Origin of the sequence: Streptomyces sp. NPDC056144, assembly GCF_042264145.1 — a bacterium.
In the GTDB taxonomy this organism is placed as follows: Bacteria; Actinomycetota; Actinomycetes; order Streptomycetales; family Streptomycetaceae; genus Streptomyces.
The window spans coordinates 1,455,431-1,501,257 of sequence record NZ_JBHJVF010000001.1 but is presented as its reverse complement, the minus strand read 5'-3'; the positions used below and the strand labels follow the sequence as shown (position 1 = coordinate 1,501,257).

Here is a 45,827-nt window from a genome sequence, read left to right as displayed (position 1 = left end):
GGCGCACGGGTGGTCGCGCAGATCACGCAGCGCCTGGGAGTCTCCGACGGCGGGGCCGCGAAAATGAACCAGCCCTACAGCTCAAGGACTCTGCTCAGCCACGGGAAAGTCCGCGAGGTAGCGCAGACCTGCGACCAGACCCAAGCCACCGCGGTCATCTTCACCGCCACCCTGACCCCACGCCAGCAACACACACTCACCCAGCTGCTCGGCCGCCCCGCACTCAGCCTCACCGACATCCCCACCACCGGCTGACCGCTGGCGTGAACCGGCCTTCCGATAGAGGCCCTACCCCACCCCGCCAGGCGCAACGGGGGCCTGGGCCTGATGTCAGGCGTGGGTACGGCAGAACGCCCTGACCGAGGCGGTGAATGCCTCCGGGGCCTCCAGATTGCTCATGTGACCGACGCCGGGAATGACGACGAGCTCGGAGTGAGGAATCACGTCACGGAAGACATGGGGGGAGTGAACCGGCGCGCAACGTGGTGAGAGGAAGCACGTTCGCCGACGGTGTGCTGCCGAGCACCCACTGGGGGTGTGAGGGACGCCGTTGGGGAGGGTCGCGGAACGCTATCGTCCGGTCATGAGGACGAACGTGTTAGGCCTCGCGGCGGCATCTGCCGCCGCTGTGCTGTTGGCCGTTCCGGCCCCGCCATACGCGGTTTCTGGCGTGGCCCAGCCCTATTCGTGTCTTGAGGGTGAGGTCGACTCGCGTGGCCGGTCTTCCGTGGACGGCTCGGAGATCACGTGGGACGACGAATCGAAGTTCGACGACGCCCGCAAGGTCGCTATCGGCGCATGGACATCGGGGACGCTCAACCGGGTGAAGATCCGGGCGGATGACGCGACGAGCTACGCCGACGTGGAGTGGAGGGATGTCAACAACTCCACCCACGACTGGGCGGGGACCTACGGGAGGTGGGATCCGAATCCGGGGACTGATCACCTCCTGATGAACCGGGCGTACCTGGATGACGGGAAGAGGTACGGGGCGACCGAGCATCGGCGGCGAGTTGCCGTGCACGAGTTGGGGCACGCGCTGGGGTTCTGCCACAAGGACACGAAGGCGTTGTCGGTGATGTGGGAGAAGTACGAGGACCTCGACCTGATGGACACCAACAAGCCGACGGCGGACGACGTCAAGGCGTACCAGGCATTGTGGGGACAATCATGAGCAAGAAGGCAGTCGCTTTGGTGACGGGAGCTGTGTTCGCCGGGGTGTTGGCGGCAGGTGGCTGGCTCGGCTACCAGCATCTGGAGGCGCAGGCCGGGAACGGATCGGCCTTGCGGGGCTTCGACGCGCAGAACCCGGCGGAGGTTGCGCCACGTTCGGAGGATGTCTTCACCGGCCGGGTGATGGCGTACGAAGAGCAGCGGGATCTGGAGACCTGGACGGCCGACATCTACCGGGTCGACGTCGTCGATGTACTGCGCGGGGACGTCAAGGGCACCATCAGGGTCACGTGGGCACAGGACCACGGCCGGACGCAGCGTCTGACAGACGGCGAGACGTACGTATTCGCGACGCAGCCATGGGACGCGGCCACGGTGGAGAACGGGCACTCGCAGATGTTCAAGGGCGAGATGAAGCCGGTCGACGACGCACAGGTGACGGCGTGGAAGAAGGCAGCGGCTCTGTCGGTGCGGCTGGAGCAGTAGGCGCCAGGGAGACAGCGACGACACCCCGGCAGGCGAGGTACCGTCCCTCACCTCCCTTGGTAGCGGACAGCTTGATGACCCTCACCGCGGGCAGCCGCGGCCCCGGGCTACCACCTGGCACGCACCAGCCCCGCCCACGCGGAGCTGGAGGCGCCTCCGTGGTCGCGATCGGCGCCGGGCAGGGGCCCTTCGCGGCCATCAGGAAGGGCGCACACTTACTCGGATAACTCCGCCGCTGAGGCGAAGAGCAGGCAGCAATTGTCCGGCCCAATGCGCGGGCAGGTCACGGCTGTCCAGCGCGCAAGCCTGGACGAGGGCGCGGGCGGTCGTCTTACTCCTGGCGGAGAGCAGGACAGTGAAGCGGGTGGTAGCCAGGCAATCGCGGGCGGCGTAACCGTCGGCCGCCGCCATGGTGCGTCGGTGCGACTCGTCGGCGACGAGGTGTGCCTCGCGGCCGACGGGGTCGTCAAGGAGTTCCAGCACGGTCAGCCCGAGGCGGGTGTCGAAGACGATCGCGCCGTTCTCGGGTTCGCGCCGTGTGTAGGTGTTCGCAAGCTTGGGTTCTGGCACAGGTTCCGTGCAGCAGTGGCTGAGCGTTGCGAGCCGGGAGGTGGCTGCCGCGCTGGTCAGGGCTGGATTTGATCTGGCCCTACGAGGTTAAGACCGTGTCCTATGTGGTGAGGCGGAGAAGTCGCTTGTAGCAGCAGAGGGTGGGGGCGAGGCCGAGGAAGGCCGGGTAGTTGCGGGGGTGGCGTTCGTAGCGGTGGTTGAGCCGGCGGTAGCCGGTGAGCCAGGACATGGTCCGTTCGATCACCCAACGGCGGCGGCCGAGTCGTTCTGACGACTCGATTCCCTTGCGGGCGATGCGGACGCCGATACGTCTTCCGCGGAGCCATTTCCGCAGTTCAGGTATGTCGTAGGCCTTATCGGCATGCAGGCGCCGGGGTTTGAAGTTCCGGCCGCGGTGGGGGTCGTGTTTCGTTTGGAGGCCCGCGAGCATGGGCTTCAGGCCCTGGCTGTCGTGGGTGTTGGCAGCCGAGACACCGACGACGAGGGGCAGTCCGTTCGCGTCCGACAGGACGTGCATCTTGGAACCCGGCTTGCCCCGGTCCACGGGGCTCGGACCGGTGAGTTCGCCCCCTTTTTCGCCCGGACGTGGGCGGAGTCGAGGACCGCTCGGGACAGGTCGAGCAGGCCGGCATCGTCGAGGCGGTGCAGGATCTCCTCGTGCAGCCGCCCCCAGACTCCGGCCCTGGACCAGATCAGGAACCGACGGTGCGCGGTCGACTTCGATACCCCGAAGCAGGGTGGCAGCGCCCGCCAGGCGCACCCGCTGACCAGGACGTAGATGATCGCGGCGAACAGCGTCTCATCAGGAGTGTCCTGCGTCCCACCACCCTGCGGCCGCACCCGAGAGGGTGGGATCAGCGGCTTCGCGATCTCCCACAACCCGTCCGGAACAATCCAACTCCACGTACCCCGCCCCATGACGGACTCAACGACCGCCTCACCACATAGGACACGGTCTAAGGTGCTGATTCGCGAACCGAGGAGAGCTGACATGCATGACCGACGGCGGGTAGAGGAAGCCCTCGATGTCCTGCGTGCCGAGCTGGAGGTCGGGCGATCGACGAAGAGCGAGTTGACCACTCGGGCTGCATGGCTGGCCTTCATGCGATTCGCGAGTCAGCGCTTTGCCACAGCGTCGACGCCCGATTCGGACGGCTTACTCTTCCAGTACGGCACGTACGCCTTCAGCGGGCGACCGTTGTTCACTGTGGACCTCACGCGACAGTTCGACATCAGCGACCACGGCGGTGAGCACAACCACTACGTACAAATTCACTGCGAACTCCGCTACGAGTGCGAACCCGCCCTGGACGCTCTGGGAAGCTTCAACTCCTGGTTCTTCCACGACGCCAACGCGGACCTCAACGAGTGGCTTGCTGCCATGGAGGGGCGCCTCGAACCGCTGCTGGCTCGTGGGCCCTCCGAGATCGACGTGTACGAGGAGCCGGTATAGGTCGTCACGCAAGCAGGACTCGCTTGCGCAGGAGGTCGAGGCCGGCGCGACCGAACATCTGACGCTTCAGCATCTTGATCCGGTTGACGTGGCCGTCGACGACACCGGAGTTCCAGGGCACGGTGAGGCCAGCGATGACAGCGTCGCGGTCTCGGTCGATGCCAGCAGCCAGGGTATGGGAGGCTAGGCAGGCCGTCCTGTCGGACGGCGTCGAGTCAGTCCGGCAGGCGCTCGCCTTGACGCCCGGTAAGCATGGCCGCGAAGGACCGCACATGCCTGGTGAGCGCATCGACTTCGGGACACTGCGTCCGCACATTCTTGAGCTGTAGCTGCTCAGATTCGGTGAGGGTGTCTGGGTGCCGGAGGATCCATCCGGCGACGGCTCGGGGTGAGGGCGGCCGGGCGGTCACCGGCCGCGGCGAGGTGCGCTTCTTGTGCAGGTAGGCGCGGACGCGCTGATAGCTGCCTCTGTAGCCGAGCGAGACGATCTCTTTCCAGAGCTTCCAGGCGTTGGTGCACCCCTCGTTCCAGCGGTCGTCGAGGTAGGTCTTGTACTCGTCGAGGACGGATGCCCGGTTCTGCCACTGCAGATCGAAAAGGTCTTCGGGAGCGTCAGCCCGGGAGAACCGTAGGACCGTGTTCTGGCTCATACCGAGTTGCCGGGCCACGGACCGCTTGCTGTGCCCAGCGTCCAGCAGTGCGTGAATGGTGGCGTGCTTGGCGCGGGTGCGCTCGGCGAATCGTGGCCCATCGGCCAGGGAGAACTGGACGGCTTGCTTTCGGACACGGGCTCCGGTCCCAGGTCGTCGGTCTCGGGAACGAGGGCTCGGAGGCAGCGGCGGTGCTGAGCGACGGCTCGTTCGGCGGCTTCGCTCAGGTTGGGCCAGAGGTGCCATCGGTCCGCGACCTGATCGCCTGCGGCGCTCCGGCTGTGGCGCCTTCTGCAAAGAAGGGCGCACGGTCCCGGCAGACGACCTCTACGCCGGGACGCTCGGCGAGCCACGCGGCCAGACTTCATGCTTCCCGGTCGGGGAGCAGGTCGATCGGGCGGCGGGTTTCGACATCGACCAGGACGGTGCCGTAGTGGCGGCCCTTGCGAGTGGCGTACTCGTCGACGCCTACTACCCGCGGCGCGGGCACCTCCGGCTCGGGAAGAGCGTCGACCAGGCGCAACACCGTGCTCCGGCTGACGACCACGCCCAGGACAGCAGCCAGCCGGGCACCGGCCCGGCCGGCTACGGCGAGACCGACTGCGGCCAGGGTGGAACGTTGTCGCTCGGTGCGCTGGTTGTGCCTGCGGGTGAGGCCGTGTATCTGTTCCGCGAAGGTCCGGCGGGGGCACATGGTGTTCCCGCATCGGAAGCGCCGAACTCGTAACTGGAGTACGACGCGTCGTCCAGCGCTCAGCGCGTCAGCGGGAAACCGCAGGTAGGAGCTGTGAACCCGGGTCGACCAGGCTCCGCATCCCGGGCAGGCGGCGCCGACCGTGGTGCATCGCGCGTCAACACGCACTATCTCGATATCCACGTCCACCGACACCACCGCGTCGTCCGCGATCGCCGGAAACACAACTCCTTCAACCGGAGCGGGACCTCTTCCACGGTCCGGACTGTCAGCCCAGCAGTACTGACCAACGCCTATTTTCGGGCGACTTCGCGAGCCGCCCAGGGGCCCCAGCTGTCACTCACCGTGGCCCCTGCACGGAACCTGTGCCAGAACCAAGCTTGGAGAGCAGATCCTCGGCGGGGCGGCCGGTTGACCGGTGGCACATCACCTTCAGGCATGAGGTGACGGCATCCTCCCAGGGTTCGCCGGAAGCCGTCCGGTCGACGAGGTCGATGGCGTGTGCGGGGTCCCCGTCCAGAGCGGCGAGCACGGCTACCTGCCCCCCATCCAGCATCCTCAGCCCGATGCCCGAGTGTTTCTCGATGTGGGCGAGGGCGTCGGTCCAGCGGCCCGCGATGGTGAGGGTGCGGGTGCCGTCGGCCAGGATCACCCGCCACAGCCAGGCGCGTACCCCGTCACGGTCGGCGTCGCCGGTAGTCAGCTGGGAGGGAATCTCGATGCCTTCGAACGCGACGCTGGTGGCGTTGCCGACAGCGTCGAAGAGTGTGAGAAGGCGGTGGCGGCCCTCGTCGGGGGCGCCGGCTCGGATCTGGAGGCGGGCGAGGTTCACGACGGGTTCCAGTGCCCCTATCGCCGTCGTCTCCGAGAGAGGGGTGGCGTGGAGGTAGGCGGCGGCGTGCTGCTGCGTACCCCGGGCCCCGGCGGCGCTCCGGTGCGGTACGAGACCACCCGCCCGACCGGGACCGTGATCTCCCACTGGGCCTCCGGTCGGCACCGCCGCTACGAGCTGACCGACGCCCAGCTCGAGGACGGCACCTACGTCGCCGAACCCCTCGACGACCGGTAGCCCTGGCGCATGCGCCACACAGCCCGTCCAGGCCGCGGGGTCGCCATGGTGCCTCGGGTCAGGAGGCCTACTCCTCCCCCATCGACGCAGGACGGGAAGCGTCGGACGCAGAGACACGCGGCGGACGTTACGGCTCTCCACGCCGCTGTCGACCGCTCGACGTCACCTGAGGTGCCCCAAAACTACCCATTCGGGTGACGCTCGCTCGAGCCACCGCTCTGCCTCCGATGCGCCGGGCGACACTGTGTCCTCATGGGCCTCAGGCGGGCCCCGTACCGCGCACCGTCCCGATCCGGTGGTTTGTGTACGCAAGGAACGTAGAACTGTTCCAGCCTGCACTTCAGGTCACCAGAACCACCTCGTCTGTGTCTCCCCGGACATGCCGGCGATCGGGCAGCGGCATGTCGGAAGGACACGGTCATGCCCACCCATGCCTCCTGGCACGCGCTCAAGCTCCGCTACTGGGCCGAGTGCACCGGCCGGTCCCGACGGGCCGCCCCGAAGCTCGTTCACCCCGTACCGGCGGCCCTCCCGAGCCAGGCGTTCCTGGAGAGCCTCGTCCTCGCCCAGATCGGAACGCCTCCGAGCTACTGCGCTCACCACCTGGGCATCGCCTCCGTCGCCGGCACCCCCACCTCGCTGACCATGCACCTCGACCCCTACATCGGGGTGTTCACGAGTGCGTCTGACCAGGCACTCCAGAAGCCTACGAAGATCGCTTCCCAAACCGACGGAGATCGTTTCCCACCCTGCCTACGACCGGGCGCCGCCCGCTGTCAGACACAGGGGCAAGGATGGTCGCCATGACGAAGACCGCAGCGGACTACACCTGGTTCGAGAACGACTTTCCCGACATCGCCGAGGCGTATTGCTTCACCCTGGTGCGCGATCTGTCGCCGGCCGAGCTGATGTCCCGGCTCGAAGCACGACCAGAGGCACCCCTGCAGGGCATAGCCGCAGTCGTCGACGCCACCTTCGCCCAGTACGACCTGGAGGAGGACCGGCAGCTGGTCGCCATGACGACGGTGGGTACCTGGACCCTGCTGATCGAGCCCAACGGCTACCTCGGGGTCACCGAAGACCAAGTGCTGCCGGCCTCCGCCGGAACGAGCTGGATCTCCCACTTCACCAACATCAACGCCGTCGGCACGTTCCTCTGGGCAGAGGACCAGGTGCTGCGGCTGTGCTTCGACCCCATGTTCCCGGAAGACCGCTGGGGCGCCGATCCCGACGGACTCCTCGACGTCATCAAGAGAATCGGCTTCCACCTCGACGATGACGACCCGGAAACGGATCTGTCCGCGCCAGCGGCGTTCGCCCTGGCCGAGCACCTGACCGGTGTCGCCATCACTCCCGCGCTGCTCCAGGACACGACGTTCACCTGCGCCACGGTAAAGACCCGCTGACCGCCCCTCGTTGTCAGAGGTCGCCTCTATCGTGCGGGCAACGATGACGGGGAGGAACAGCAATGGGATTTTCGGGTGAGTTGATCTTTGGTCGCAGTGAGCGTCCACTGATCGAGGCCCCAGTCTTCGGTGGTGCTCAAGAGGAGGACGAGGGCGGCATAACCGCTTGGTGGCCGCGGCCCGGTGGGTGGCAGATGTGGCAGTTCCACGGGACCTTGCCCGACGGGGCCGAGGACGTCTTGCGCGCCGTAGTCGAGTGGACAGGAGCTCCGGCTTGTGTGGCGTCCGTGCACGACAGTGACGTCGCGTTGGTGTCGGGTCTAGAGCCTGGTGGCGACGAGTGGGACGTGTGGCTGAATCTCCCGATCGCGGCACACATGCTGGACCGTCCACTGGCCGAGTTGGATGCCGCCGTACCCGTCGGCGCTCGCAAGGCCCTGTCCTGGGCTCGGTCTGCGGGGGTCGGTGCGGGCACGGACGCGACCGCGATCGAGGAGGTCCTGCGGTCTCACGAGATCTTCGTGGAAGAGCTCTTCGACGCGCTTCTGGATCGCTTGGGCTTTCCTGCGGCAGTCGACCCAGAGGCAGGCTGAGCGAGGGCCGCATCGTCTTGGCGCAGTCCGCTCGATACTGGCTGGAGTTGCAGCGGCTGCACTCGGCAGAGTGGCGTGGTGACCGAGATGTGGGCACACACGTCGACCCGGACGGAAGTGGATCCGTCACGGCATTCGTTCGAGCTGGACGAAGATGCGACGAAAGCGCTGACTGATCCTGTCAGCGTCCTGTTCACCGGTCAGGAAGGGGACGGTTGACCATGGAAGCCCGCCAGGTCGCAGCCCACTCGGGCAGCCTTCGCGCCCTGCTGAACGAATGGGACCCGATCGGTGTCGCCGACATGGTCCACGACGAGTACGTCTGTCTGATCGGGCCACTCCTCAGCAGGCTGCACCGCAGGGCAAGCCGTACGGAGATCAGCGCGTTTCTCTGGCACGAGGTGACGGAGCACTTCGGGCTGGCTCCCTTCCGGCGGGAAGTGGACGCGGTGGCGGACCGCCTCGTCGCGTGGTGGTCGGCCCTGGACTCACCGACCCTGACGACACTGGTGAACCACCAGGAGATCGACGTCGTCGTCACGGCAGTCGCCGCCGTCGGGTCGCGCGTCGACGCGGCCGGCGTCACGGGCTTCATCGACCAGGCCAAGCATCCGTCCTGGTGGTCCGTGGGATGTGCCCCCTCCGCAGCTCGGCGATCACCTGCAGGGGTGTTCGCGAGTGTGCCTGACCAGGCACTCCAGAGGCTGCCGTAGATCGCTTCCCGTCTGACTGGAGATCGTTTCCCAGCGCTGCACCGATGCCGCTGGTAATCAGTTGGTGCTCGAACGGCTGCGCACGGCACAGTGGCGTGGTCAGTGAGCTGTGGGCAAGCGCCCTGGCTGGGGCGGATATGGGTCCGCGCCAGCACAGCGGCCGAGTGCCGCCTGATCTCGTGGGGGCAGTGGTGAACGAACGGGACGTCCTGCTCAATGAACTCGCGCAGGGTCTGCGCCCCATGTCCGAGGGCATCGCGTGGTTCGACGATCTCGGCCCGGAAGAACAGTCCGAGGTGCTGCTGTTCCTACGCCATCACTGTGTCCAGGCGCGCGCTGTGACCGAAGATGTACCAGAGAGCATCCGCCGTGCTGAGCTGCGCCCGACGCACACGCCCGCGGTGCTGATCTCACGGGGCCGGATCGACCAGCAACTGGGAAAGATCGCTGCTCTTGCGCCTCTCGACGAACGCCGCAAGGCTTTCAAGCTGCTGATCACAGTGCTCGCGGTCGCGGACGCGCGGCGCCGCGAACGCTTCTGCTCTGGCGGCTGTGGTCACTGGTGGCACCATCTGCCTGCTGCTGACTGACAGCTCACTGCCTCCTTCCTTCCTCACGCCTCACCTCGACGAGCCCCTGGCCATACTCTGCTGCTGTCGAACCGCGAAGGAGACGTATGAGGCCCTCACCTGGCGCAGGCATTCACCCTGACCTTCCCGGCACTCTCGTTCACTTCACAGGACGCCCTCGAAGCATCGACGACCGTCCCCCGCCTCATGCGATTGGGACTGCCGAGGATCGGCTGGTGGGCATCCTCCGCGAAGGGAAGATTCGCGGGAGTGTGCCCTAACGCCAGAGCCAGGCTGTGGTCTGCCTAGGCGAGCCTTCCGATGCCGCTCGTCGGGTCCTGCTTCGCGACGGCATCGGCCCGCGCGGGCCGTACGAACCGTGGGCGCTCCTACTCGACCGCGAGGCCCTCATAGCCGCTGGGGCCCGGCCAGTGCTCTACCTCTCGGACGAGGAGTTGCTCGCGACTGATGGAATGCCAGCCCGATTCCGCGGCCGGCGAGTGCGCTACGAACCCGGCGCCGCGGACTGGCTGCACGAGCGCGAATGGCGACTTACATTCAACGATGACGAAACTCCCGACTTCGTACTCACGGCCGATGTCGTCGCGGGCGTCATCGTCGGCGAACAGGGTTGGATGCCTCCGAGCAACTTCGATGAGCAACCCCTTCCTCACGAGCTCTTCAACTATCCAGAGGCTCTCGATGCAAAGCCACGATGGTGGTGGGACGGCAAGGATCTCGTGGCAGACGGGACATTCGCACTTCGCGAGCGGTATGAGTACGAGAAGTGGTTCCTCCTCGACTTCATGGGCCTCATCTGAACAGTGATCGTCCCTTGTGGATGATGGTGTTGTGACGAGCATCAGCGGCACCATGTGAAGGTCCACTTCCGGATGGATGTGGACGAAGACAGCTGGCCGCCGGCGAGCGTCGAGAGCCTGTGGGCCGTGGACCTCAGCGACGGAACCGTGCGACTGGACAACACCCCGTGGTTCGTCCGTGGCGTCGCCAGCGACGACCTTCTCCGGGTGGAGATCGACGATGAGGGCGTCCGCTGGGCTGGAGAGACGGTCCGATCCTCGGAGAACTGCACGATCCGGCTGATCGTGTTGAAGGACGGGGGCTCGGCCGCTGCCAGGCAGAGCGTTCTGGAGATCTTCCACAAGCTCGGCACGACGGGCGAGGGCATCGAGCGGTACCGGATGGTGGCGCTGAATGTCCCGCCGGAGGCGGACTTGCCGCGCATCCACAAGCTCCTGGAACACGGTGCAGCGGAGGGCTGGTGGCACTGGGAGGAAGGATGCGTCACCGCTGCTTGGAGGTCCACAGCGACGGGATGAGCGGTTGCGCATGCTGCGGGAGGGGCGCCGAGGTCTCTGTCAGTGGCGCCGTGGATGATCGGGCGCATGACACAGGATCTGACCGAGCGGCGCGTCGAGCGGGCAATGTTCACCTGGCAGTGCAGCCGATGAACGCGCTACCTCCCGCTTGGGGAGTCCAGTACACGCTGACCCTGCCGAGTGAGGGCGCTGCCCTTGCCGCCGCGGCCGAGCTTTCCGGGATGGGGCACCGTCTGACGGCAGTGCGCGTCCACGATCACTTCCGGTTCGTTCCGTCGAGCTTTTGGTACGGCCAGCCGTCGATGGACCCAGAGCTGGAGGGGTGGTGGCAGGTCTTCTCGTTGGCCGTCTACAGCGGGTGCGAGCGCATGGCTCTCGAGCCGTTCTTGCGCAGTGAGCGAATGCGGGTGGCCCATGTGGCCCGTGCCCATGGCGGTTTTCAGCAGGGGTGCGGCGAGGGGCATGCGGTGACCCTTGAGGGGGTCTTCACGAGAGACGGCCTGGTTCATGACCAGGCCGGCGCCGAGGTCCCCCTTTCCGACCCCTTGCCCGAGGAACCCGCCCGGCCTCCGGCCGGTCCGTCGTGGAACTACGGCGGCCTCGGCGAACCCACAGCGGTGGTCCAGGCCGTGGTGACGGCTGCGGAGCGGACCTACGGCGAGGCCGAGGATGCTCCGGAAACCGTGGCATGGCTGCTCGATGAGGAGTTCGCCTTCAGCGAGCCGTATGAGACGACGTTCGATTTCCTCGGCGATCTCGCGGACGCGGTGGCCCATCAGGGGACGTGCACGGATGCCACCGTCGAGGCGGTTCCGTTGCTTTGCGAGTTGGTCTGTGACGAGAGCATCGCCGTCGGCAGCCGGTTGATGCTGCTTGGCGATCTGTTGCGGCTCGCAGCGTCGGGGCCGTCGGCCGCCGTCTCGCTGTCCGACCGTACAGCCGCTCTCGGCGGTGTGTGGCAGGAGTCTGCCGCTGAGTATCTGACACGGCGGGCCATCGGCAGGGGGCTACCGCAGCTGCTGTCCCGGTGGGAAGAGGAGAGCGACGCAGTCCGGTTCGCTCTCGCCGCCCTCGTAGTCGTGTGCGATGGGCATGACCAACGCCTGCCTTCGGAGCTGGCCGAGCTGCCGGCCCCGGCGGGGACCGGCCGTGCCGATGTCGTGGCTCTCATGGCCGCTCTGCTCAGTGGGGAGCGAGAGCATCTGAAGTCGGCTCTGGACCGGCTGGGCGCCTGGCTGCCTCACATCATGGAGAAGGCCGCCAGCCCATACGTCGACTCTCGAGGTCTTGCACTGTCCGTCCTCCCTGATCTCGTCATTGAAGACGTGGCGTCGAGTACAACGCAGGCGGAGCATGCTCTGTCGTAACTGTTGACGTTGTTCACCGTTGCGGCTGGCAGAGGCTACTGCCCAGGTCAAAGGCACCAGCTGATTCTCGAGGGCGCCACGACTCCCCAACTGCCAGACATGGTTGCCAATTTGGCTGTCTGGCATGGCTGGCGTTCCCTACGATGACTGCCGTTGCAGTGTCGTGTGGGAGGGGCGGGGAGGGCTGGATGGGCTTCGCGGATGCGGAGGAGACGGTGGCGGCTCCCGGGTTGCGGACTGCCGTCGAGTTCTACGCGGGCAAGGTAGAGCTGGCGCTGGCTCGGATCAACGGACTCGAGGGCGAACTCGCAGCTCTTCGGACTGATGCTGAAAGGTTCACCACTGCCCGCGATCAGCTGAGCGCGGCACTCACCGAGATCCTCGCGGACGGTCCACCGTCCACCGGCAAGGTGGATGGAGCCCCACAGGCCACTTCCGCCGAGCCACCCTCCGAGGACGGGCCTCCTCCGCGGAAACCTGCTGCACGTCGGCGACGTCCTGGCAGCCGGCCCAAGAGGTCGCCGTCCGGGGAGCTCATGGAGACGGTTGAGCGGGTCCTCTTGACCGCTGGGCGGCCGATGCCGGTCAGGGACATCACCGAGGCGCTGGGGCGGCCCACACAGGGCAAAGAGGGACGGGGCCCCCTCGCCACGGTTCGCGCGACGTGCAAGCGGCTGGTCAAGAACGGTCGCGCTGTCGAGCAACCGGTCGGAATGTTCGCCATCGCCCGGGCGGAGACGTCGCTGCCGGAAGGGGCCGCTTAGAGATACGCCCTACATGAGTCGTCCCCTCCTCCCATCACGGGGAGAAGGGGACGGGTTCCGTTGAGCTTGGACCCTCTTCGGAACGGTGACGTGGACCCCTTGTCAGTGGCTCACGCGCTCTCCCGAGGCTAGAGGAATTCAACTCGCCTCGGGGGCGCGTGGCCTATTTCTTCGTTCCCGGATCACGGTGCATCGGGGGGCGGAAAGGCCGTGTTTTGATTGATTTCAATCGTTCTGTCGTGGGCCGGGTACAACGGCGTGGTGAGGAAGTTCTCCTGCGGCGCCGTGGAGAGCCTCGGCGCTCACGACAGGCTTGTCGAACGCCTGCTGCACCCGCAATGGGGGCTGCCGCTAACCGCTCCGCACCGCTACTGCGCGTGCGGTCAGGGGTATGCGCCTCGACAGACCGGACACTCGTGCTCGCTCATCATCGACGACGAAGCCGGCCACTCCACCCTCTACCTTCGGCTTCATACGAACGCGGACGGACCCAACCTCACGGCACGCGCAGACACCTGCCGAGCGGTCGGAGCCGCCCCCGCCTGGATCCGCCGGGTGTTCCCGCAGCCGACGGACCAGGCACCGGTTCTCTGGGACTCAATGCCCGCCGGTCCGCGGGAGGCATGACCCCGAGAGACAACGGACGCCGCCCGTCAGCCCTTGGCGGACGCTCCGCTGCCATCCCTCTGGCCCGCAAGGTGCAAGCGAGGCCGACGACAACATGCTCGTGCGTCATTTGGCGTGGGCCCGGTCGGCCGGGAGGTGGATGAGGACGGGGGTGCCTCCCGCCTCGCGGGCGGCCCGCTTCCAGGGGTCCCGGTCGTCGCGTTGCCACAGGCCGTGGTCGAGCACGACGTCGTTGCCCGCGCGGAGCTCGCCGGTGAAGGGTGCCCGGATCGCCTCCACGGCCGGGCGCTCGCGGTCGGCGTAGGTGTGCTCGAGGTAGTCGACTCCGTAGCGGCCGTGGAGGTGGTGGACTTCCTCGTCGACGAACAGGCGGGTGTAGCCGCGCGCCGCCAGGGCGCGGGCGAGGGTGGTCTTCCCCGAGCCGGTCAGACCGGCCAGGGGCACGGTGAGAGGCACAGCTTCATCTCTTCCCAGAGGATCAGCGTGAGTGAGTCAGGACGCGTTCGACGGTGATGCCGTGGTCGGTGAAGAACGCGTTCGCGCAGTGCCAGAAGGCGATGGCGGTGTGCTGGCGTTCGTCGGGCAGGACTTCGCTGTAGGCCAGGCGGGAGTTGGTCGTCAACGGCCGAGTGGATGCAGCTGTAGCCGATCACCGGATGGCAGCTCTTGCGCACGGTGGTGGTGGCGATCTTGTTGTCCATCGCGGTGCGGCGGTCCATGGCCTTGTGGCCGCCGCCATTGGGGATGTTGCCGAGCTTCTTGATGTCGACATGGACCAGCTCGCCGGGTCGGTCCCGTTCGTAGGAGCGGATCGGCTCCCCCGTGGGCCGGTCGAGCCAGGCCAGGCGGCTCAGGGCGTGCCGGACCAGGATCCGATGCACCGTCGACGCGGGAAGGCCAAGGATCGGACCGATCCGTGCCGGGCCTAGCTTGCGTTCGGTCCGCAGCCCGCAGACGCGCATCTCGACAGCCACGGAGGTCCGGTGCGGGGTCGTGTGGGGGCGGCTGGAACGATCGCGCAGGCCCGCGTCGCCCTCGGCCCGCCAGCGACGGACCCATTTGTGGGCGGTGGGGCGGGATATGCCCATCTCCGCAGCAACGTGCGCGACCGGCCGGCCCGCCAGGACTCGTTCGACCAGGATCCGCCTGCCGTGAACGGTCAGCCGGGCATTCCGGTGGGACACGAAGACCTCCGTGCGGTGTAGTCCTAGACATCTCCACCACACCGAAGGTCTTCGCCATGATCAAGACCAGGCAGCGTTAACAACGCTCGTGATCAATACACCTAAGCCGGTGCCGTGATCGCTCGCCTGATGCGGTGTCCGACAAGACGCTCGGCCACCTCCAGCGGGTACCAGCCGGCACCGGTCACCTCGGACTCCTGAATGCGTCCGACATCACCGCGGACCGTGGTGAAGGCGTATCCGATGTCCAGGTGGTAGTGCTCCGGCTCGTCCTTGTGCGGCCGGGCCGGCACCTTGCCGTACTCGACGTAGACAGGCGTCGGCGAGACCACGGAGACCTGCCGGGGGTCCATGCCGGTCTCCTCCGCCAGCTCGCGCACCGCCGCCTCGACCAGCGAGGTGTCGGTCGGCTCAAGGTGACCGCCGGGCTGAAGGGTGAGGCCGTAGTCGAGGTGCTCGATGAGGAGGATCTCGGCGCCGTCGCGGACGAGCAGGGCTCCGACGGTCACGTGCATGGGGAAGCTGCGCCGAGAGGCGAAGTCCCTGCCTTCCGTGAGGAGCTGCAGGGGCTTGGACAGCTGCTCGGCCTCGCCCGGGTGGCGCTCCAGGTAAGCACCGAGAGCGTCCGAGATGTCGGAATCAGTGATGGCCACGAAGCGGCTCCAGCGAGGTGTTCGTGCGGGGAGGTTCGCACTCTACAAGTCCGGCGGGGGCTGTTGTTCCACAACGCGCCCGGTCTCGCGCCAAAGGATGTCACCATCGGCGATTCGGCCAACCTCCTTACCTGTCAGCGCCGTTGGAAGATCCGGGTCGATGCATCCGCCACGCTCCGACACGCGCCGAATCTCAGGGATCCCGCTGAGACCGAAAGACACCAGTTCGATATCCCGGCGCGGTCGTTGAGCTACCCGACCGCCCCACGCGACCGTCCAGGAGGAACCGCCGTTGACCTCGACTCCCGTGAACGATCAGCACAAGACCACACAGCCTCCTCCGCCGCCGGCGGAGATCACCTACACCGGGCAGTACTCAGTCAACCCGCTCGCCGAGGTGTCCTTCCGGCGGATGTGCGCGCAGATCCCCGCCGTCCTGGGCCGGATCGCGCGGCTGTCCTGGCGGATCGACCGAGGGGCCGTGCAGCTGCTTCTCGGCTGCCAGCTGGTCACTGGCGCCTCGGCCGCCGTGCTGCTGACGGCCACCGCCCGCGCCATGGAACCCGTGCTCGGAGCCGGGTCCGCCGGAGAGCGCCTGCGGGGCGCCCTGCCGGCGCTGCTCGTGGTGACGGTCGCCGCCGCCGTGGCTCGGACAGCGAGAGCGGTGGCCTCGTACGCGGGGCGGCGGATCACGCCGCGGTTGACGACGGAGATGGATTCGGCTCTGGTCGAGGCGGTGTGCCGAGTCGAGGCGGCTGCGTACGCGGAGGACGGTTTCTCCGACCGGCGCGAGGCGGCAGAGATGGGGGTGATGCGCACCCACGTGATGGTGGCCGACGCGCAGCAGTTCGTGTCGGCGGTGATCCGCATGGTCACCGCCGGAGGCGTGCTGTCGGTGCTGAACCCGCTGATGCTGCCGCTGCTGCTGCTCGCCGTGCTGCCGGCCGGTGTCGGGGCCGTGCTGAGCGCGCGGGTCGACTACGAGATCCACTACGGCAACATCGCCGATCGCAACGTACGCGGGATGATGCGCTGGTGGGCCACCGAGTCCAAGTACAGCGACGAGGTCCGCGCGAACTCCATGGTCGACTACCTCGCCTACTGGTACCGGGCTCTGTCGGACCGGTGCGATCGGCGCACCCTGGCCGCCGCGCCACGCACCCTGCGGATCGCTCTGTTGTCCGCGCTCGCCGGCGGCATCTGCCTGGCGGCGACGTGGGGTGCACTGGCATGGCTGGCGGTCTCCGGCCGGATCGACCTCGCGGTCGCCGCGACGGCCGTGATCGCGGTGCAGACCATGCTCGCCGCCTTGACCCAGGTCGTCACCGGCGGCGCCGCGGTCTTCCACACCAGCCTGTACCTCGGCGACATGCAGAGCTTCCTCGACGAGGCCGCCGACCGCGCGCCCCAGCGGGGTCCTCGCCGTCTGGCCGCGCCGGTAGACGAGATCCGTCTGGAAGAGGTGGTCTACCAGTACCCAGGCAAGGACAAGCCCGCCGTCGACGGCGTCTCGCTGACCCTGCGGCGCGGCCAGATCCTCGCGATCGTCGGGGCGAACGGGTCCGGGAAGAGCACCCTGACCCGGCTGCTGACCGGCATCTACCTGGCGGACAAGGGCACGGTCTCGTGGAACGGCACCGACCTCGCCGACGCCGACCCGGCCTCGGTCTGGCGCCTGACCGGCCTGGTGCCGCAGATCTTCGGGCAGTGGCCGCTGCGCCTGCGCGAGAACGTGACCCTCGGCCAGCCGCGTACCCACGACGACGCTTTGGTGTGGGAGGCCATTGACGCGGTCGGCCTGCGCGACGCCGTCGAAGACCTCCCCACCGGTCTCGACACCCTCCTCGCCCGGGACCTGTGGGGCGGCACGGAACTCTCCGGCGGCCAGTGGCAACGCATCGCGTGTTCCAGGGCCCTGTACCGCCGACCCGAACTACTCATCCTCGACGAGCCCACCTCCCAGATGGACCCCCGGGGCGAACACCAGATCTTCGAACAGATCAAGGCCATCGCCGCCGACCGCATCACCATCGTGGTCACCCACCGCCTGGAGAACACCAAGATCGCCGACCACATCATCGTGATGGAGCACGGCCGGATCACCGAACAGGGCCGGTACGACGACCTCACCCACGGCGGCGGAACCTTCGCCGAACTCCTGGAACTCTCCCAGGACCGCTGACCGACCTCACCACCCCCTGTCGCGCAGCGCCCCGGCGGACAGGCCACATCAAGGAGGACCCGCGCCCCCACCCCCGCCACGAGTGCCGACTGCGAATCGCACTCCCCCTACGCTTCGGACCTGCACGAGGTGCACGGCGTAAGGCATACAACGGCTCCGCCCAGCGCCGTGCAGCACTGGGCGGAGCCGTTCATCGGGCCGGTCGTGACCGTCCGCGACGCCTTGCACAACTGGCATCGCTCCCGCGTACGGGACCTCGCCGGTGAGGGCGGGGCCCGCTGGTACGCGTAAGTCTCGCCCTCGGGGTCGATGCCCATCGGCGGCTGTGGGCAGCGCTGGATGCACCGGCCGGGGATGGTGCGCGTCCTCACCAAGTCGCAGAGTTGAACACGTTCAATGAATCTGACAAGGTGTCTCTCCACGACCCACCCCTATCGGTCGGTCGGTGCAGGCCGAGGATGGGGGGCATGGTGGCTGGCCGATACAGGCTGCGCGCGTGGGGGGCGAAAATCGGTGCCTTGATGGCGGCTCTGGCTGTTCTGACGGCGTGCGCCGGCCCCTATCAGTACTACGAGGGAACAGGGCTCCACGACGCCACGGCAGCCGAAGTTGTTGGAGGCTGGCAAAACGTCGAGGGGACCCGCGTGGTGCTTCGCAAAGACGGAACAGCTCTTCTCCAGAAGCTCGACGGGCAGGACTTCGACTTCGAGGAAGGCTGGCGCTTCTCCGGCACCGGAACCTGGCAACTGATCGACGACGACGGCGGACAGGTCGTCCGTCTCGCGCTGGCAGCCCGGACCCGAGTGGAGAGCCGTTCCTCCGCGACGACCACTGACACCCCGACTCCTGAACCCCCATCGACATACACGTGGTCCTTCTACGTGGACCGCGATCAGCACGACGAGTTGAAGCTGTTCTTCTTCTATGGCGATCCCGACATCGGGAACACATACGTGATGACGCGCGAGACAAGGTCGTAATTATTGGTTGATCGCTCCGACCAGGACGGTCACCTCGAAGCGGACCGCCAGCTTGCCAAACCTGGTGCGACCGCCCCGGCGCCTCTTGAGACGGTGGATCCCGCACTCCACCGCATAACGCTCGGGGTAGCCGACTGGCGCGAAATGCCGAGGCCGGCTGCCGCAGGAACCCTGGCGGTTGCGGCGCAGATAGGCGCGGTTCATGCGGGAGGCGTACGCCTTGTCAGCCTGCACGCGATCGGGGCGGACGCACGGCCGGCCCGGCCCGAGGCGGCGCACGCGGACTTTCTCTAGTACGGGTTCAAACTGCGGCGACTCCTCACCTTGACGTGCAGTTACCACGCTCGACATGGCTTCGGGATCTGCTCAAAGGTCAGGTGCAGCTTGGTGGTGTACCCGCCGCCCGAGCCTCCCAGCCCGTGATCCCGGGGCTCGGCGAAGACGCCGAGCCCTCGGGATCGGCAAGTTCCCGCAGGGACCGCCACCCTCCACCCCCGCCCACGTGCCTTGAAGACGTCGCCGAGATCTGGGGTCCTCATGCGTCGAGGAGACGACGGGGTCCTCGGATCAGCGGCTACGTGGTGACTGACCCTGTTGTCGGCATCCCGTCGTCCCAGCTGCGGCGTCTCGCCTTGAGTTTCCCGGCGACAGCGCACCTGCGCTGCTGCTCTGCAGCCGAATTCGCCGGTTCATGTGTTCACCATGGTTCGCTTTGCATGCGACGTCAGCGCCACTTCGCACGTGCGGTGTCGATCCCGTGAAGCATGCGCCTACGCGGGTTGGTCATCCCGCCGGGAATCGCCGGTGGTGAGCCGCGGGCGGTTTCGTGCCCATCTCTCAAGATCGGTGACGCTGTAGAGGAGTTCGGTGCCTCGTTTGTCGCCCGAGACGGGAAAGTCCGGGTCATTCGCCCGGGCCCAGCGCAGGGCCGCGAGGGACCCGACGGACAATACCTGTTGTGCCTCGCGCAACCCCATGAGCACACTGCCGGAAGACTGACGTGCGGCGCCATCGGTGAGGCGCTCATTCGGTGCCAGGTGTTCGTTGCAACCAGTCGCAGCTGGGCGCTTCCGCAGTGTGGTCGCCTTGCCGTTCCGCACGCTCCCGGAGATGGCCCATTCGCGGGCTTGCGCCTCGCTGAGGTTGAGCACCTGGGTCTCGCGGGCGGTGCCGCCGAGCACGACCTGTACGCGGCCGGGGTGCCTGGTCGGCTTCGGAGCGGGGGTGACTTCGGGAACGAGCATCTTCCAGGCGTTCATGGTGTAGCGGACGAGGATGCGGGTGGAGAAGTTCTCTCGCATCTCGGGTCCGCCGAGTGCACGAGCGGTCGCGGACTGCGCAACGAGGAGGACGTGCAGGCGTACCTGCCGCCCCATGAAGAGGATCTCTGCGAGTGCGTCGATGGCGGGCGAGGTCTTGGGGTCGCCGTTCTCGCGGATCTTCTCCCAGTGGCGTCGGAGCTGGGCCATGGTCGCGTTGATCTCTTCGAGGAGGATCACGAGCCGGGGCCCGACCCTGCCGGGGTCGGAAGCCAGGACGTCATCGCCGAGCTCTTCGGCAAGCCGGATGCGGCGGTGTCCCTCGCCGCCGAGCCGGAGCAAGGCGTCGTGGATATCGGCGATGTCCCGGCAGTAGTTCACTCCAGGGACTCCCCTGGCCCAGGTATGGGAGATCCGCTTGAAGTCGAGGATGTGCGCTTGTGCGCCATGGCGGATGAACTGGGCGGCAATCGTGCGCAGGATGGTGGACTTGCCTCCGCCGGTTCCTGCGGAGATGAGGACGTGCGGCGAGTCGTGGTCGAGGTCGACAGACACCTTTGTTCTGCCCGCTCCCAGTCCGATCAGCGGCGCCGATTCGGGAACGGACTCCAGCAGTTCGCGTACACCTGGGTCGTCCAGGCCGAGGGATGTGGGCGGCCGGTCCTTCTTCTTGATGATCAGGTGGGGGTCGCGGCCGGCCAGGCGCCAGGAGAACGACGCGTTCTGCAGTGCGAGCTTTTGCATGATCAGCTCGGCGACGGCGTCGCGGTTGAACTTCATGTGCAGTGGAAGATCGACGCGGATCTCGGCGTCGTCGTCGGAGAAGTCGGTCGGCACGTGGAGGTACGAAACCGGGTCGGTGTGCTCGGAGATACCCAGCGGGTCGGCGATCGCCTGATGCAGGGGGTCGAGCCACTCGTGCAGCAGCTCGCGCTGCTCCCGGCCCTTCACCCAGCCTGCGACACCGCCGGCGGCGGTCGCGAGCAGCGCGGCGGGGGTGCCGTAGGTGAGGGTCTGGGTGACGGCATCGGGGTACTGGAGGTAGCCGTACGCGGACGCGGCCGCCGCGCCGAGGGTGACCGTACGGATGGCGAGCCGGTGCCAGCCGGCCCTGTAGGAGGAGCGGCGTACCGGTGCCGTGAGGTCTTTGGCGTTGACCCTGCGGCCGGGGCGGAGGAACGTCGCGTCTGTGCGTTGTACGCCGTCAAGGTCCTGGCCGGCGATGAACCGGCCCGTCATGACGGCAAGGTTGTCGAGGGCTTCGTCGAGGCCCCGTGCGGATGAGGGCATCTGCGGCTCCGCGTGGGTCGATAGCGGTCGGGAGCCTCATCGTCGATACGGTCCTCACCATCGGACTTACCACGGGCAACTCACCAGCGTCACGACCAGGCAACAGCGCATGGTGAGCGAGCGGGGTGAAGGTTTCGGGACGGTGCTGCCTCGGCGCGGACGCGCGAGCGAGGTGCTCGTGTCCGCGCCGAGGCAGCGGGCCCGCGTCGGGGCCTCTTCTTCCCACCCCTATGCGCTGCGGCGGGTGATCTGCGCGTAGATGGCTTCGGTCTCGGGTTCGGTGCTGACGTCGAGGCGGCGGTTGATGGTGAGGAGGGTTTCGTAGGCCCTCTGGACGCCTTCGCGGTTCCCTGCCTGGTCCTCGACCCTCATCCATCCCTGGTAGAGGAGCTCGGCGCTGTCGTCGACGTCGAGGCCGAGACGGATGGCTCGGCGGGCGGCGTCGAGGTTGGGGCGGGCGGTGCGGCGGTGCCAGTCGGCGAGGGTGTGGGACGTGTCGATGATGCGGACGAGCATCTCCTGGTGGTGGACGGCTGCCCAGGCCGGCGGGCTGCCGCCGAAGGGGACGCCGCGTACGAGGGCGAGGGCGGCTTCGAGGTCGGGGATGCCCGCTGAGGGGCCTCGCCTCAGGCCGCGTTCGGCAAGGTGGAGGAAGCGGTCCCAGTCGGTGCGGACTTTCGGGGAGAGCGTGTAGGTGCCGCTGCGGTCGCGTGGGAGGTAGAGGGCGCCGGCGGAGTCGGAGCCCAGGCTGTTGCGGAGCTGGGAGATGCGGGTCTGGAGGGTGGGGACTCCCCAGGGTGAGCGGGGGTCCATGGCTTCGCGGACGGTGTCGGACCGGCGTCCGGGCTTGAAGTGGAGGTAGGCGGCGAGCTGGGCGAGTTTGGGGCCGTGTCCGGAGGCCTTGATGCCGGTGACGGCCACCGGGCCGAGCACCTGGATTTCCGGAGCCTGGAGGTCGACCGCGTTGTCCGGGTCCGTTGTGTCAACGTCTGGGGCTGCCGCGATGGCGGGCTCGTTGGGCGCGGGACGTGGCTCAGGAGCGGCCGCCGGGCCAGTGCTGTCAGGGGAGGCTGGATCGGCCGAGTCAGCCTCGGGTTCCTCAGGGGCGTCCTGCTCGGGCGGGGGTACGGGGGCGCGTGAGCGAGTGGCGGTGAAGGCGGCGAAAGGCGTGAGGGGTACGGCGGTGAGGTCGGTGTCGCCGTCGTGAGTGACGGTCACGGGGATGGGCGGGACCTGGGTCCAGGGTTCCTCGGCGGGCTGGGCAGGCTGGTCGGCCTGGCGGAGGAGGTCGGTGAACGCCTCGTAGTCGGCTTCGGGGAGGGATTGGACGATGAGGTCGGCGTCGAGGACCTCGACGAACTGGGGGCGGGTGGTTCCGACGGTGATCTGTACGGCGTCGTCGAAGTCTCCGAAGGCGCCGGCGGTTCCGTGTGCGGGCAGGACGAGTGCGACGGGCAGCTCGCGGGCGGCGGTGAGGGTGTCGGCCAGGAGGCGGGCTTCGTCCTCCTCCATGTCTGCGGCGCAGACCAAGGTCCACGGCATGCGGGCCGGTGCGTCGTCGGTGCCTGCTTGCTGGCGCTGTTCCAGGAGGAGTTCGGCGAGTTCGGCACGTGCGGCGGTGATGTGCGGGGCGGCGCGCATCCGGTTCTTCGGGAGGAGGTGGGGCAGTGCGTCGCCGAGGCCGACGGTGATGATCTCCGCGTGGTCGCTCCAGGTGCTGGTGGCGGCTTCCAGGGCGAGGACGCGGGCGGTATCGCGTACGGCGGTGGGGGTTCCGTCGAGGAGGAGGACGCGGGAGACATTGAGGTTGATCAGGAGGTGGTTGCCGTCGGGGTCGGTGCCGAGAGTGACCAGTCCGGGGTATGGGGCGGGGACGTCTGCCGCGTCGGCGGGGTCGAGGAGGTCTTCGGTACGGTCCAATGCCCAGCGGCCTGGGGCTACGCAGCGGAACGGTCCGTCTTCTAGTGCCGCTTCCTCTGAGGGAAAGAGGGTGTCGATCTCGTCGTCGGGGAGGAAGGGGCGGGGGACGAGGAGCTCGACGGTGTGGGAGGTGATCCGGGCGCCGGTCGCGACGGGGAGGCGGGCAGGGGCCTGGGCCGCGCGGTGGGCGAAGGTGCGCAGGGCACGGTCGAGGAGCTCAAGGCTGCCGGGGTCGCTGGCTGCATGGAGGGCCTGCTCGGCCGCTTCCCCTTCGACGGGGTGGGGCAGCTGGCCCGGCTTGCGGCGGCGGCGGCGCTGCAGCATGCGGGCCGCGCCCAGGGTGACGAGGAGGCTTCCGGAGGCGAGCATGCCGATGCCGGCTGTCTCGGAAAGGCCGCTGCCGGATTCTTCGTCGGTGGCGGCCGGCACCGTGGACGGAGACAGTGCTGGTGCGTCGGTGTGCGGCTTCGCGGGGGGAGCTGCTGGGGCAGGCGCCGGGTTGGCAGGCGGCGGTGTGGTGTGCGGCGTCGGGGCGGGCGTGTCTGCGGCGGGCGGCTGGACGGGCGGGGCGTCGGCGGGCCGGGACGGAGGGACGGCGGTGGTGTCGGCGAGCGGGGTGGTGGGGGTGGTCTTGGTGGGGAGGGTGAGTTTCCAGTCGGTGTGGAGGTCGTCGGGGTTGGTCAGGCGGGCGCCGTCGGCCTGGGGCTTGTTCTGGTTCGCTTCGAAGAGCTCGGGGTATCGGTCGCCGTCGCCGAGCTGGTCCTCGGCGATCTGGGACAGGGTGTCGCCGGGGGCGACGGTGTAGGTGTGCGCGGCGGGCTGTGCAGTCGTGGGGGTGCCAGGAAGGCGCAGCGTCCAGCCGGGACGGATGGGGGCGTCGGCGTGGAAGACGGCTCCGTCGACCATGGTGCGGCCCTCGTTGGCGTCGGCGATCTTCGTGTACAGGGTGCCGTCCCCGTAGATCTTCTCCGCGATGGACCACAGGCTCTCGGCGGGCCGTACGGCTCTGACGGTGTAGCTGTGTTCGGCGGTCTTGTCGTCGGCCGTGGCGGGGGCGGTGTGTTCGTAGGCGGGGGCGGGCGCCGGAATGGCCGCGGCGGAGACCGCGGGTGCGGCGCTCACGGGGTTGGCGAGCGCGGGGGCGGCGGAGGCCAGGGCGCTGGAGGCGAAGAGGACGAGGATGCCGCTGACGAGAGTGCCGGCGGCGCGTTGGGCAAGGCGCAGGCCGGGGAGGCGCGGTGCGGTCCGGCCGCGGAGCTGGGCGGGGATCTCCACCAGCAGCGACAGCATGAACGTGGCCCAGGCGATCCAGCCGACGGCGGTCAGGGTGAGGAGGAACGCGGCGCCGGTGTCGGTGCGGGTGAGCAGGTGGGAGAACGCTTCGATGCCCGGGTCCCGGAGGGAGGCCGTGGCCTGGGCGAGGAGCCAGGGCAGCCCGGCAGTGACCGCGGCGAGAGCGACAAGGCTGGCCAGGGCACGCGGAAGCCGTCTGGCGAGGGAGCGGTGTGCGGGCATCGGCGGGTCAGTCCTTCTTGGGTTGGGTGATGCCGTGCAGGAGCGTGGCGCTGCTGGTGGCGGTGACGGTCCATGTCGTCGGGACGAACCGGCCGCGGTAGGTGCCGGTGGCGTGGATCTGGATGCGGCGGCCGCCGTCGGTGACGGTGGCGGTGCCGCGGAGGCCGGCGCGGCTGAGGTAGGTGCGGGCGGCGGCCGACGCGGCGCGCGGGTCGACGACGACGCCCTCGCCGGTGACCGCCTTGGCGGGGTCGACGGCCTGGGCGGCGGCGCGGGCGGCTTCGGTGGCGACGGCGTCGGTGCGTTCGTGAGCGTGGGAGACGCCGAAGGCGTCGACCGCGAGTACACCACCGAGCAGGAGCAGGGGGACGGTGATGAGGGCGACGAACGGAGCGACGGCGCCCCGGTCATCCAGACGCCGCCGTCGGTGCGGGCGGGGACGGGTGTGGTGGGTTGTGGTCATCCGCGCCCTCGGTAGGTGTCGACGACGGAGGTGAAGGAGGCGGTCAGGGTCCGTACCCCGGGGCCTCCGCCGAAGAGCAGGAGGTCGCCGATCGGGACGCGGCACGAGACGGTGACCGTGACTGTGGCCGTCTGGCCGAGCGCGGCGCCGAGCCCGCTGGTGGCGGCACGGACGCTGCTGTAGGTGCAGGGCTGGCTCTCCTGCGCAAGAACCGCGGCCGCCGCTTCCTGCGCGGCGGACTGCCCAGCCCCTGGGGTGCGTTCGAGAGATGCTGCTCGCGCCGCAGACTGGGCGGCGGCGTCGACGGCCTGGCCGGCCAGGGACAGCCGGGCGCCGGCGATGACGACCAGGGCGAGCGCGAGGAGCAGGGGAACGACGATGACCGCTTCGATCGCGGCGTCGCCCCGGTCCCCACGATGATGACGCAGCCGGGCGAGCGCTCTGCGGGCGGGCATCAGTTGCCCTCCTGGGTGACCCACTGCTCGATGGGACCGGACGCCGAAGAGCTGACGGTGATGCTCTTCAGTCCGGGGACGAGGGAGACAGCCTGGCCCCGGACGCGGATGCTCATGCGGGTGCGGCTCGTTCCGGCGGTGGATACCTGGATGCCGCTGACGAGGTTGCCTCCGAGGTCGGCGGCGGCCTTGCGTGCCTTGGAGGCTCCATCGCCGGGCCCGGCCCCGTACATGCGGCCGGCGGAGACACCTTCGCGGGCAGCGGTCGCGACGGCGTTGTGGGCCCAGGCGATGGTGAATCCCTGGATGGCGCCGAAGAGGATCAGGATGATGACCGGGAAGATGATCGCCACCTGGATGGGGGCGGATCCCCGGTCACGCTGGAGACCGCGGCCAGGCGGGGAGAGGCGGGTGCGCAGCATCAGGTCGTCGTGGTCTCTCTCAGATCAGCCGCCGAGGATCCCGGACAGCTTGCCGTTGGCTCGGGAGTAGGCGAGGGCCAGGCCGCCTGCGATGAGGACGGCCCCGGCGACGGCCGCGACGATGATGACGACGGTGGAGATCGGGCCCTCGCCTCGGTCGGACTTGGCTTCCTGCCGCAGGGTTTCGAGGCGTGCGCGGGTGGCGCCGGCGATGACGGTGAGCGCGGCCTGGGCGTGGAGGAGCGGGCTCTTCACGATGGGGTCCTTCCGGTCGTGCGGCCCTGGTCGGGGCCTGGTGGTGGGTCAGATGGAGAAGATGGAGAGGACTGCCGGGAACGCCATGGCGATCATGACGATGACGGCAAGGAGGGCGGCGGGGGTGTGGAGCTTCTCGCTGTCGGCGTTCGCGCGGGCAGCGTCCGCGGTCAGGAGCTCGTTGGTGAGGCCCTTGGCGCGGTTGCGGAGGGTGTCGTAGACGGAGGCCCCGTCGTCGGAGGACAGGCGCATGATGTCGGCGACGTCGGTCAGGACGGGCAGGTTCAGCTGGGTGCCGAGGTCGTCGAGCGCGGCCCAGGGCGAGGACTTCTCTGTCCGGGCGCGCAGGAGGGCTTCCTGGATGCGGGCGAACGCCCAGCCGTGGCCGATGCGGGCGGCATCCTCAAGGGCCTGCTCGGCGGCGACGTTGGAGGCCATGCGGGTGGCGACCAGGTCCATCCACGCGGCTGCCGCGTGCGCGAACTCCGTGCGGGCCTTGGCCGCTTCCGTTTTGACCGCCCAGTCCGGCACGAGCCACAGGACGGGGGCGAGCAGGACGCCGGCGATACCGGGGATGGACAGGGGAACGGACAGGCCCATCAGGACCCAGCCGATCGCCGGGACGAGCGGGACGAGCAGGCCGAGGAGTCCGAGCGCGATCTTGTTGGTGACGAACTGCTCGGGGCTCTGGGCGAGGAGGTCGAGGTCGGTTTGGGGCAGCTTCAGCCGTTCGGCGAGCCGTCGTGCCCAGGCCCCGCCCAGGGGCGATGCCGTGGTGGTGGCGGGGCGCTGTCCGGGGCGGGCGGCGGGCGGGTCGAGCCGGCGCAGGGCGGGGCCGATGCGCGGGGCGGAGGGCAGGGCTTCTCGGACGAGGAGCGCGATTCCGGCGCCGAGGGTGGCTCCGCACACGATGAGGATGCTCTGGCTCACGACGGCTCCCCTGCCGGTTCGTGCTGCTTGACGCGGCTGCGCGGGTCGTTGATCAGGAATCGGGGAATCGGAGTGTGCGCGGCGAGCTTCTTCGTCCACCACAGGACGGCGCCGAACGCGGAGCCGAGCAGGGCGAGGACGAGCTGGCCGAGGAAGGTGGCGTAGGGGGCGGTGTAGGGGACGAGGAAACCGACCAAGACGAGGGCGACGCAGATGATGGTCATCGAGCGCATCGCGGTACGGGACTTCGCGCGGTCCGCTTCGATCCTGCGGCGTACGGAGACTTCTTCGCGCAGCTGGGCGGAGACGTCTTCCAGGACCTTGGCGAGGCCGGGGCCGGGGTCTACGGCGCAGAGCATGAGCGCGGCGCACGCCTTGTCGGCGGTGACGTCGTCGAGACGGTTGGCGAAGTCGCGCAGTGCGTCCACGGGCAGCCATCCGGCTTTGATCTTGTCGGCGAGTTCGGAGACTTCGTCGGCGATCGCAGCGGGCGGGTTCCTCCGGCTGGTGACCAGGGCCTGTTCCAGGGCGGGACCCAGGCGCAGGATCTCGGACAGGCGCTGGGTCCACTCGGCGAGCGCCTCCAGCTTCACGATCCGCGCTTTGCCTCCGCTGCCCGCGCTCATCAGCCAGGGGACGCCCACCACCCCGGCGCCGAGGAGGAGAGCGGCGACGAACACGCCGGAGACGAACCACACCACGATGAACGTGACCGCCGCGCCGGTGAGCAGGGATCGGCGGCGTGCCGCCTCTCGCTGGCCTCCGGGCCCTCCTGTCCACGCCTTGCGCAGGCGGGAGGCGCGTCCGCTGTTCTTGGGCGCGGTCGTGCCGAGGGTGGCGAGGATCGCGGCGAGGATGCCGGCGGCGATGAGGGCCCCGCACAGGGTCCACCACAGGGCTCCCATCACATGCCCCCTATGCACGCGGCCGACTGGTCCAGGAGGTGGGAGGCGAAGCCGACGAGTTCGAGTCTGCGGCGTGAGCGCGGGGAGAGCGGGGCCGCGGGGACGGCGCGCAGGTCGGATTCGGAGGCGGGGCGGAAGATCTCGTTGTAGGCGGGGCGGCCGTTCTCGCCGATGCCGGTGATCTCCCAGATGTGGGAGACGAGACGGCGGGGGCTGTGGCCTGACTCGTCCACGGACATGAACACGATGAAGTGCAGGCCGTTGGCGATCTGCCGGTATGCGAGCTGCTCGGAGAAGTTCCCACGGGCCAGGAGATAGAGCTCGGCGATCCGGTCGAAGACGACGTGCGGCTCGGAGGCGTGCATGGTGCACATGGAGCCGGGCCGGTCGCTGGTGAGGGCCTGCATCATCGCGGTGACCTCCGGCCCGCGGACCTCGCCGACGACCACGCGCTTGAGCGACATGCGCTTGGCCCGGTACATCAGATCCAGCAGCGTGATCTCGCCGACCGCGCGCCCGTCGACCCGCTCCCCGTTGGACTCCCGCGCCTCCATGGGGACGACCTGGGTGTGGTAGCCGTTCTGGTGGGCCCACAGTTCGAACTCGGTCTCGATCGTGCCGAACCGCTCGTGCTGCGGGATCTCCCGCAGGAGGGCCCTCATCAGCGTCGTCTTCCCTGACGACTGCTCACCGACCACGATCACGTTCCGGCGCGCTCGCACGCAGGCGCGCAGGAGGCCGGCGATCGTGGTGTCCATGGCGCCGCCGCTGACGAGGTCGTCGAGGGTGGCGTTCTGGAGACGGTGGCGGCGGATCGTGACGAAGGTGTGCTCGCCGGTGATCTCGGGGTGGAGGGCCTGGAGCCGTGAGCCGTCGGGGAGGCGGATCGCGACGTCCGGGGACGCGGTGGAGAAGGTGCGGCCGGACTGACCGCTGTTGCGGATCAGGTCACGCACCAGCTCCTGGAGCTCCTCCTCCGACTCGGCCACCGGGTCGCCCGGCACGGGCGCGCTGTCGCCGGAGTACTTCAGGTGAACCCGCTCGTGGCCGTTGATCCAGATGTCCTCGACCGCCGGGTCGTCCAGGTAGCGCTGGAGCCGGCCCGAGCGGAAGAGCATGTCGAAGACGAGGACCGAAAGGTCGTCCTCTTCGGTGTAGGTCACGGGCCTGACCTGCCGGGTGGCGTCTCCCCAGACGGCGACCTGCTCGCTGATCAGCGCACGCGCCCGCTGCTCCCTGGCCTTCCCCGTAAGACCCGGGTTCTGCTTGGCCTCAGCGAGCAGCTGGCTGTTGACCCGCCGCTTCATCTCCCCCGCTGCCTTGGCGTCCACCCGCACACGAGGCCACGTCGGAGGGGCCGTCGACTGGCTGGCGACGGCCGCGACCTGGGCGTACGCGGCAGGAGGCGGACCGTACGCGGACGGAACGGCCGGGCGGGCCAGAGGAGGCGGGGTGGGGTGGATCGGCTCAGCGCGCATCGACGACTCCGCTCAGCAGCCGCTGCGCGAGCGGGGAGCGAGGGGCGCCGAGACGGGCTCGTCGTGTGGCGACATGCTGGCGGATCGGGGTGGTCGCGTCGAGCGCGGCGCCCATCAGCTTCGACTTCATGAACTTGCCGTTCTCCGGGGCCCCGTCAGAGAGCACGGCCGCCTCTTCGGGCCGGTAGGGCAGGGTGGCCACGACGCGGACACCAAGCTCGGACTCGGCCTCCCGCGGCCCGTACGGGCCCTGCCGGATCAGCAGGATTCCCAGGGCGCCTGAGCCGCCTCCGGACTCGCCGTCCATCTGGGCGCGCAGCGCCTTGATGCGGCTGGCGGCCGCGTGAAAGCTGCGGACGGTTCCGCGGACGACGAGCAGGACGGTGTCCGCTCGCAGGGCCAGGACGCTGGAGGAGCCGAAGGCTCCGGAGCGGCCGAGGTCGACCAGGACGTCGTGCCCGTACTGGTCGATGCCGGTGAACAGGTCGGCGAGCTGGCCCCAGACCGGACTGAGACCGGGAGCCTGGTCAGGAGAGGTCAGACCGGGCAGGAGCAGCCGGTTGCCCTCGCTGGACTTCGCCTCGTCTCTCAGGACGAGGAGCTGCGGCCAGAAGGCATCGACGAGGTCTTGTGTCCGGGAGGAGAGCGCGAGGTTGCGCAGGCCGCGGTCGGCGGTGACTTCGCCGCCGAGCGCGCCGGCGAGGATCGCGCCGCCGTCCGGGTCGCATTCGGCGAGCACCATCCGTCGGCCTTCTGCCAGCGGCCAGGCCCGGAGCAGCGCGAGCGCGGTGGTCGTAGCGCCGGGGGCGCCGGGCAGGCCGGCCAGGGCGATGACGGCCATCACGCTCCCCCGGGGGAGTCGACGACGAGAGCGACATCGCCGGTCGCGGCCTGCGCGGCGAGCGTGGGGCCGAACTGGGAGGGAACGGCGACGTCGACGACGGTGTCGCCGGTGGCGGCCTGCTTCTCCCCCACCTTCACGATCCGCGCCGCGATCTCCACCGGCGCCGGACGCTTCCCGTCCTCGCCGGTCGCGGTCTGTCCTTCCGCGGGGGTGGCGACGACGAGGACCCTGTCACCCGGGGACAGCCGGGTCGCGGGCATCTGCGAGGCCTTCAGCCCGATGCCCACCAGCCTCTCCCCCTTCTTCACCAGCGTGCGGCTGGTCGCCTGCCCTTGTGTGAGGAGGGAGCCGGGAGTGAGGGCGACCGCCGCGCGCTTACCGACGACCTTGTCGCGGTCGGCGGCGAGGACCGGCTTGAGCGCGGGGTCGAGCTGTACCTGGGCTTCGATCAGGTCGCCGTCCTTGATGACATCCCCGGCCTGCACGCCGCGGGCGACAGCGAGGACCGGGGTCCGCTCCCCCGTCGCCTGGAAAGCCAGGAGGCCGCCGCTGCCGCCAGCCGCGATGAGCGCGACGGCCAGCGCGTACATGCCGGGGCGTCGGCGACGGGCCCTGAATCCGACGCTGGCGCCGGGGATCTGCGGTCGTGCCGACTGCGCGGGCACCTGTCCGGCGGCCGGGGAGACAGCGGTCTTGCTCACGTTCTTTCGCCTTTCCTGAAGGAAGTGGAAGGACGGGCAGGGAGGGGTTCTGGTGGAGGTCAGCTGCTGCCGACGGCTTGCAGCTCGCCGACACGGATATCGACCGCGCTCCGCCTGGTCTGCGTCATCTGCCCCGACTGACCCGTCGTGGCCTGCCAGTCGACCGTCCACGTCGACGTCGCCACCACGTGGAACGCGCCCACGAGCGAGGGCTGGGCGTAGCGGTGTCCGCAGTCCGGGGACGGCCTCTTGCCGTACGCAGGCTTGTAGGGCGTACCAGGCGTGGTGCAGGTGACGGTCTTCCCATCGCCCATCTGCCACACGATCCGCTGCACCTTCGCCGTTGCCGTCACCGTGATGCCGCCGGCGGACGCGGAGGCAGTGTTCGGCCCGTACGTCTCCGGGCCGCGCTCGGTCCACATGTAGACCGGCATCCCAACCAGACCCATGCCGCCTGGCTTCGGGACGATCCCGATGTCGGGTCCGCGCAGCGTCATCTGATCGGCGGCCTGTTGGGCGAGGACGGCAGGATCGACAGCCGGGGCTGCGGGACCGCCAGGGCCGCCGACGAGTGTCTCAGTGATCATGGTGGAGGAACCATCCGCCATGAAGTAGCGGCAGGTCCGCATGTACAGGACGGCTCCCTTGGCGGGATCCTGGCCTTCCCAGATTCCGCTGTCAGACGCAGGCTGAGGTTCTACCTTCTTCGCCTGTGTGCACTCGGGCGGCTTGCGCTTCGGCCCCTTGCCCCCTCCCCCGCCGGTGCCACCCGAGCTTCCACCGCCTGAGCCGGGCACGTCGACCTCGACACCGCAGACGAACGCACCGCACTCGGCACTGCTTCCGACCCCGGGGCTGTCGGCGTATGCCGGGACCGCGGCCAGTACCGCTGTGGCAACGGCAAGGGTAGCGATGGGTGCGGTGCGCAGCCGCGGCGTCAGCACTTCTTCCCCTGCTGCTCGTCGCGGATGACGACCCACCCCTGGGGCCATTTCTCCACGGTGGCCTTGATGACGTACGTCAGGAGTCGGTCCTTGGGGAGGTTGGTGGCTGGCTGGCCGGTCTTGGTACGGGTGACCGTCCAGCGGGAGATGTCCAGGCAGCTGGAGATGACGACGCTGGGGACCTTACGGTCGAGGTCCGTGCTGACGACTGTGGGGTTGAGCACGGTGACGTCGCCGAGGATGACGAGGTTCCGGCGGTGCATGTCCGCGGCGTCGTTCTCGACCTTGAGGAGGGCGTCGACTGCGGCGTACTTCTTCAGGTCGCCAGCCTTGCTGGACTTGTCGGCGTAGCGCTTCTCAACCTCCTTCCAGTGGGATAGGTACGTGTCGATCGCTTGCTTCTTCGCGATCTCGGCAGGGTCCGTGGACGTCTCGCTGGGCTCAGGCTCGGTGGTTGTGGCCGCGGCCGGGGTCGTCACGGGCAGCTTCGAGAAGGCCGGTTCATTGCTGCTGCAGCCGACCGCGAGAGCGGCAGTCGCGCACATCAATGTGATTTTCTGTGCCTGCTTCAATTTGGACGTACGGGTCATTCTCGCCTCCCATGACGTGTGCGGGCATTCGACCTCGCCTGCGCGAAGTCCGCTCCTGGGCAGTGATGAGGCCACAGAGTATGAGCCATGCGCTACGCACAGGAACGCCCAACTCCACATGGAGTTACGAGACTTGGTTCGTTTTCGGCGATCTCGGCTGGATTCATGCCACGAGGCATGGCGAAACCGTGGCGAAATCCCGTGGGACGACGACGCTCCACCGATCGGGTTATCGGACGGGCTCCCACACCTTCCAGTGAATCCCCAGCAGAACACCGGCGGTTCGCCCGTCCTGGAAATAGCCAGCCGCATCCGCACTCGGACTCGCCCCGGCGACCCGGAGCTCAGGTTCCTCGTTCCGCGGTGAACAGCCCTCCAGGAGAGGAAACAAGCAGCTCAAACGGGCTTTCTTCCTCTCCGCGTTCGCCGCCCTGGGCGACCCGGCGTCCCGGGCCTACTACGACAAGGAAATCGCCCAGGGCAAGCACCACACCCAAGCCCTGCTCTGCCTCGCCAGGCGCCGGGCCGACGTCCTGTTCGCGATGCTCCGGGACGGGACCTTCTACGAACCGCAGCCGTCGGCCGCGGTCACCTGACCTGCAGGTCTGCGAGGAGAACGACTCGATCTGCCTCGACATCGAAGCCGAGCACCGGATAGCCATAGTCGCCTTCCGGGTCCATCGGCACCGGCTTGCCCAGCCGCCGCCCGATCTCCCGAAGGAACCCGCAGAACGCATCAAGTCGCTCCTGGCCCTGCAACTCGCGCAGGTCGACGTCGAAGTCGACTGCATCGTCGGCATGGAAACGGAAGATCGCCAACACATCAGGCGTCGGCCAGACCCGCAGGTCCGAGCACTCGGCATCCGCCGGCCGGGACAGCACAACCTCCGCCCGGGGCACCGGAAGCACCGCCTCTCCCTCGGAGTACTGGCACTTCCAGCCCTTCTCCACGACAAGATCGAGGATCGCCTGCCAGTCCTCCACCGAGGCACCCGGGACACGCACGTCCGGCAACGACCCCATCAAGTCCGGATCGAAGAAGCACTTCACGTCATCCCACAGCAGATCAACCACCCCGCCATGCTGCCCCGGCCCACCGACCCGACGCACCCCCATTTCCCTTGACCAAAGACATAGGGGCCCCCGCTTGGACGGTCGCGCGGCGGACCGTCCTACCAGTACAGGCGGGGGCTGATGGAGCACCCGTGCAGGCCGGAGTCGGAGTAGAGGCACACCTCGTAGCGGGCGAACTCGCGGCGCAGGACCGTCGTCTCGACGGCCACCTCGCCGTTGCTGTAGCGGTCGCAGTTGCGGTACTTCTCGATCACTTCACCAGTGCTGAATCGGAAGCGCGTCAGCACGTGGCAGCCCTGCGGGATCGGCCCGTCGATGTAGCCGTTGCCCCGGAAGTTCCCTCCTTGCAGGTCCCACACGTAGGAGATGCAGCCCGTGATGGTGGTGGCGCCCGCGCCCATGGGGGCACCGCATCCTCCGCCGGAGGCGGCCTGGGCGACGGGGCCGAACGCGGCGCTGGTGGCCAGGAGCAGACCGGCCATCAGCGATGTGGTCGCGTACCGAAGAGCCTTCACACGCATGCCTGGAACTCCCTTGGGGTGATCACCGTTGGTGGGGGGGCTGGCATATTCAACCGGCCTGAGTGGACTGCGGCAGGGAGTTATCAGGCCAAGAACCGGCGGCGCCTCGGACACAGGTTTTCTCGGCCGTTCTGTGCGGCGCCGCCGGGTTTCGCACGGAGCCCGCCGCAGCGAGGTGAGAGGGAGCACCTTCGCCAGCGGTGTGCTCGCCCGCTCACCTCAGGCGTCGTCGTCCTTGGCGGTCTTGACGGGCGGGGTGGCGCCGATGAAGTCGGCGGTGAGGATGGCCGTGTAGGGGGCGAGTTCTTCGTGGCTGGCGACGACGGCGCGCAGTCGCCCGGGACGAGCCGTGCGGCCAGGGTGCGAGGCCCATGCCGACTACCGCTCAGTCAGGCTGGCCGGGATTCTGCGCCACGGGCGGTCGTACCGGCCGCCGCATTGGGCGCAACGGGCCGTCATGAACGCCGACGCGGGAGTGGCCTCCTCGCACGGCTCGACGGGCTCGGCTCCCTCGGGGAACTCGGCGAACAGGCGCGGGGTCAGGCAGGCGCATGAGCCGGCGGAGCGGGTGCTGTCGGTGGGCTGTTGCGGGATCGCCGCGGTCAACGGGGTCGACGCCTTCGTGGTGGCCGTGGCCGGGGATGGCGGGGTGAAGTCCAGGGTGAGCGTCACGTACTGGTCCGCGAGATCCCATGGCGGTGGCGGGGCCTGGGCGAGGAACTGGGTGCGCAGCTCCCAGTTCGTGAACACGAGGATGCACGCGGCCAGGACCCGGGAGCCGGCCCGGGCAGGATCGGGGTCGATGATCGCGACCGGGTGTGCGTTCTCGCCCATCAGCGGGATGCCGCCGGCGTACCGGTCGTCGCCGAGGGTTCGTCCGACGTGGGCCGTGCGGAAGCCCTTCATCTGCAGTGCGTCGCTCGCCCATCCCGCCGTGTCCTCGCCCGCCTTGCCGAGGTGGGGCAGCGGCATGCCTGCGGCGCGGCATTTGCGCTCGGCGGCGGCAAGGATCCGGCGCACCATGCGCCGCGTGATCTGCTGGACCCGCAGTCGGCGTTGTTCCGCGTCGCTCAGCCGCCACGAGGGGCCTGCCCATTGCTCTTCCTCGTCGAGGCGCTCGGCCAGCAGAACGTCTTCTTGATGCTGGCGGGCGTCGAAGAGCTGGCGCTCTTCCTCCTTGCGCCGGCGCGCTGCCTCGTCGCGTCGCGCCGACTCCGCCGATTCCTGGTAGTCGGCCTCCGCTCGCAGACACCGCTCCTCGACCCACAGCATGTCGAGGACGAGGCCTTGAGCACGGCGTTCCGGGCTGTAGGCGACCATCTGATGGCCGAAGACCCGCCGGAGGAACTCGGTCAGCGGCACTGGGTCGGCCCTGACCCACTCCCCGCTCGCGAACCGTGCCAGCCCTTCGACCACGACGGGCAGGTCATGGGCCCCGCCCAGGCGCACCGAGGGCACCACACCGAGCCAGGGTGCCCGTCGGTAGCAGAACCACACCGAGGGAACCTGGTCCCCGAGCATGCGGTCCGAGCGGGCCTTGATGTCGGTGTCCGTGATCGGGGACAGCTGAGCTTCCAGCGCGAAGCGCCAGAGGCCGCCAGGATCGCTCGCTAGTACGTCCGCCCGCCACGCTCCATCCGGGCCGTTCACTTCGATGTCGGCTGCCGCGCCGGCCTCCTGCGCCGCCGTCAGCAGGCACCACTTCAAGGAGAGGTGATCGAGCGACTCGTCCCCCGCCGGGCAGTCGTCCGGCGCCCCGGGCTGGTGCGCGAAATGCGCCACCTGCCGCCTGGAAAGCCGAGCATGCATCGGCCAGCCGCAGCCCCCGCACGAGAGCCGCGAGGGCTTCACCCGGTAAACGTCGTCCCATGAGCGCCCGCATCCAAGATCGGGAAGATAGGCCTGGAGCCGGCCCCATTCCTCATGCTCGGCATGGAACAAGAGATCGCCCCCAAATCCGCGTACCGCTCGCAAGCCCGCCCCGCGCAGAGCTCTACCCCCCCTCCTCCGTTTTCAGTCCGCCACCCTGGCCACGCGCGTTGTGGCGCTACCTTGGGCCGCAGGGGCACACCGTACGTCTCGGGGCAGGACGGCACACGAGGCGACGCCGACGGGCTTGACGCGATCGGCGGCCCCTGGCGGGGATCATCGAATTCATCGGGCAGGGGGGCCTCATGGTGCGAGGCAGGCAGGCGGGCTTTGACCCGGGCGAGCGGGAGCTGCGGTTGTCGAAGGTCGGCCGCGTTCTTGCCGGGACCTTCGTGGCGGCGATCCTGGTCGCGGGCGGTGTCTTCTTCACCCTGGTGCTCCTCCTCGATGTCCAGGGCATCAGCCCCACCCGGAAACTCGACGCGTCCACGCTCTTCGATCTCGTGAAGCTGTCGTTCGGGGTGGTCGCCGGGGCCGGTGCGCTCGTCGCCCTGGTCGTGGCTTACCGGCGCCAGCGCGTCGACGAGGTTGGCGCCCACCGCGAAGCCACCCGCCTGCACACCGAACGCTTCTCCCAGGCCGTCGACAAGCTCGGCTCGGACTCACCGGCCGTCCGTCTCGGAGGCGTCCACGCCCTGGCCGGCCTCGCCGACGACGCACCCGACGACAGCCTGCGTCAAACCTGCGTCGACGTCCTGTGCGCCTACCTCCAGCTCCCCTTCACCCCCGACCCGGGCGACGACCCGGCCCACCAGGAGGAACATCACCGCTACCTGGCCTTCCGCAAGGTCCGGCACACCATCCTGCGCCTCATCGGCGACCACTACAGGCGCCCCCGGGGCACCTACCGCTCCTGGCAGGGCTGCGACCTCGACCTGACCAGCGTCACCATCGACGGCGACATCAACTTCAGAGGCGCGGTGTTCTCCGACGCCGACGTGTACTTCGACGGCGCGGTGTTCTCCGGCCGGGTGACCTTCAGCGGCGCGGTGTTCTCCGGTGGCGACGTGTCCTTCGACGGCGCGGTGTTCTCCAGCGGCTGGGTGTCCTTCGACGACGCGGTGTTCTCCGGAGTCGACATCTCCTTCGACGGAGCCGCGTTCTCCGGCGGCGGCATGTACTTCAACAGAGCCGTGTTCTCCGGCGGCAGGGTGTCCTTCCACGGCGCGACGTTCTCCGGCACCAGCGTGACCTTCCTCACCGCAGCGTTCTCCGGCAGCAACGTGACCTTTAACGACGTGACCTTCTCCGACGGCCTGGTGGTCTTCGTCAGCTCGGCGTTCTCCGGAGGCCAGGTGTCCTTCGACCGCGCGGTGTTCTCCGGCAGCAACGCTCTCTTCGGCGGCGTGACACTCGCCGGCGGCGAGGTGTCTTTCAACCGCGCGGTGTTCTCCGGCGGCGACGTTTCCTTCCACCAGGCGAGTGGCCCGGCTCCCGCAGGACTTCCCGAAGCCTCCTCCATAGGTGCTCCTGGGACTGTCTCCCTACCCCGGGCTTGGCGGTTCTCCGGCCACTCACCAGGGCCGACGGAGGCCTAGCCCACGATCTCGATCTTCTCTCGTACTCGCGGTGGGCCTTGTGCTGGGCTGGGACTGCCGGGAAGTCCTGGCCACCATCGAGCGACCAGCAGCAGTTGAGGAGCTGGCGGTGGACTGCGGGAGCGAACTGGCTGTGGGTAGTGCGAGCGCGTCGTGGAGTCAGGAGCCCAGCTGCGACACGGCGCGCTAGCGGAAGGTCACACGCCCGGAGGCCCGGGACGAGCAGGCCACCACGTTCGCCCCGGAGACACGGACCGGCGGCCCTCTACCGGGTCAGGTCCAGGTGAGGCGCCTGTAGCGTCCGATGAGGGTTTGAGCGGCCTCGTTGGTCATCCCGAGGGCCTGGGCGATCGCCCGTGTCGATTCGCTCTCTTCGTTTTCCAGGGCCCGGACGGCCTCGGGGCCGGCTTCGACGGCGATCACCTCGAGTTCACGGCAGGCCTTCAGCATCGTCGCGTACGCGCGCGTCGTGTCTTCTGCGTCCCAGAGTCGCTCCAGTCGCTCGCGGACCTGCTTGAGCAGGCCTGCGAGGTCCTCAGGGAGGGCGACCGCACGGCTGGCGACCACCTCGAGGTGGGCTTCCCAGTCCGCGTACGGGCCGGTGGTGTCGTAGGCGTCGGGGTCGTCGTTCTTCAGAGCCTCCTGCCAGTCGATGGCGTAGGTCGGCGCGCCACGCCACCCGCACGCGCACCGGCCTCGCATCGACGTTGCCTTCGGCCGACGAAACAACCCGTCGTAGTGCCCCCAGAAGGTCGACTCGTGGAAAGTGGCGCCACTGCCCAAGTCGAAGACGACCGGCTCCGGCTCGCTGCCGTCGGCCAGTAGCACCCCAACCGTGCCCTCGTGCGACTCGAATCCGTCCCGCGTCCACCCGTCCGGCTGCCCGTACATCCTGCTCCCCTTCTGTCTCCACACACGCGCCCTGGCTCACCGCCGGGGCGTCTCCGACCACGATGCGATCCAGTCCCGGGTCACCGCAGCTGGTTTGCGACATACCCCGCAGGCAAATGCAGCACGTACGACTCTGCGCGCCCCCATTCACGCCCGCCGAAGGCGACCACCACGTCGCCTGGCCCCTACGACCGTCTGCCCTTGGCGCGCCATCACGCCACGCCGCGGAACACTTCTTCCGGGACGCAGACGAGGTCCCGCCGGAGCGCCTCAGCACCGCCGGCGGGGCTCGTGAAGTCTGCGTCCCGGAGCGCTCTGCGGGTCGCTAGCGTGAGAAGCAACCGGAACGGACGGATGGAGGGGCGGAGCGGGTGGCAGCGGGGGTGGAGGCGTGGGAGGCCACGCACGAACAGGAGTACGACGAGAGGGCGTGGCCCGGGGTGCAGCGGCTGGCGTGGGCGCTGACGAAGCGGCACATCGGTTACGACCCTGCCGATATCGAGCGCATCGAGGAGGACGGCGGGGACTTCGTTGACGACCCGGCGGGCCGCTAGGAGCGGCGGACGAAGGGGATGCCCGCTTCGCTACTGCTAGGGCGTGTATCGGAAGTGCCTGGTGAGGATGGTAGAAAGCCCATTCGCGATTCAGAATGCTCGGATGGTCACGCTTGAGACTCCCCGTCTGATCCTGCGTCGCTGGCGCGAGGATGATGTTGTGCCCATGGCCGCTGTCAATGCAGACCCCGAGGTCATGAGGTGGATCGGTGATGGCAGCGTCCGTGACGAATGCCAGACTCGCGGCGGAATCGAGGCAATGGAGCGGGAGTGGGACACGCACGGCTTCGGCCTGTTCGCCGTGGAGATCCGCTCCACCGGCAAGCTGGCCGGGTTCACCGGTCTTTCAGTCCCCGACTTCATGCCGGAGCTGCTGCCCGCAGTTGAGGTCGGCTGGCGGCTCGGCCGGTCCCACTGGGGGCAGGGCCTGGCCACCGAGGCCGCCGCGGCCGCTGTACGGTTCGGGTTCGAAGGCCGAGGGCTGGAGCGGATCGTCAGTGTCGCCCAGGTAGGCAACGACGCATCCAAACGGATCATGACCAAACTGGAGATGCACCCGGTCCGTGAGGCCGTCGATCCCAGCTGTGGTCGCCGAGTGCGGGTGTTCAGCCTGTCGTCGGACCGGCACGTCACAGCCACTCGTTGATAGCCGCGATCAGCACGGTCGCCTCGTAGCGGACGGCGAGCTTGTCGTACCGGGTGGCTACAGCGCGGTGCCTCTTGAGGCGGTTGATGCCGCACTCGACCGCGTGGCGCTCGCGGTAGTCGACCGGGCCGAAATGCGGTGGCCGGCCGCCGCGGGAGCCGAGCTTTTTGCGGTTGCGCGCCTGGTCGGCCTTGTCCGGGATGGTGCAGCGGATCCCGCGGCGGCGCACGTAGGCGCGGTTCTTGCGGGAGGCGTACGCCTTGTCAGCGCGCACGCGATCGGGGCGGACGCGTGGCCGGCCCGGCCCGATGCGGGGGACGCGGATCTTCTCCAGCACGGGTTCGAACTGCGGTGAGTCTCCGCGCTGTCCTGCCGTGATCACGATCGACATGGGCTTCTGGCCCTGCTCGCCTGCCAGGTGGAGCTTGGTGGTGAACCCACCGCGCGATCTTCCCAGCCCGTGATCGCGGGGCTCGGTGAAGATGCCGCCCGGCGGTTCCTTCTGCAGGTCGCCCTGCTTGCGGGCCCCGGCCGCGTGCTGATGGGCGCGGCAGACCGTGGAGTCGACGCTCAGGTCCCACGTGATCGCACCCTTGGCGTCGGCCAGGGACTGGAGCCGGGTGAGGATCCGCTGCCAGGTGCCGTTCCGCTGCCATCGGCGGAACAGGTCGTAGACCCGGCTCCACGGTCCGTACTCGACGGGGACGTCCCGCCACGGCACACCGGTCCGGACCCGGAACCGTATGCCGTCGATCAGCTGCCGCCGTGGCCAGACGGGCGGCCGTCCCGCCTTCATGCCCTTCGGCAACAACGGCTCCAGCGCCGCCCACTGTTCGTCCGTGAGATCTCCCCGCGCCATGAGCCGTGATCATTCATGGCTCAAGATCCACTTTCGATACACGGCCTAGCGCTGGCCCTGTGGCGGGCGGCCCGTGCGGACGGGATCCTCGTGGACGAGGTGCCATTGACCCAGCCGCTGTGGTGGCTGGGCGGCGCCCGCCACCCCGACCTCTACGCCGATCCGCTGACAGTGCTGGGCGACGCTCCGCTCGGCGGCCTCGCTCAGGTTGTGCCAGAGATGCCACCAGTCCGCTACCGGGTCGGCCTGCGGTGCACCGGTGGTGGCGCCCTCGGCGAAGAACGGTACCCGGTCCCGGCACACGATCTCGACGCAGGGCCGATCGGCGAGCCAGGCCGCCAGACTCGATGCCTCCCGGTCGGGCAGCAGGTCGACAGGGCGGCGGGTCTCGATGTCGACGAGAACGGTGCCGTAGTGGCGGCCCTTGCGGGTGGCGTACTCGTCAACGCCGACCACACGCGGCGCGGGCACTTCCGGCTCGGGAAGGGCGTCGATCAGGCGTAGGACGGTGCTCCGGCCGACACAGACCCCGAGCGCGGAGCTCAGGCGGGCGCCGGCCCGGCCTGCGAGGGCGAGACCGACCGCGGCCAGCGTCGCGCGCAGCCGCTCGGTCCGTTGACCGTGCCGACGGGTCAGGCCGGGTATCTGCTCAACGAAAGTGCGGCGAGTGCACCCCGAGTTCCCGCAGGCGAACCGGCGGACCCTCAGCTGAAGGACGACGCTTCGCCCGACGCTGGGTACATCAGCGGGAAACCACAGGTAGGAACCATGCCCCCGGCTCGACCAGACCCCGCACGCCGGGCAAGCGGCACCGTGCGCAGTGCATTCCACGTCGACCCGCACTATCGCAATGCTCACGTCCACCGACAACACCGCAACGTCCGCGATCGACGGGAACAACAGCTCCTTCAACCGGAGCACGATCTCTTCCACGGCCCCGAACTGTCAGCCCAACCACCTTGACCACGGCTCATTTTCGAGCGACTTCACCTACTGCCCGGAGAAGCCCAGCCGTCACTCAGCGTGGGCGCGTCACAGAACCTGAGCCAGAACCGCTACCCGTGAACAAAGCCAAACAGGAGTCACCTGATGTGACGAGCCACGACCTCACACCAGATCATGAGTAGGCCAGCACCACGACGCTCTCACTCTTCATGATGAGGTGACCCTTCTCCGGCTTGTCGACGAGAGAATCCACCGGGTAGATCGTCATGGTCGGCACGGCCTTGCGGTCCGCGCCCCAGGCGTCGATGTGCTTCACCAGCCTGGCGGCCAGGGCGGCGCCGTCAGGGCCGTAGCCCACCGCACCCATCCTGTGGGACCGATCCGAGTCCGCGTCCTGCCGCATCACGATCGTGTAAGCGAGAGAGCCATCCACCACGAGAGCGGGCGTCCGGATCGGAATCACCGGGCGCCGCACTCCGGCCTCCAGCGCCTCGCTGGTGACCGCCACACGGCACACGACGTCGTCGCCCACCGTGGCCCGCAGCCAGATCCCGTCGAACGGCTCCTCGCCGCCCACCCGAGCCCCTGACCACACCTCTACCTTCGGTGTGTCGAACACGCCCGCCAGAGCCTCGGCGTCGACCACCTGGTCCTGGTCGTGGTGCAAGCGAACCCTCCCGTCGAGGAGCTCGACCGTGCGCTCGCCGTCCTGGCCGAGGACAGGCACGAACCCACAGAGCTCCATGCCCTCGGAGAGCAGAGTGTTGCCCCGGCGAACGAGGGCGACGGACTGCGTCTGCCCACGCCAGCGGAAGGGGAGCACCAGTCGGCCCCCGTCATCGAGCTGCTCCCACCAGGCGCGAGGGATGTCCCACAGCCCGACGGTCGCGGTCATCCGGTCGTACGGGGCGTTCTCGGGCGCGCCCTTCAGGCCGTCCCGCTCGATCACCGTAACGCGTTCGAAGCCCGTCGCGTTGAGCGTCTGCCGGGCGTGCAGGGCGGCGTCCGAGTCGATGTCCACGGTGGTGACGGCACCGTCGGGGCCGACGACCTCGGCGAGGAGCGCGGCGTTGTACCCGGTGCCGGCGCCGATCTCCAGGATGTTGTCACCGAGCTGAGGGTCGAGCTGGGCCAGCATCATCGCCACGATGGACGGCACCGATGCGAGCGAGAGTGGGAGAGGGCCGTCGGGGTTCTCCTTGATGCTCACGGCCTCGTCGGTGTAGGCCCGGTAGGGGTCGAGGCCGGGGAGGTACCGGTCCCGTTCGACGGTGCGCATGGCCCGCTCGACGGCCTCCGGCAGAGTGCGGCCGGACGCGATCTGGTCGACGAGCCGGTTGCGCCGTTCAGCGAGGGTGGGTGTGTCGGTCATGGGGTCCTTTTCAGTTCAGGAGGAGACAGGTCGCCCACCCGGGTAGAAAGCCGCGTAGCTCGCACGACAACCGAGAGGCCGCGCAGAGTTGCCCCGGGAGTCACATACCCCTCAGGATCATGGGCCATGAGGATTCTGGTCATGGGTGGGACATGGTTTCTGGGCAAGGCTGTCGCGGAGGGAGCGTTGGCGCGAGGGTGGAAGGTCACGACCTTCAACCGCGGGCGATCAGGTGCCGACGTGCCCGGGGTCGAGGCCGTACATGGCGACCGCACAGTACGCGAGGACGTGCGAAAGCTCGCCACACACGGTCCCTGGGACGCCATCATCGACACCTCCAGCTCTGAGCTCCCCCCGAGGGACGTCCTCCTGGCCACCAGTGAGCTCGCGGACCGTGCACAGCGCTGGGTGCACATTTCCACGGTTTCGGTGTACGAGGGGTGGCCTCACGAACCGCTGACCGAGGATTCCCCGCTGCTCCAGTGCCCGCCCGACGCCGACGGCTCGTTCGGGTACACGGGCGAGAACGGCAGCCCCACGCAGTACGGCTTCCAGAAGGCTGGCGGCGAGCGAGCCGTCGCCGAGGCGTTCGGCGACGAAGTGGTCTTTCTCCGGCCCGGCGTCATCCTGGGGCCTGGCGAGTACGTGGGCAGGCTCCCGTGGTGGCTGGAGCGTGCCAAGCGCGGCGGTCGCATCCTCGCGCCCGGCCCGGCCGAGCAGCGCATCCAGCCCGTAGACGTACGGGACGTCGCAAACTTTGCCCTGGACCAGGCGGACGGGACGGACCGAGGCGGCTTCAACGTCACCCACCCCGAAGGCATCTCCTTCGCCGACTTCCTTGGCGAGTGCCTGCGCGTCACCGGCGCCGAAGGCGAGCCTGTCTGGGCGGATCCCAGCGAGCTTGCCCGACACGCCGTCGCGCAGTGGACCGAGATGCCGCTGTGGCGCACCCACGCCGGCGTGTGGGCAGTCGACTCCCAGCGCGCGGTCGACGCCGGCCTCCGATGCCGACCGCTCGTCGAGACGATCCGCGACACCTGGAACTGGTGGTCCGCGGACGGACGTCCCGTAGCTCACCCTCGCTGGGATGACCACGGGGTTGATGCGGAGAAGGAGGCGCTGATCCTCGCTTCCCTCTGATCAGGCTTCGATCGCCAACAGGGGAACACCCGGGCCGAGCGTGTACGGCGGCGAGACCCGGGTGAAGTCCTCGATCCGCTCCCGCAGCTCCGCCGGGAGCGCCGAGCCGTGGTACTGGGGCTGGGCCAGGTGCCGGCCGACACGGGCCGCCCGTACGACGATGCCAGTGTTGCGCTGGTCGACAGGCACCTCCCACATCAGCGCCAGGGCCTCGGCCGCCCCATCGACATCGCCGCCGTGGAGACGGGCATAGGCCAGGTCGGCGGCCGCACCCGCCCGGACGTCTGTGGACTGGTCATCCTGGGGGCGCTGCGCGAGCAGCGCGAGAGCTCGGCTGGCCTCCGTCTCGGCCCGCTCCATGTCACCCATGAGCAGAGCAGTACTGCCGTTCGACATGGCCAGTCGTTCCTTGGGGAAGCCGAACTCACCACCGACGTCGTCGTGCAGCTCGTCCCGGGAGGCCACGTCGAGGTCGTCGGAGAGCCGGATGGAGCGCTGCGCCGACTCGGTGTCGCCGATGTGGACGTAGGCGCGGGCCGCGATGGCATGGAGCCGACGCCGCGCGATCCCGCCCAGGCCGTTGTACGACAACGCCCGGCGGGCCTTCGCCACCGCCTCGCTCGTCGCACCGGTGTGGTAGGCGATGTAGGCCATGGTGCCGTCGGCGTACGCCTGGAGCGGGGTGAAGCGGGTGGTCTCGCCGAACAGGGCAGCCGTACGCGCCAGCGTCCTCGCGGGAACGAAGTAGCCGAGGTCGAAAGCGGTCACGGCCAGGAGAGCCGCAGCCTGGCCGTTCAGGATCATCAGGGCCTGCTGCTGGATCGGAGCCTGCGTCCTGTCGCGGTGCCGCTCGATCTCGCGGAAGAGGTCATTGCCCTCCTGCCACGCGGTCGCTGGAGCCAGGACGGGATAGCGCCGGGCCAGGCTCGTCACCTGGTCGCGAAGCTCGTCGATCGTGTTGTCAGAGATGGTCGCCGAGGCGGTTGCGTCGGCGCTCCCGTGGGCGTCACGTGCAGTCATGAGAACTTGTTCTTCCAGGTCGAGCGCGGGTGCCTGGGGATCGGCCGCAGGGGGTGGGGCGAACAGCTGCTCTGCCGTGTAGGCCGGCCACATTGCCTCAAGGATTCGGCAGGTCTCGGCGCCTGGTAAACCGGTGAGCCTCCCGGCTGTCCAGCGGCGGAACTGCGTTTCGCCGCACGTCGGGTTGGTGCTCCTCGGCCCGTAGAGCCTGTTGCCGGCTCCGACGAACCTCTCCGAGAAGCGCCGGTACGTGAGCGCTTCCCGTTCGCACAGCTGCGCGAGCAACGTCCTTGGTGCGCTTTTCATCCCCATCCCCAGCCTGCGGTGCCTCGTTGAACGAGTCGATCCCTTCCCTCGAAGGGGAACCCGTATCTCCGGTCGGTGACAACTCCCTCAGGTTGGAAGCCACTTCGAAGCCACCCCGAGGCCACCAGTGTCGCCCGAAAGGGGCACAGAGGCCACGTGCCGAGGCATGGTGAGGCCATGTACGTCGGGTGAACGATGTGGCCCACGCCCTTGCTGGACGTGCTCGTCCGAGCACGTTCCGATGCCGGGGGTCGACATCTGGGCTCAGCCCTTCCCCGACTTTGCCGAGGCAGATCATGACAACGAGCCAGAGCACCGCCCGCGCGCTGGCGCTGGGTGGTGAGGACAGTTCCTTCTGGGACAAGAAGCGCCTGGAGCGCTTACGGAGGGAAATGAACGGCGCCGCTCTCATTGGGCGGAGCGGAGGGCGGGTGGTCCTCTATGTGAAGACCCTCCCCGGCCTGGACCCCACCGCGCACTTCGAGGAGCTGTCCATTAGGGCCCGGAGTCAGGGTTGGACCGTGCACATGAAGATCCACGACGACGGCGGCGGGATTCAGGTCGACAGCGAGGCGTGGGGTGAACTGA

50 protein-coding genes and 2 pseudogenes (1 of these 52 cut by a window edge) are annotated in these 45,827 nt (G+C 68.7%); 23 read left to right on the top strand and 29 right to left on the bottom strand.

Annotation, left to right across the window (positions count from 1 at the left end):
- From ACFC0Z_RS06645 to ACFC0Z_RS06635, 3 genes are all read left to right on the top strand, one after another.
- On the top strand, positions 1–255 hold a 255-nt coding region (locus tag ACFC0Z_RS06645; protein ID WP_376433376.1), incomplete at its 5' end, for a hypothetical protein.
- 328 nt (positions 256–583) lie between these two features.
- Positions 584–1,174 carry a matrixin family metalloprotease gene (locus tag ACFC0Z_RS06640; RefSeq protein WP_376433374.1) on the top strand — a complete coding sequence of 197 codons (591 nt, stop codon included), beginning with the start codon at positions 584–586 and terminating at the stop codon, positions 1,172–1,174.
- On the top strand, positions 1,171–1,659 hold the full coding sequence (locus ACFC0Z_RS06635; RefSeq protein WP_376433372.1) for a hypothetical protein: 489 nt from the start codon (positions 1,171–1,173) through the stop codon (positions 1,657–1,659). The genes ACFC0Z_RS06640 and ACFC0Z_RS06635 overlap by 4 nt, the downstream gene beginning before the upstream one ends.
- A gap of 198 nt (positions 1,660–1,857) precedes the next feature.
- Here the strand turns inward: ACFC0Z_RS06635 and ACFC0Z_RS06630 are convergent, their stop codons facing one another.
- Together ACFC0Z_RS06630 and ACFC0Z_RS06625 are read right to left on the bottom strand one after the other, a co-directional pair.
- Positions 1,858–2,229 (bottom strand): hypothetical protein, encoded by a 372-nt coding sequence (locus tag ACFC0Z_RS06630; protein ID WP_376433370.1) that lies wholly within the window; start codon positions 2,227–2,229, stop codon positions 1,858–1,860.
- Between the two features lie 100 nt (positions 2,230–2,329).
- Positions 2,330–3,147 (bottom strand): IS5 family transposase gene (locus tag ACFC0Z_RS06625; protein WP_376433502.1). Its coding sequence is split into 2 segments (ribosomal slippage): positions 2,330–2,805 and positions 2,805–3,147, totalling 819 coding nucleotides; the frame shifts between segments, so codons are not numbered across the junction.
- 73 nt (positions 3,148–3,220) lie between these two features.
- Here ACFC0Z_RS06625 and ACFC0Z_RS06620 point away from each other — a divergent pair.
- Entirely contained in the window at positions 3,221–3,682 is a 462-nt protein-coding gene (locus tag ACFC0Z_RS06620) for a hypothetical protein (protein ID WP_376433368.1), read from the top strand.
- A gap of 215 nt (positions 3,683–3,897) precedes the next feature.
- On the opposite strand, the gene ACFC0Z_RS06615 is transcribed toward ACFC0Z_RS06620, so the two are convergent.
- From ACFC0Z_RS06615 to ACFC0Z_RS06605, 3 genes are all read right to left on the bottom strand, one after another.
- Positions 3,898–4,350: a hypothetical protein gene (locus ACFC0Z_RS06615; RefSeq protein WP_376433366.1), complete on the bottom strand. Its 453-nt coding sequence runs from the start codon at positions 4,348–4,350 to the stop codon at positions 3,898–3,900.
- A 346-nt stretch (positions 4,351–4,696) separates the two neighbouring features.
- Positions 4,697–5,251 (bottom strand): transposase family protein, encoded by a 555-nt coding sequence (locus tag ACFC0Z_RS06610; RefSeq protein ID WP_376433364.1) that lies wholly within the window; start codon positions 5,249–5,251, stop codon positions 4,697–4,699.
- Positions 5,252–5,366: 115 nt separating this feature from the next.
- On the bottom strand, positions 5,367–5,858 hold the full coding sequence (locus ACFC0Z_RS06605; protein WP_376433362.1) for a hypothetical protein: 492 nt from the start codon (positions 5,856–5,858) through the stop codon (positions 5,367–5,369).
- A gap of 66 nt (positions 5,859–5,924) precedes the next feature.
- Between ACFC0Z_RS06605 and ACFC0Z_RS06600 the strand changes: the two genes are divergently transcribed.
- The 10 genes from ACFC0Z_RS06600 to ACFC0Z_RS06555 all read left to right on the top strand — a co-directional run bounded on the left by ACFC0Z_RS06600 (position 5,925) and on the right by ACFC0Z_RS06555 (position 12,847).
- On the top strand, positions 5,925–6,095 hold the full coding sequence (locus ACFC0Z_RS06600) for a hypothetical protein (RefSeq protein WP_376433360.1): 171 nt from the start codon (positions 5,925–5,927) through the stop codon (positions 6,093–6,095).
- Between the two features lie 803 nt (positions 6,096–6,898).
- A complete protein-coding gene (locus tag ACFC0Z_RS06595) occupies positions 6,899–7,501 on the top strand; it encodes a DUF6461 domain-containing protein (RefSeq protein ID WP_376433358.1) in 603 nt (200 codons plus the stop codon).
- A 287-nt stretch (positions 7,502–7,788) separates the two neighbouring features.
- Positions 7,789–8,094 (top strand): hypothetical protein, encoded by a 306-nt coding sequence (locus ACFC0Z_RS06590; protein ID WP_376433356.1) that lies wholly within the window; start codon positions 7,789–7,791, stop codon positions 8,092–8,094.
- A gap of 78 nt (positions 8,095–8,172) precedes the next feature.
- Complete coding sequence (locus ACFC0Z_RS06585) at positions 8,173–8,313, top strand: hypothetical protein (RefSeq protein ID WP_376433354.1); 141 nt, start codon at positions 8,173–8,175, stop codon at positions 8,311–8,313.
- 2 nt (positions 8,314–8,315) lie between these two features.
- The gene (locus ACFC0Z_RS06580; RefSeq protein ID WP_376433352.1) at positions 8,316–8,807 is read left to right on the top strand and encodes a hypothetical protein; all 492 of its coding nucleotides are present in this window, start codon (positions 8,316–8,318) and stop codon (positions 8,805–8,807) included.
- Positions 8,808–8,998: 191 nt separating this feature from the next.
- Positions 8,999–9,397: a DUF5958 family protein gene (locus tag ACFC0Z_RS06575; protein ID WP_376433350.1), complete on the top strand. Its 399-nt coding sequence runs from the start codon at positions 8,999–9,001 to the stop codon at positions 9,395–9,397.
- A gap of 275 nt (positions 9,398–9,672) precedes the next feature.
- Complete coding sequence (locus ACFC0Z_RS06570; protein WP_376433348.1) at positions 9,673–10,197, top strand: hypothetical protein; 525 nt, start codon at positions 9,673–9,675, stop codon at positions 10,195–10,197.
- A gap of 72 nt (positions 10,198–10,269) precedes the next feature.
- Positions 10,270–10,716, top strand: coding sequence for a DUF4265 domain-containing protein (locus tag ACFC0Z_RS06565; protein ID WP_376433346.1), 447 nt, complete (start codon positions 10,270–10,272; stop codon positions 10,714–10,716).
- 128 nt (positions 10,717–10,844) lie between these two features.
- A complete protein-coding gene (locus tag ACFC0Z_RS06560) occupies positions 10,845–12,083 on the top strand; it encodes a hypothetical protein (protein WP_376433344.1) in 1,239 nt (412 codons plus the stop codon).
- 188 nt (positions 12,084–12,271) lie between these two features.
- Positions 12,272–12,847 carry a hypothetical protein gene (locus ACFC0Z_RS06555; protein WP_376433343.1) on the top strand — a complete coding sequence of 192 codons (576 nt, stop codon included), beginning with the start codon at positions 12,272–12,274 and terminating at the stop codon, positions 12,845–12,847.
- A 732-nt stretch (positions 12,848–13,579) separates the two neighbouring features.
- Here ACFC0Z_RS06555 and ACFC0Z_RS06550 read toward each other — a convergent pair.
- From ACFC0Z_RS06550 to ACFC0Z_RS06540, 3 genes and pseudogenes are all read right to left on the bottom strand, one after another.
- The gene (locus ACFC0Z_RS06550; RefSeq protein WP_376433341.1) at positions 13,580–13,930 is read right to left on the bottom strand and encodes an AAA family ATPase; all 351 of its coding nucleotides are present in this window, start codon (positions 13,928–13,930) and stop codon (positions 13,580–13,582) included.
- A gap of 34 nt (positions 13,931–13,964) precedes the next feature.
- Positions 13,965–14,658, bottom strand: a pseudogene (locus ACFC0Z_RS06545) (helix-turn-helix domain-containing protein); the annotation flags it as partial.
- A 101-nt stretch (positions 14,659–14,759) separates the two neighbouring features.
- On the bottom strand, positions 14,760–15,311 hold the full coding sequence (locus ACFC0Z_RS06540; RefSeq protein WP_376433339.1) for an NUDIX hydrolase: 552 nt from the start codon (positions 15,309–15,311) through the stop codon (positions 14,760–14,762).
- Between the two features lie 412 nt (positions 15,312–15,723).
- Between ACFC0Z_RS06540 and ACFC0Z_RS06535 the strand changes: the two genes are divergently transcribed.
- The 3 genes from ACFC0Z_RS06535 to ACFC0Z_RS06525 all read left to right on the top strand — a co-directional run bounded on the left by ACFC0Z_RS06535 (position 15,724) and on the right by ACFC0Z_RS06525 (position 18,473).
- Positions 15,724–17,493, top strand: a complete 1,770-nt coding sequence (locus ACFC0Z_RS06535) for an ATP-binding cassette domain-containing protein (protein WP_376433500.1) — start codon at positions 15,724–15,726, stop codon at positions 17,491–17,493.
- A 168-nt stretch (positions 17,494–17,661) separates the two neighbouring features.
- Positions 17,662–17,784 carry a hypothetical protein gene (locus ACFC0Z_RS06530; RefSeq protein ID WP_376433337.1) on the top strand — a complete coding sequence of 41 codons (123 nt, stop codon included), beginning with the start codon at positions 17,662–17,664 and terminating at the stop codon, positions 17,782–17,784.
- A gap of 176 nt (positions 17,785–17,960) precedes the next feature.
- A complete protein-coding gene (locus ACFC0Z_RS06525) occupies positions 17,961–18,473 on the top strand; it encodes a hypothetical protein (RefSeq protein WP_376433335.1) in 513 nt (170 codons plus the stop codon).
- Between the two features lie 770 nt (positions 18,474–19,243).
- On the opposite strand, the gene ACFC0Z_RS06520 is transcribed toward ACFC0Z_RS06525, so the two are convergent.
- The 13 genes from ACFC0Z_RS06520 to ACFC0Z_RS06460 form a co-directional block, all read right to left on the bottom strand.
- On the bottom strand, positions 19,244–21,022 hold the full coding sequence (locus ACFC0Z_RS06520; protein WP_376433333.1) for a helicase HerA domain-containing protein: 1,779 nt from the start codon (positions 21,020–21,022) through the stop codon (positions 19,244–19,246).
- A 228-nt stretch (positions 21,023–21,250) separates the two neighbouring features.
- The gene (locus tag ACFC0Z_RS06515; protein ID WP_376433331.1) at positions 21,251–24,457 is read right to left on the bottom strand and encodes a LysM peptidoglycan-binding domain-containing protein; all 3,207 of its coding nucleotides are present in this window, start codon (positions 24,455–24,457) and stop codon (positions 21,251–21,253) included.
- 7 nt (positions 24,458–24,464) lie between these two features.
- Entirely contained in the window at positions 24,465–24,920 is a 456-nt protein-coding gene (locus ACFC0Z_RS06510) for a hypothetical protein (protein WP_376433329.1), read from the bottom strand.
- Positions 24,917–25,375 (bottom strand): TadE/TadG family type IV pilus assembly protein, encoded by a 459-nt coding sequence (locus ACFC0Z_RS06505; RefSeq protein ID WP_376433327.1) that lies wholly within the window; start codon positions 25,373–25,375, stop codon positions 24,917–24,919. The genes ACFC0Z_RS06510 and ACFC0Z_RS06505 overlap by 4 nt, the downstream gene beginning before the upstream one ends.
- Positions 25,375–25,797, bottom strand: coding sequence for a TadE/TadG family type IV pilus assembly protein (locus ACFC0Z_RS06500; RefSeq protein ID WP_376433326.1), 423 nt, complete (start codon positions 25,795–25,797; stop codon positions 25,375–25,377). Before ACFC0Z_RS06500 ends, ACFC0Z_RS06505 begins: the two co-directional genes overlap by 1 nt.
- A gap of 24 nt (positions 25,798–25,821) precedes the next feature.
- Positions 25,822–26,052, bottom strand: a complete 231-nt coding sequence (locus ACFC0Z_RS06495; protein WP_376433325.1) for a hypothetical protein — start codon at positions 26,050–26,052, stop codon at positions 25,822–25,824.
- A 48-nt stretch (positions 26,053–26,100) separates the two neighbouring features.
- Complete coding sequence (locus ACFC0Z_RS06490; protein WP_376433323.1) at positions 26,101–26,982, bottom strand: type II secretion system F family protein; 882 nt, start codon at positions 26,980–26,982, stop codon at positions 26,101–26,103.
- A complete protein-coding gene (locus tag ACFC0Z_RS06485) occupies positions 26,979–27,887 on the bottom strand; it encodes a type II secretion system F family protein (RefSeq protein ID WP_376433321.1) in 909 nt (302 codons plus the stop codon). The genes ACFC0Z_RS06490 and ACFC0Z_RS06485 overlap by 4 nt, the downstream gene beginning before the upstream one ends.
- Complete coding sequence (locus ACFC0Z_RS06480; protein WP_376433319.1) at positions 27,887–29,365, bottom strand: CpaF family protein; 1,479 nt, start codon at positions 29,363–29,365, stop codon at positions 27,887–27,889. Before ACFC0Z_RS06480 ends, ACFC0Z_RS06485 begins: the two co-directional genes overlap by 1 nt.
- Positions 29,355–30,206, bottom strand: a complete 852-nt coding sequence (locus tag ACFC0Z_RS06475) for a hypothetical protein (protein ID WP_376433317.1) — start codon at positions 30,204–30,206, stop codon at positions 29,355–29,357. Before ACFC0Z_RS06475 ends, ACFC0Z_RS06480 begins: the two co-directional genes overlap by 11 nt.
- Positions 30,206–30,910 (bottom strand): SAF domain-containing protein, encoded by a 705-nt coding sequence (locus ACFC0Z_RS06470; protein WP_376433315.1) that lies wholly within the window; start codon positions 30,908–30,910, stop codon positions 30,206–30,208. The genes ACFC0Z_RS06475 and ACFC0Z_RS06470 overlap by 1 nt, the downstream gene beginning before the upstream one ends.
- A 59-nt stretch (positions 30,911–30,969) precedes the next feature.
- The gene (locus ACFC0Z_RS06465) at positions 30,970–31,854 is read right to left on the bottom strand and encodes an ATP/GTP-binding protein (RefSeq protein WP_376433313.1); all 885 of its coding nucleotides are present in this window, start codon (positions 31,852–31,854) and stop codon (positions 30,970–30,972) included.
- A complete protein-coding gene (locus ACFC0Z_RS06460) occupies positions 31,848–32,399 on the bottom strand; it encodes a hypothetical protein (RefSeq protein ID WP_376433311.1) in 552 nt (183 codons plus the stop codon). Before ACFC0Z_RS06460 ends, ACFC0Z_RS06465 begins: the two co-directional genes overlap by 7 nt.
- A 353-nt stretch (positions 32,400–32,752) precedes the next feature.
- Here ACFC0Z_RS06460 and ACFC0Z_RS06455 point away from each other — a divergent pair.
- Positions 32,753–33,040, top strand: a pseudogene (locus ACFC0Z_RS06455) (transposase); the annotation flags it as partial.
- On the opposite strand, the gene ACFC0Z_RS06450 reads toward ACFC0Z_RS06455, so the two are convergent.
- The 3 genes from ACFC0Z_RS06450 to ACFC0Z_RS06440 all read right to left on the bottom strand — a co-directional run bounded on the left by ACFC0Z_RS06450 (position 33,033) and on the right by ACFC0Z_RS06440 (position 35,980).
- Positions 33,033–33,518: a hypothetical protein gene (locus ACFC0Z_RS06450; protein WP_376433309.1), complete on the bottom strand. Its 486-nt coding sequence runs from the start codon at positions 33,516–33,518 to the stop codon at positions 33,033–33,035. The pseudogene ACFC0Z_RS06455 and the gene ACFC0Z_RS06450 overlap by 8 nt on opposite strands.
- Positions 33,519–33,616: 98 nt before the next feature.
- Positions 33,617–34,039, bottom strand: coding sequence for a hypothetical protein (locus ACFC0Z_RS06445; RefSeq protein WP_376433307.1), 423 nt, complete (start codon positions 34,037–34,039; stop codon positions 33,617–33,619).
- Between the two features lie 378 nt (positions 34,040–34,417).
- Positions 34,418–35,980, bottom strand: coding sequence for a hypothetical protein (locus ACFC0Z_RS06440; RefSeq protein ID WP_376433305.1), 1,563 nt, complete (start codon positions 35,978–35,980; stop codon positions 34,418–34,420).
- Positions 35,981–36,213: 233 nt separating this feature from the next.
- Here ACFC0Z_RS06440 and ACFC0Z_RS06435 point away from each other — a divergent pair, with 233 nt between their 5' ends.
- Positions 36,214–37,506: a pentapeptide repeat-containing protein gene (locus ACFC0Z_RS06435; protein ID WP_376433303.1), complete on the top strand. Its 1,293-nt coding sequence runs from the start codon at positions 36,214–36,216 to the stop codon at positions 37,504–37,506.
- A gap of 273 nt (positions 37,507–37,779) precedes the next feature.
- Here ACFC0Z_RS06435 and ACFC0Z_RS06430 read toward each other — a convergent pair whose 3' ends face one another.
- Complete coding sequence (locus tag ACFC0Z_RS06430) at positions 37,780–38,397, bottom strand: hypothetical protein (protein ID WP_376433301.1); 618 nt, start codon at positions 38,395–38,397, stop codon at positions 37,780–37,782.
- 371 nt (positions 38,398–38,768) lie between these two features.
- On the opposite strand from ACFC0Z_RS06430, the gene ACFC0Z_RS06425 reads away from it, so the two are divergent.
- Together ACFC0Z_RS06425 and ACFC0Z_RS06420 are read left to right on the top strand one after the other, a co-directional pair.
- Entirely contained in the window at positions 38,769–38,951 is a 183-nt protein-coding gene (locus ACFC0Z_RS06425) for a hypothetical protein (RefSeq protein WP_376433299.1), read from the top strand.
- A 103-nt stretch (positions 38,952–39,054) separates the two neighbouring features.
- Entirely contained in the window at positions 39,055–39,597 is a 543-nt protein-coding gene (locus tag ACFC0Z_RS06420) for a GNAT family N-acetyltransferase (RefSeq protein WP_376433297.1), read from the top strand.
- Here ACFC0Z_RS06420 and ACFC0Z_RS06415 read toward each other — a convergent pair.
- From ACFC0Z_RS06415 to fxlM, 3 genes are all read right to left on the bottom strand, one after another.
- Positions 39,581–40,456, bottom strand: coding sequence for an IS5 family transposase (locus ACFC0Z_RS06415; RefSeq protein ID WP_376433295.1), 876 nt, complete (start codon positions 40,454–40,456; stop codon positions 39,581–39,583). The genes ACFC0Z_RS06420 and ACFC0Z_RS06415 overlap by 17 nt on opposite strands.
- Before the next feature lie 45 nt (positions 40,457–40,501).
- The gene (locus ACFC0Z_RS06410; protein ID WP_376433293.1) at positions 40,502–41,389 is read right to left on the bottom strand and encodes an ISL3 family transposase; all 888 of its coding nucleotides are present in this window, start codon (positions 41,387–41,389) and stop codon (positions 40,502–40,504) included.
- Between the two features lie 184 nt (positions 41,390–41,573).
- Entirely contained in the window at positions 41,574–42,773 is a 1,200-nt protein-coding gene (fxlM, locus tag ACFC0Z_RS06405; RefSeq protein ID WP_376433291.1) for a methyltransferase, FxLD system, read from the bottom strand.
- Positions 42,774–42,899: 126 nt separating this feature from the next.
- Between fxlM and ACFC0Z_RS06400 the strand changes: the two genes are divergently transcribed.
- Positions 42,900–43,913 carry an NAD-dependent epimerase/dehydratase family protein gene (locus ACFC0Z_RS06400; protein ID WP_376433289.1) on the top strand — a complete coding sequence of 338 codons (1,014 nt, stop codon included), beginning with the start codon at positions 42,900–42,902 and terminating at the stop codon, positions 43,911–43,913.
- Here the strand turns inward: ACFC0Z_RS06400 and ACFC0Z_RS06395 are convergent, their stop codons facing one another.
- Entirely contained in the window at positions 43,914–44,933 is a 1,020-nt protein-coding gene (locus tag ACFC0Z_RS06395; protein WP_376433287.1) for a DNA-binding protein, read from the bottom strand.
- A gap of 602 nt (positions 44,934–45,535) precedes the next feature.
- On the opposite strand from ACFC0Z_RS06395, the gene ACFC0Z_RS06390 reads away from it, so the two are divergent.
- Positions 45,536–45,827, top strand: partial view of a hypothetical protein gene (locus tag ACFC0Z_RS06390; RefSeq protein ID WP_376433285.1) — the 5' portion only. The gene runs 152 nt beyond the window's last position; only the first 292 of its 444 coding nucleotides appear in the window; its start codon is at positions 45,536–45,538; the stop codon falls past the right edge of the window.

Excerpts from the sequence above, each read along its gene's own strand:
- ACFC0Z_RS06555 (WP_376433343.1), top strand. The coding sequence starts at position 12,272 with ATGGGCTTCGCGGATGCGGAGGAGACGGTGGCGGCTCCCGGGTTGCGG.
- ACFC0Z_RS06595 (WP_376433358.1), top strand. The coding sequence starts at position 6,899 with ATGACGAAGACCGCAGCGGACTACACCTGGTTCGAGAACGACTTTCCC.
- fxlM (WP_376433291.1), bottom strand. The coding sequence starts at position 42,773 with ATGACCGACACACCCACCCTCGCTGAACGGCGCAACCGGCTCGTCGAC.
- ACFC0Z_RS06635 (WP_376433372.1), top strand. The coding sequence starts at position 1,171 with ATGAGCAAGAAGGCAGTCGCTTTGGTGACGGGAGCTGTGTTCGCCGGG.
- ACFC0Z_RS06520 (WP_376433333.1), bottom strand. The coding sequence starts at position 21,022 with ATGCCCTCATCCGCACGGGGCCTCGACGAAGCCCTCGACAACCTTGCC.
- ACFC0Z_RS06565 (WP_376433346.1), top strand. The coding sequence starts at position 10,270 with ATGGATGTGGACGAAGACAGCTGGCCGCCGGCGAGCGTCGAGAGCCTG.
- ACFC0Z_RS06620 (WP_376433368.1), top strand. The coding sequence starts at position 3,221 with ATGCATGACCGACGGCGGGTAGAGGAAGCCCTCGATGTCCTGCGTGCC.
- ACFC0Z_RS06420 (WP_376433297.1), top strand. The coding sequence starts at position 39,055 with ATGGTCACGCTTGAGACTCCCCGTCTGATCCTGCGTCGCTGGCGCGAG.
- ACFC0Z_RS06640 (WP_376433374.1), top strand. The coding sequence starts at position 584 with ATGAGGACGAACGTGTTAGGCCTCGCGGCGGCATCTGCCGCCGCTGTG.
- ACFC0Z_RS06560 (WP_376433344.1), top strand. The coding sequence starts at position 10,845 with ATGAACGCGCTACCTCCCGCTTGGGGAGTCCAGTACACGCTGACCCTG.
- ACFC0Z_RS06400 (WP_376433289.1), top strand. The coding sequence starts at position 42,900 with ATGAGGATTCTGGTCATGGGTGGGACATGGTTTCTGGGCAAGGCTGTC.
- ACFC0Z_RS06535 (WP_376433500.1), top strand. The coding sequence starts at position 15,724 with ATGTGCGCGCAGATCCCCGCCGTCCTGGGCCGGATCGCGCGGCTGTCC.
- ACFC0Z_RS06460 (WP_376433311.1), bottom strand. The coding sequence starts at position 32,399 with ATGTGCGCGACTGCCGCTCTCGCGGTCGGCTGCAGCAGCAATGAACCG.
- ACFC0Z_RS06395 (WP_376433287.1), bottom strand. The coding sequence starts at position 44,933 with ATGACTGCACGTGACGCCCACGGGAGCGCCGACGCAACCGCCTCGGCG.
- ACFC0Z_RS06430 (WP_376433301.1), bottom strand. The coding sequence starts at position 38,397 with ATGTACGGGCAGCCGGACGGGTGGACGCGGGACGGATTCGAGTCGCAC.
- ACFC0Z_RS06525 (WP_376433335.1), top strand. The coding sequence starts at position 17,961 with ATGGTGGCTGGCCGATACAGGCTGCGCGCGTGGGGGGCGAAAATCGGT.
- ACFC0Z_RS06475 (WP_376433317.1), bottom strand. The coding sequence starts at position 30,206 with ATGGCCGTCATCGCCCTGGCCGGCCTGCCCGGCGCCCCCGGCGCTACG.
- ACFC0Z_RS06515 (WP_376433331.1), bottom strand. The coding sequence starts at position 24,457 with ATGCCCGCACACCGCTCCCTCGCCAGACGGCTTCCGCGTGCCCTGGCC.
- ACFC0Z_RS06580 (WP_376433352.1), top strand. The coding sequence starts at position 8,316 with ATGGAAGCCCGCCAGGTCGCAGCCCACTCGGGCAGCCTTCGCGCCCTG.
- ACFC0Z_RS06485 (WP_376433321.1), bottom strand. The coding sequence starts at position 27,887 with ATGGGAGCCCTGTGGTGGACCCTGTGCGGGGCCCTCATCGCCGCCGGC.
- ACFC0Z_RS06435 (WP_376433303.1), top strand. The coding sequence starts at position 36,214 with ATGGTGCGAGGCAGGCAGGCGGGCTTTGACCCGGGCGAGCGGGAGCTG.
- ACFC0Z_RS06510 (WP_376433329.1), bottom strand. The coding sequence starts at position 24,920 with ATGACCACAACCCACCACACCCGTCCCCGCCCGCACCGACGGCGGCGT.
- ACFC0Z_RS06445 (WP_376433307.1), bottom strand. The coding sequence starts at position 34,039 with ATGCGTGTGAAGGCTCTTCGGTACGCGACCACATCGCTGATGGCCGGT.
- ACFC0Z_RS06415 (WP_376433295.1), bottom strand. The coding sequence starts at position 40,456 with ATGGCGCGGGGAGATCTCACGGACGAACAGTGGGCGGCGCTGGAGCCG.
- ACFC0Z_RS06500 (WP_376433326.1), bottom strand. The coding sequence starts at position 25,797 with ATGCTGCGCACCCGCCTCTCCCCGCCTGGCCGCGGTCTCCAGCGTGAC.
- ACFC0Z_RS06480 (WP_376433319.1), bottom strand. The coding sequence starts at position 29,365 with ATGCGCGCTGAGCCGATCCACCCCACCCCGCCTCCTCTGGCCCGCCCG.
- ACFC0Z_RS06505 (WP_376433327.1), bottom strand. The coding sequence starts at position 25,375 with ATGCCCGCCCGCAGAGCGCTCGCCCGGCTGCGTCATCATCGTGGGGAC.